Annotated in this window: 44 protein-coding genes and 2 pseudogenes (1 of these 46 running past the window's edge); 29 read left to right on the forward strand and 17 right to left on the reverse strand. The window is 60.1% G+C overall.

Translation table 11 applies throughout. The features are described from left to right. From FHJ80_RS00370 to FHJ80_RS00380, 4 genes and pseudogenes are all read right to left on the reverse strand, one after another. Window positions 1-801: pseudogene (locus FHJ80_RS00370) on the reverse strand (RHS repeat protein); the annotation flags it as partial. A 298-nt stretch (window positions 802-1,099) separates the two neighbouring features. Further along, window positions 1,100-4,927, reverse strand: a complete 3,828-nt coding sequence (locus tag FHJ80_RS00375) for an RHS repeat-associated core domain-containing protein (RefSeq protein WP_369692943.1) — start codon at window positions 4,925-4,927, stop codon at window positions 1,100-1,102. A 33-nt stretch (window positions 4,928-4,960) separates the two neighbouring features. Next, window positions 4,961-6,904 (reverse strand): annotated as a pseudogene (locus tag FHJ80_RS17385) (type VI secretion system Vgr family protein); the annotation flags it as partial. 204 nt (window positions 6,905-7,108) lie between these two features. Next, the gene (locus FHJ80_RS00380) at window positions 7,109-8,281 is read right to left on the reverse strand and encodes a UbiH/UbiF/VisC/COQ6 family ubiquinone biosynthesis hydroxylase (RefSeq protein WP_139525100.1); all 1,173 of its coding nucleotides are present in this window, start codon (window positions 8,279-8,281) and stop codon (window positions 7,109-7,111) included. Between the two features lie 108 nt (window positions 8,282-8,389). Here FHJ80_RS00380 and FHJ80_RS00385 point away from each other — a divergent pair, with 108 nt between their 5' ends. Then, window positions 8,390-9,244, forward strand: coding sequence for an NAD-dependent protein deacetylase (locus tag FHJ80_RS00385; RefSeq protein ID WP_255303812.1), 855 nt, complete (start codon window positions 8,390-8,392; stop codon window positions 9,242-9,244). On the opposite strand, the gene FHJ80_RS00390 is transcribed toward FHJ80_RS00385, so the two are convergent. After that, window positions 9,241-9,894 carry a DNA-3-methyladenine glycosylase gene (locus tag FHJ80_RS00390; protein ID WP_139525102.1) on the reverse strand — a complete coding sequence of 218 codons (654 nt, stop codon included), beginning with the start codon at window positions 9,892-9,894 and terminating at the stop codon, window positions 9,241-9,243. The genes FHJ80_RS00385 and FHJ80_RS00390 overlap by 4 nt on opposite strands. Before the next feature lie 70 nt (window positions 9,895-9,964). Between FHJ80_RS00390 and FHJ80_RS00395 the strand changes: the two genes are divergently transcribed. The 4 genes from FHJ80_RS00395 (at window position 9,965) to FHJ80_RS00410 (ending at window position 13,855) form a co-directional block, all read left to right on the forward strand. Then, window positions 9,965-11,443, forward strand: a complete 1,479-nt coding sequence (locus FHJ80_RS00395) for a YdiU family protein (protein ID WP_139525103.1) — start codon at window positions 9,965-9,967, stop codon at window positions 11,441-11,443. 183 nt (window positions 11,444-11,626) lie between these two features. Next, entirely contained in the window at window positions 11,627-12,673 is a 1,047-nt protein-coding gene (gene dinB / locus FHJ80_RS00400; RefSeq protein WP_139525104.1) for a DNA polymerase IV, read from the forward strand. A gap of 104 nt (window positions 12,674-12,777) precedes the next feature. Further along, a complete protein-coding gene (locus FHJ80_RS00405) occupies window positions 12,778-13,587 on the forward strand; it encodes an alpha/beta fold hydrolase (RefSeq protein WP_139525105.1) in 810 nt (269 codons plus the stop codon). A gap of 19 nt (window positions 13,588-13,606) precedes the next feature. Then, window positions 13,607-13,855, forward strand: a complete 249-nt coding sequence (locus FHJ80_RS00410) for a YkoF family thiamine/hydroxymethylpyrimidine-binding protein (RefSeq protein ID WP_139525106.1) — start codon at window positions 13,607-13,609, stop codon at window positions 13,853-13,855. Window positions 13,856-13,878: 23 nt separating this feature from the next. Here FHJ80_RS00410 and FHJ80_RS00415 read toward each other — a convergent pair whose 3' ends face one another. After that, window positions 13,879-14,295 (reverse strand): hypothetical protein, encoded by a 417-nt coding sequence (locus tag FHJ80_RS00415; RefSeq protein WP_139525107.1) that lies wholly within the window; start codon window positions 14,293-14,295, stop codon window positions 13,879-13,881. Between the two features lie 116 nt (window positions 14,296-14,411). Then, on the reverse strand, window positions 14,412-15,449 hold the full coding sequence (locus tag FHJ80_RS00420) for a zinc ABC transporter substrate-binding protein (RefSeq protein WP_139525108.1): 1,038 nt from the start codon (window positions 15,447-15,449) through the stop codon (window positions 14,412-14,414). 112 nt (window positions 15,450-15,561) lie between these two features. Here FHJ80_RS00420 and FHJ80_RS00425 point away from each other — a divergent pair, with 112 nt between their 5' ends. The 6 genes from FHJ80_RS00425 to folE2 all read left to right on the forward strand — a co-directional run bounded on the left by FHJ80_RS00425 (window position 15,562) and on the right by folE2 (window position 20,429). Further along, complete coding sequence (locus FHJ80_RS00425) at window positions 15,562-16,308, forward strand: metal ABC transporter ATP-binding protein (protein ID WP_255303813.1); 747 nt, start codon at window positions 15,562-15,564, stop codon at window positions 16,306-16,308. Continuing rightward, entirely contained in the window at window positions 16,298-17,134 is an 837-nt protein-coding gene (gene znuB / locus FHJ80_RS00430) for a zinc ABC transporter permease subunit ZnuB (protein ID WP_139525110.1), read from the forward strand. Before FHJ80_RS00425 ends, znuB begins: the two co-directional genes overlap by 11 nt. 86 nt (window positions 17,135-17,220) lie before the next feature. After that, complete coding sequence (locus FHJ80_RS00435) at window positions 17,221-17,883, forward strand: DUF1826 domain-containing protein (RefSeq protein ID WP_369692938.1); 663 nt, start codon at window positions 17,221-17,223, stop codon at window positions 17,881-17,883. Between the two features lie 115 nt (window positions 17,884-17,998). Beyond that, complete coding sequence (gene dksA / locus FHJ80_RS00440) at window positions 17,999-18,463, forward strand: RNA polymerase-binding protein DksA (RefSeq protein WP_139525111.1); 465 nt, start codon at window positions 17,999-18,001, stop codon at window positions 18,461-18,463. A gap of 5 nt (window positions 18,464-18,468) precedes the next feature. Then, complete coding sequence (locus FHJ80_RS00445; RefSeq protein WP_139525112.1) at window positions 18,469-19,530, forward strand: GTP-binding protein; 1,062 nt, start codon at window positions 18,469-18,471, stop codon at window positions 19,528-19,530. Further along, window positions 19,527-20,429, forward strand: coding sequence for a GTP cyclohydrolase FolE2 (gene folE2, locus FHJ80_RS00450; protein WP_139525113.1), 903 nt, complete (start codon window positions 19,527-19,529; stop codon window positions 20,427-20,429). Before FHJ80_RS00445 ends, folE2 begins: the two co-directional genes overlap by 4 nt. 87 nt (window positions 20,430-20,516) lie before the next feature. Here folE2 and FHJ80_RS00455 read toward each other — a convergent pair whose 3' ends face one another. The 7 genes from FHJ80_RS00455 to csiR all read right to left on the reverse strand — a co-directional run bounded on the left by FHJ80_RS00455 (window position 20,517) and on the right by csiR (window position 28,063). Next, a complete protein-coding gene (locus FHJ80_RS00455) occupies window positions 20,517-21,278 on the reverse strand; it encodes a metal-binding protein ZinT (protein WP_255303815.1) in 762 nt (253 codons plus the stop codon). Window positions 21,279-21,537: 259 nt separating this feature from the next. Then, window positions 21,538-22,812: a 4-aminobutyrate--2-oxoglutarate transaminase gene (gabT, locus tag FHJ80_RS00460; RefSeq protein ID WP_139525114.1), complete on the reverse strand. Its 1,275-nt coding sequence runs from the start codon at window positions 22,810-22,812 to the stop codon at window positions 21,538-21,540. A 56-nt stretch (window positions 22,813-22,868) separates the two neighbouring features. Then, window positions 22,869-23,807 carry a sensor domain-containing diguanylate cyclase gene (locus FHJ80_RS00465; protein WP_139525115.1) on the reverse strand — a complete coding sequence of 313 codons (939 nt, stop codon included), beginning with the start codon at window positions 23,805-23,807 and terminating at the stop codon, window positions 22,869-22,871. Then, entirely contained in the window at window positions 23,808-24,602 is a 795-nt protein-coding gene (locus FHJ80_RS00470; protein ID WP_139525656.1) for an EAL domain-containing protein, read from the reverse strand. 266 nt (window positions 24,603-24,868) lie between these two features. After that, window positions 24,869-26,083, reverse strand: coding sequence for a CaiB/BaiF CoA-transferase family protein (locus FHJ80_RS00475; protein WP_139525116.1), 1,215 nt, complete (start codon window positions 26,081-26,083; stop codon window positions 24,869-24,871). A 27-nt stretch (window positions 26,084-26,110) separates the two neighbouring features. Continuing rightward, a complete protein-coding gene (locus FHJ80_RS00480; protein WP_139525117.1) occupies window positions 26,111-27,289 on the reverse strand; it encodes an acyl-CoA dehydrogenase in 1,179 nt (392 codons plus the stop codon). Between the two features lie 84 nt (window positions 27,290-27,373). Further along, window positions 27,374-28,063 (reverse strand): DNA-binding transcriptional regulator CsiR, encoded by a 690-nt coding sequence (gene csiR, locus FHJ80_RS00485; RefSeq protein ID WP_139525118.1) that lies wholly within the window; start codon window positions 28,061-28,063, stop codon window positions 27,374-27,376. 111 nt (window positions 28,064-28,174) lie between these two features. Here csiR and lhgO point away from each other — a divergent pair, with 111 nt between their 5' ends. The 4 genes from lhgO to FHJ80_RS00505 all read left to right on the forward strand — a co-directional run bounded on the left by lhgO (window position 28,175) and on the right by FHJ80_RS00505 (window position 33,113). Next, a complete protein-coding gene (gene lhgO, locus FHJ80_RS00490) occupies window positions 28,175-29,368 on the forward strand; it encodes an L-2-hydroxyglutarate oxidase (protein WP_139525119.1) in 1,194 nt (397 codons plus the stop codon). A 155-nt stretch (window positions 29,369-29,523) separates the two neighbouring features. Continuing rightward, complete coding sequence (locus FHJ80_RS00495; RefSeq protein ID WP_139525120.1) at window positions 29,524-30,483, forward strand: TAXI family TRAP transporter solute-binding subunit; 960 nt, start codon at window positions 29,524-29,526, stop codon at window positions 30,481-30,483. 18 nt (window positions 30,484-30,501) lie between these two features. Continuing rightward, window positions 30,502-30,996: a DUF1850 domain-containing protein gene (locus FHJ80_RS00500; protein WP_139525121.1), complete on the forward strand. Its 495-nt coding sequence runs from the start codon at window positions 30,502-30,504 to the stop codon at window positions 30,994-30,996. Window positions 30,997-31,100: 104 nt separating this feature from the next. Next, complete coding sequence (locus FHJ80_RS00505) at window positions 31,101-33,113, forward strand: TRAP transporter permease (RefSeq protein ID WP_139525122.1); 2,013 nt, start codon at window positions 31,101-31,103, stop codon at window positions 33,111-33,113. 81 nt (window positions 33,114-33,194) lie between these two features. Here the strand turns inward: FHJ80_RS00505 and FHJ80_RS00510 are convergent, their stop codons facing one another. Continuing rightward, entirely contained in the window at window positions 33,195-35,723 is a 2,529-nt protein-coding gene (locus FHJ80_RS00510; RefSeq protein WP_139525123.1) for a penicillin-binding protein 1A, read from the reverse strand. Between the two features lie 193 nt (window positions 35,724-35,916). Between FHJ80_RS00510 and pilM the strand changes: the two genes are divergently transcribed. The 12 genes from pilM (at window position 35,917) to eno (ending at window position 52,990) form a co-directional block, all read left to right on the forward strand. Then, window positions 35,917-36,978, forward strand: coding sequence for a type IV pilus assembly protein PilM (gene pilM, locus FHJ80_RS00515; RefSeq protein ID WP_139525124.1), 1,062 nt, complete (start codon window positions 35,917-35,919; stop codon window positions 36,976-36,978). Next, window positions 36,975-37,544 carry a PilN domain-containing protein gene (locus FHJ80_RS00520; protein WP_139525125.1) on the forward strand — a complete coding sequence of 190 codons (570 nt, stop codon included), beginning with the start codon at window positions 36,975-36,977 and terminating at the stop codon, window positions 37,542-37,544. The genes pilM and FHJ80_RS00520 overlap by 4 nt, the downstream gene beginning before the upstream one ends. Then, the gene (locus tag FHJ80_RS00525; protein ID WP_139525126.1) at window positions 37,541-38,188 is read left to right on the forward strand and encodes a type 4a pilus biogenesis protein PilO; all 648 of its coding nucleotides are present in this window, start codon (window positions 37,541-37,543) and stop codon (window positions 38,186-38,188) included. The genes FHJ80_RS00520 and FHJ80_RS00525 overlap by 4 nt, the downstream gene beginning before the upstream one ends. Next, on the forward strand, window positions 38,185-38,703 hold the full coding sequence (locus tag FHJ80_RS00530; protein WP_139525127.1) for a pilus assembly protein PilP: 519 nt from the start codon (window positions 38,185-38,187) through the stop codon (window positions 38,701-38,703). The genes FHJ80_RS00525 and FHJ80_RS00530 overlap by 4 nt, the downstream gene beginning before the upstream one ends. A 55-nt stretch (window positions 38,704-38,758) precedes the next feature. Next, on the forward strand, window positions 38,759-40,822 hold the full coding sequence (pilQ, locus tag FHJ80_RS00535; RefSeq protein ID WP_139525128.1) for a type IV pilus secretin family protein: 2,064 nt from the start codon (window positions 38,759-38,761) through the stop codon (window positions 40,820-40,822). Beyond that, window positions 40,822-41,388, forward strand: a complete 567-nt coding sequence (aroK, locus tag FHJ80_RS00540; RefSeq protein WP_139525129.1) for a shikimate kinase AroK — start codon at window positions 40,822-40,824, stop codon at window positions 41,386-41,388. Before pilQ ends, aroK begins: the two co-directional genes overlap by 1 nt. Further along, on the forward strand, window positions 41,385-42,488 hold the full coding sequence (gene aroB / locus FHJ80_RS00545; protein ID WP_139525130.1) for a 3-dehydroquinate synthase: 1,104 nt from the start codon (window positions 41,385-41,387) through the stop codon (window positions 42,486-42,488). Before aroK ends, aroB begins: the two co-directional genes overlap by 4 nt. Before the next feature lie 455 nt (window positions 42,489-42,943). Continuing rightward, entirely contained in the window at window positions 42,944-47,386 is a 4,443-nt protein-coding gene (gltB, locus tag FHJ80_RS00550) for a glutamate synthase large subunit (RefSeq protein WP_139525131.1), read from the forward strand. Between the two features lie 32 nt (window positions 47,387-47,418). Beyond that, window positions 47,419-48,837: an FAD-dependent oxidoreductase gene (locus tag FHJ80_RS00555; protein ID WP_139525132.1), complete on the forward strand. Its 1,419-nt coding sequence runs from the start codon at window positions 47,419-47,421 to the stop codon at window positions 48,835-48,837. A 265-nt stretch (window positions 48,838-49,102) separates the two neighbouring features. Continuing rightward, window positions 49,103-50,758: a CTP synthase gene (locus tag FHJ80_RS00560; protein ID WP_139525133.1), complete on the forward strand. Its 1,656-nt coding sequence runs from the start codon at window positions 49,103-49,105 to the stop codon at window positions 50,756-50,758. Window positions 50,759-50,768: 10 nt separating this feature from the next. Then, the gene (kdsA, locus tag FHJ80_RS00565) at window positions 50,769-51,632 is read left to right on the forward strand and encodes a 3-deoxy-8-phosphooctulonate synthase (protein WP_139525134.1); all 864 of its coding nucleotides are present in this window, start codon (window positions 50,769-50,771) and stop codon (window positions 51,630-51,632) included. A 68-nt stretch (window positions 51,633-51,700) separates the two neighbouring features. Then, window positions 51,701-52,990: a phosphopyruvate hydratase gene (gene eno, locus FHJ80_RS00570; protein ID WP_139525135.1), complete on the forward strand. Its 1,290-nt coding sequence runs from the start codon at window positions 51,701-51,703 to the stop codon at window positions 52,988-52,990. A 498-nt stretch (window positions 52,991-53,488) separates the two neighbouring features. Here the strand turns inward: eno and fdxA are convergent, their stop codons facing one another. Continuing rightward, the gene (fdxA, locus tag FHJ80_RS00575; RefSeq protein WP_139525136.1) at window positions 53,489-53,812 is read right to left on the reverse strand and encodes a ferredoxin FdxA; all 324 of its coding nucleotides are present in this window, start codon (window positions 53,810-53,812) and stop codon (window positions 53,489-53,491) included. A gap of 182 nt (window positions 53,813-53,994) precedes the next feature. Continuing rightward, window positions 53,995-56,562 carry a DNA mismatch repair protein MutS gene (gene mutS / locus FHJ80_RS00580; RefSeq protein ID WP_139525137.1) on the reverse strand — a complete coding sequence of 856 codons (2,568 nt, stop codon included), beginning with the start codon at window positions 56,560-56,562 and terminating at the stop codon, window positions 53,995-53,997. 121 nt (window positions 56,563-56,683) lie between these two features. Here mutS and FHJ80_RS00585 point away from each other — a divergent pair, with 121 nt between their 5' ends. Further along, the gene (locus FHJ80_RS00585) at window positions 56,684-57,208 is read left to right on the forward strand and encodes a CinA family protein (protein ID WP_139525138.1); all 525 of its coding nucleotides are present in this window, start codon (window positions 56,684-56,686) and stop codon (window positions 57,206-57,208) included. Window positions 57,209-57,297: 89 nt separating this feature from the next. Next, on the forward strand, window positions 57,298-57,671 hold the 5' portion of the coding sequence (gene recA, locus FHJ80_RS00590; protein ID WP_139525139.1) for a recombinase RecA. It continues 688 nt past the right edge of the window; only the first 374 of its 1,062 coding nucleotides appear in the window; the start codon lies at window positions 57,298-57,300; its stop codon lies off the right edge, out of view.

Genomic DNA, 57,671 nt, shown 5'->3' on the forward strand with positions numbered 1-57,671 from the left:
GTCGGTCTCTTCCCGGACGATGCGGTCGCCGTCCCAGCCGTAGTGGGTGGTGGCGGTGGTGCCGTCGGGGTGGCGCACGGTTTTGCTGATGCGTCGGCCCAGGCCGTCGTAGCGGTAGGTGGCGTCGCGGGTCTCGCCGGAGGCGCTGGCGTGGGTGAGGTGCACCAGTCGGTTGGCGCCGTCGTAGCCCATCGTCAGGCGCTCGCCGTCGGGCTGCTGGCGTTCGATCAGGTTACCGGCGCCATCGTAGCGGTAGCGGGCATCGTCGAGCTGGGTGAGGCGGTTGTCCGGCAGCGCCTGCTGCGCTTGAGAGGCCAACCGATTACCAGCGGCATCCACCGAGTAGCGGTGGGCCTGTTCGCCGTGCTGGCTACCGATCAGGCGGCCCTCCGCGTCGTAGGTGTAGGCGACGATGTCGGTGGCACGGCCTTGCTGCTGGGTGCGGAAGTTCATGCGGCCCAGGGCATCGTACTGGTACTGCTGCGACACGCTCGCACTGCCCGCGCCGCTCAGGGTGAGGTGGTCCAGTTGCCCCAAGGGCGAGTAGCCCCGTTCCAGCACCAGCGGCGCGCGGGCGGCACCGCTGCCCAGGGTCAGCTCGCTCAAGCGGCCCACGTCATCGTAAGCAGTGAACTGCTGGCTGCCATCGACCTTGATGCGCTGCACCGAGCGGCCTTGGTCATCGAAGAAGAATTGCTGGCGGTAGCCCAGCGGGCCCTCGACCTCCTCCAGGCGCCCCAGCAGGTCGTGATGGTGGTATCTGTGGGTGCCGTCCGGCCTTCTGTAGTGTGGAAGTCCCAAGTGTAGTGGGATCCATGTCCGTGAATGGTCGTGTGGTTAGCTGTGAACATGTGGTTCACTTCTGGTTGGCTGTAGGCTATTTTTTCTTTCTTATGGCGCTATAAATACAAATAACCCCAAATGCTATTATTGCGACTCCAATCAGTTCGTGATGGCTTCCAAAGTTAATAACACCATACTTCCCTGATGACTGTATTGGTGAAAGAAAAACCATGATGCCAAAAAAAGAGCTAAATACCCCCAGTATCAGAAAAGTAATATTGTCTAGCTTCATAGTAATGCACCTGTCCTTTCGTTTTTAATTTTGTAGCTTATCCAACATAAATGACTTGACGAACTCAGAAAATTGACCAGCTCCACCCATGACACTTGTTGGTCCTCCTGGAACAAAATACCCATCTATGAAATCAATAGCTGCTTGCTGAACAGTTGGATTAGCTACCGTAACAGCCGCTCCTGGCGAAACTGACGCCACACTGCACATAGCACGTAGGCTGAGCTGATTAGCACCTGCAGCAAGAGTACTGCCTGCTCCTGACGCGGCGCTAACTGCTGAGGGAGCGGCTGCTCCTAACATGGGGCCTCCCAAGGCAGAGGAAGCCGCTGGAAGAGTAATGTTGTTACGGACAGCGCCTTGAACCCCTAAAGCGGCAGCATACTGTGGCTCTTTCGCAAAGGCAGACATGCTGGAGGGGAAAAGCCCTCCTAATCCCGGTCTATATGCGCCGCCTGTCAAAACTTCTCCACTTGGTATGATAGGCGCCTTGGGCTCTGGAGAGGAGATGCGGAAGGCGGCCCCCATACCGGTCATTGAAGCTCCAAACAACCCCAGCGGATCCACCATCCCCGTCGGATTGGTCACATACCCATACAAGTTCGTCCCACCCTGGAACCCAATCGGGTCCTGACTAATATACCGCCCCTGCTGCGGGTCGTAGTAACGATGGCGGTTGTAGTAGAGGCCGCTCTCTTCGTCGTGCCACTGGCCCTGGAACCGGATGGGTTGGGCGGTGTGGCCGCGCTCGTTTCGGGTGGCGGCCCAGTCGTGGGGCTGGGCTTGCCAGGCGCTTTCGCCGTGGGCGTTGACCAGTTGCGTCGGCGTACCGAGAGCATCGGTGACATAGGCGCTGAGCACCTGGCCTTGCGGGGTATCTTCAATACGCAGCATCGGCACAAAACTGCCCGGCTCATACACCACGGTGGTGCGCTGATTGTCGGTCTCTTCCCGGACGATGCGGTCGCCGTCCCAGCCGTAGTGGGTGGTGGCGGTGGTGCCGTCGGGGTGGCGCACGGTTTTGCTGATGCGTCGTCCCAGGCCGTCGTAGCGGTAGGTGGCGTCGCGGGTCTCGCCGGAGGCGCTGGCGTGGGTGAGGTGCACCAGTCGGTTGGCGCCGTCATAGCCCATCGTCAGACGCTCGCCGTCGGGCTGCTGGCGTTCGATCAGGTTACCGGCGCCGTCGTAGCGGTAGCGGGCATCGTCAAGCTGGGTGAGGCGGTTGTCCGGCAGCGCCTGCTGCGCTTGGGAGGCCAACCGGTTACCGGCGGCGTCCACCGAGTAGCGATGAGCCTGTTCGCCGTGCTGGCTGCCGATCAGGCGGCCCGCCGCGTCGTAGGTGTAGGCGACGATGTCGGTGGCCCGGCCTTGCTGCTGGGTACGGAAGTTCATGCGGCCCAAGGCATCGTACTGGTACTGCTGCGACACGCTCGCACTGCCTGCCCCGCTCAGGGTGAGGTGGTCCAGTTGCCCCAGGGGCGAGTAGCCCCGTTCCAGCACCAGCGGCGCGCGGGCGGCATCGCTGCCCAGGTGCAGGCGACGCTGGGTCTCCCGGTGCAGGGCATCGGGCTCCAGGGCGATCTCCAGGCCCAGTTCGGGGGCGCTGAGGCCGTGCAGGTGGCCACTGCCGTAGGTGTGCCAATGTAGCGCGGGCAGGTCGCCGAACTGGCTGACCTGAGGCGCGCCGTTGGCGGTCAACTGGTGCTGCTGTTGCCAAGTCCACCCCGCGCCGTCGGCATGGGCACGGTGCCGCTGCTGCTCCCCCACCAGGCGCTGGGCGTGGTCGTAGCGGAACGTCACGTCACCGTGGTCGTTGGTAACGCTGAGGAGCTGACCGTGCAGGCCCCACTGGTACTGCTCCGTGCTGGCCGGGGCGTGTTCCGTGGCGGGCAGGTGCCGGGCGGTGAGGCGGCCCAGGGCATCGTAGTCGTAACGGGTCACCAGCGGCTGGCCATCCGGGCCTGGGCGGTGGGCTTCCACGCGCTCGATGAGCTGGCCCGCGTCATCGTAGCGATAGTGCTGTTCACGGCCATCGGGGCCGGTCTCGCTCGCTAAGCGATCCATCTCGTCATAGCTAAACCGATAGACCGCGCCGTTACCCAGGGTGAGTTCGCTCAAGCGGCCCGCGTCATCGTAAGCGGTGAACTGCTGGCTGCCGTCCGCCTCGATGCGTTGCGCCGGCCGGCCATACTCATCGAAGAAGAACTGCTGCCGGTAGCCCAGCGGGCCCTCGACCTCCACCAGCCGCCCCAGCGGGTCGTGGTGGTGGTGCCACTGGGAGCCGTCCGGTAGCTGCGTGGCGAGGCGACGGCCCTGCGTATCGTGCTGGGTCGCGAGGGTCTCGCCCAAGGCATTGGTCACGCTGGCCAGGTAGCCGTGCGGGTCGAAGGCGTACTCGGTACGCTGCTGAGAACAGTCGATCTCGGCGGTGACCTGGCCCAGGGCATTCCACGCCCGCTGGTGGGTCGCCCCCACGGCATCGGTGACGGTGGTGGGGCGGTCGGGCAGGTCGGCATGAGCGTAGGCGAAGGCCGTGGTGCCGTCAGGCCCAGTGATGGTCAGCGGGTTACCGCGGGCATCGCGTTCGATCTGCCAGTGCTGGTCGTCCGGGCCGTCGAGTCGCACCGGAAGGCCCAGGGCATCCCGTTCGATGGCCCAGTGAGTGCCGTCTGGCAGGGTCTGGCCGATCACTTGGCCATGGTCGTCACGGGCGATCAGCGTCTCGCGGCCCAGGGGGTCGATAGTGGCGATCTTTCGCCCGGCGCGGTCATAGCGGAACTCGATGCGCGAGCCATCGGCCCGCACGTGGCCCACCCATCGCAAGCCGGGTCCGCTGCCGGTGAAGTAGTAGCGCTCCTCCCGGCCCAGGTGATCGACCACCCGGGTGTGGTCGTCTAAATAGTGGTAGGTACGCGTCAGCCCGCCCGCTTCCTGCTGCTGCATGACGCGCCCCGTGGGCGCATGATGATCCCAGGTGTAGCGCGTCTCTTGGCGGCCCGGCACGCGGTGGGCGACGAGAATATGCGACTGCCATTCGAACTCACGGACGACATGCCCCGCTTGGTCGTGAACGGCCTGCAAGTCGCCCTCCGAGGTATAGGCATACTGCACCAGCGGTTGATCGCTGGGCTGCCCTTCGGCGTCTCGCACGAGCCGTATGCCGGTCAGACGTAAACCGCTATCTTCCACCGTGGCGGCAGTGGCGAGTTCGTACTCCCAGTGGTAGTGGCGGCCTGCGCTGTCTTCGACGCGCACCAGCAGGTCCCCGTCCCAGTGGTAGGTGGTCGCATAGCCTTGGCGGTCCCGCTCTTGCGTGAAGCGCCACGTGCCCGCATCGTCTGCGGTAAACAGCAGGTAGTGGGCACCGTCGTAGAGCGTGATGATGCTGTCATCGCGCCGTGTGGCGTCGTCGAGTGCCTGCCACACTTGGGAGGCGCCTACGTCCGTCATGCCACCGCGTCGAAGCCATAGCTGCTCGGTAGGTGAAAAGCGCTCCTGGCCTGGGGCCAGGGCGCCAAACCTAATGGTACGCCCTTGGGCATCCTTCAAAGCACAGTACTGGTCGTTGACGCTGAGCGTTAGTGAAGCGCCCGGTACGGACCACCCCTGGCCCAATACACCAACCTCGGCGTTGCGGGAGAGATAACCACGTGTGAACACGAAGGGTTTAGGCGCGGGCAGGGCAAAATCCGTTTCTGCCGGTAATAGCTTGGCACCTAGTACAGGGTTGACCGGGTTACCGACGGTAGGCTGGCAAGCACTGCAAAAATCTGCCAGACCATCAAGCAGGGAGGTGTCAGTCATATCCAGCAGCTGTTCGCCTAGTGACGCAAAGAGCGAAGAATTGGCCATGTCCAGCAACGTATCGCCTAGACCGCTCTTTTCACCCGGTAGCAGCGCTGTGGTGGCGGCCTGACCACTGCCTACCCCAGCGCTGCCACCGGAATTGATTTTCACCTGTGCGCCAACAATGGTAATGCCACTTGGGTCCAGCTTAACGAAACTGCCACCCGCTTTGAGCGTGATCTCGGCTCCCGCATCAATCACCGTTTTTCCACCCGACACTTGGTGAATTTCCCGTCCAGCTTCCATCAGCTGCGACTGGCCCACCTTCTCATGGCGGGTGCCATCGATGATCAGGTGGTCGTCGCCGTCTACCTGAGTGTGGCGGTTGTTATGTACCGTGTGGTGGTCGTCGTTGTCGATCTCGCTGATGCGGTCGTTATGCACCTTGAGGTGGCTATCGTGGCGGATCTCTTCGGTGCGGTCGTTGAGGGTGAGTAGCTCCAGGTCTTTCTGGGCATGGAGCCAGATTTGTTCTTCCCCCGCCTCATCTTCGAAGCGCAGTTCATTGAAGCCGTCGGCCTTGTGGCTCTGGGTGCGCAGTACCGTGCGGGTTTTGTGCTCCGGCAGCGGGTACGGGGCGGTGTTCACGGCATGATAGGTACGCCCGGTGACCAGCGGTTGGTCCGGATCGCCTTCCAGGAAGGAGACAATGACTTCATGGCCGATACGAGGAATGGCGATGCTGCCGTAGCCGCCGCCTGCCCAGCCTTGGGCGACACGGACCCAGCAGCTGGCGGTGTCGTCTGGTTCCGCGTAGCGGTCCCAGGGGAACTGCACCTTGACCCGGCCATGCTCGTCGCAGTGAATCTCTTCGCCCTCCGGGCCGACCACGAAGGCGACTTGCGGGCCATCGACCCGGGGCTTGGGATTGGGCGTGGCCCGCCACGGGGTGTCGCCGGGAATCAGCGTGACGTGGTTGTGATAGCGGGTCATGCCGTTGGCATCCCCTTGCGTTATCTCATCCTCTTCCAGCGCCTGGGGCTGCTCGCCGACGTGGCTAACTTTAATGGCCTGCCAATCGCGGTTGAGGTTGTCGGTGTCGTGGTCGGTGAGGATAAAGCGCACGCCGGGGGCGAGTTCGGGCAGGTCGCTGTCGGCGTGGGCGGTGATGGCTTCTCGGCGGAGCTGTTCCAAGCGAATGCGGCTGAAGGGCTTGCCGGAGGCATCCTGCTTGTAGCGGCCGGGGTAGTCGTAGTGTTCGTAGTCGTCGCGCTGGCCGTGGCTCTCTACCTCGCGGCCCAGGTGCTCATGCAGTTGGGCGTAGGCGGGGTTTTTGAAGCTGTAGTCCTTCAACGTCGCCGTGGCGGCGGCCACCCGGGCGGTCTGGCTGAGCTTGCGCACGTGGCGCGTAGGCGCGGTGCCACCTGCGCGACTGTGGTAAGAGCGCTCGCCGACGTTGGTCAGTACCTTGGGGTCATCGGCGAAGATCAAGCGGTGGGCGCCCCCGTCGCTCTCTTCGCCTTTCTCATCAAACAGATGGAAGTAAAACAGGCCCTCTTCGGCGGCGAGGCGCTCGATAAAGGCGAGGTCGGTTTCCCGGTACTGCACGCAATACTCGCGCTCGGCGAGTTCACGAGTGACGGCAAAGCTCACATCGGTAATGCCCCGCTCGTCGCACAGGGTATTGATGATGGTCAGCGGATCGACTTTTTGGAAGATGCGCGAGTTGTGGCGCAGCGAGAGCCGCCATAACGCGGGGCGTAGTACCAGGGAGTAAAACGTGCGGCGATGGCCCCGGTCGCCCCGGCCAAACTCGCTGATGATGCCGTGTACCCGTCGCAGCGGCTCGCGATCCTGCCAGATGGTGAGGCTCGCTTCGCGATCCAGCAGTTCGGCGGCATCCAGGCTGCCGTCGCGGCTGGCCAGGTTCAGCGTTAGCTCGAAGGGCTGGGAGAGGGCTTCACGGTGGGTGAAGTCGATCACGGCGATCTCGTCAACGCCGGGTAACGTCACGGTAAAGTGCAGTCCGGTGCTGAGTGCCATGCCCATCCTCCTTGGATCATCAACCGCTAATGAGAAACAGTGAGGATAACGGGAGAGCTAGGAAGGGCAACCCCAGATCAGTAAGAAGTGACTATCTCTTACAGGTAAGTAAGCAATGTCTTACAAGATTTTAAGAGATCGCTTACAAAAAGAGGGGATATGGCTAAACATTTAGCAGCGGAGCGGCGAGCCGCTCCGCTGCTTTTAGCCGATTTTAAACGGATTCAACCCATTGGCCTGCTGCATCATCATGCGCTTGGCAAACGGCACCCGCTCGGCCAAGTGCAGGCTGAGATCGCCCAGTTGGCGCAGCGGTTTTGCGCCGGTGAACAGGTGGTGGAAGCTGTCGGTGGCGGCAATCATCGCTTGGTTGGCGAGGCGGCGCTGGCACTCGAAGCGGTGCAGGCTGATGTGGTCGCCGGGGTCGCGGCCTTGGATGATCAGCTCGGCGAGGGTGTCGGCGTCGTGCAGGCCGATGTTCAATCCTTGCCCCGCCAGCGGGTGTACCACGTGGGCGGCGTCGCCAATCAGCGCGAGGCGTTTGCCTATGTAGCGCTTGGCGTGCTGGCGCTTGATCGGGAAGCTTGCTCGCGCCACGATGCGGGTGAGCTTGCCCAGGCGTTGGGGGAAGGTGGTTTCGATGGCGTGCTGGAGCGCATTGTCGGAGAGCTGTTCGCGGGCTTTGGTGGCTTCATCGCTGTCGTACCACACCAGCGAGGCGCGCTGGCCGGGCAGCGGCAGCATGGCAATGGGGCCTTTGGGGGTAAAGCACTGCCAGCTAACATCCTGCTGGGGCAGCTCGGTCTCGACGTTAATGATCATCGCTCGCTGGTGGTAGTCGTAGCTGGTCACGCCAATGCCTGCCAGCTCGCGCAGGGTCGAGCGGGCACCATCGGCCCCCACGATCAGCCGGGCGCTTAGGGTTTTGCCGTTATCCAGCTCCAGCATGCGGGCGGTGGTGGCCGCCATGGTGCTCAGCGGTGCGCACTGGGTGTAGCAGGTCACGCTGGGCAGCTCTTCCAAGCGTTGCCACAGGGCGTATTGCAGAGCGCGGTTTTCGATAAAGATACCGAAGTCGTTCATGCCGCTCTCTTCGGCGGAGAACACGGAGTGGCCGGTGCCATCCTGATTGGCCACATCGATATGGCGAAACGGGCAGCAGCGCTCGCCGGGCAGTATCGCGCCGCTGGCTTTCACGAACGCCAGCGACCGGGCGTTGAGCGATGAAATACGCAGGTCGTAGTCGCCGCTGGCGGGTTTGGGGGCGCTACCGCGCTCGACGAGCCCCACGGAAATGCCCGCTTGGCCTAACCGTGCCGCCAGGGCCGCGCCTACCATGCCGCCACCGACAATATTAATCTCGTGATCCCACTGCATGAGAGGCTCCTTACTTCGCTATCGAGGGCACATTGCATGTGCTTATATTGTCATACAGTATCGTTGACTTGTCGCAGTGTTGCCTAGGGTGATCCATTGACGCAGGCCGTGGAAAGTTCAGAAAAACGCGAGAGCAGTCAGGTGGCCGGAGAAGCGCTGGCCGCGTTCATCAAACGCCACCCCAAACTCTGGGTGATTACCGGGGCGGGGGTGAGTACCGACAGTGGGATTCCCGATTATCGCGACGCCGATGGCCAGTGGAAGCGCCCGCCGCCGGTGCAGCACGGTGATTTCATGAGCTCCTTCGCCGTACGCCAGCGCTACTGGGCGCGGGCGCTGGTTGGCTTTAAAGCCATGCGCGAAGCCCTGGTGAGCGGGGCGCACCGAGCGCTTGCAGAGCTGGAGGCCATGGGGCATGTGGAGCTGCTGGTGACGCAAAACGTGGACCGCCTGCACCAGCGGGCGGGCTCGAAAAAGGTGATCGATCTTCACGGCAGAGCGGACGTGGTGGCCTGTATGGCCTGTGGCTATCAAATGATGCGCCACGCCATGCACAGCGAAATGGCGCGCATGAACCCCGCCTTTGCCGCGCTGGACGCCCACCACGCGCCGGATGGTGATGCGGATCTGGAAACCGATTTCTCCACCTTCAAGGTGCTGGATTGCCCGCGCTGCCAGGGCATCCTCAAACCGCAGGTGGTCTATTACGGCGATGTGGTGCCCCCGGCGCGTCGGCTGGCAGCACAGGCGGCGCTGCAGCAAGCCGATGCGGTGCTGGCGGTGGGGACATCGTTGATGGTCTATTCCGGCTACCGCTTCTGCCGGGATGCCCATGCCATGGGCCTGCCCGTGGCATCGCTCTCGCTGGGCGTGACTCGCGCCGATGAGTTTTTGACTCACCAGTGGCGCGCGCCGCTAACGCCGGTGCTGGAGCAGGCGGTTGCGTGCCTGAAGGGCGCTTAACGCGCTTTGGAGACCCACGGGTTACCTTCGCTCCAAAGCCGCCAAGGGGCGTCGCGGTCGGCGGGTTGGGCGTAATCGATGCCGACTCTTGGGCCGCTGGCAATCGCGCTGGGCGGGTCGCCAGACGTAATCCATAGCCCGTTCGCTTGATCGCTGTTCTGCGTCATATCGTGGCCGTAGAGGGCGTTGTCGATACGCAGCGCGCGGGTGAGTTTGCCGGGGCCGTTACACAGGTTGCGCCCCGCGACGCTGCGCCATGCGCGCATGACAGGCTCGCCGATCACCGGTTCCACCGCGCGAATCAATACCGCGCAGGGGTTGCCTTCTGGCTGGGTGACCACGTTCAGCAGCCAGTGCATGCCGTACACCAAATAGACGTAGGCGTGGCCGGGCGGGCCAAACATCGCCTCGGTGCGCGGGGTTTTACGCCGGTGGGCGTGGCAGGCAGAATCTTCCGAGCCGCGGTAGGCCTCGGTTTCCACGATGCGCGCGGCCATCAGTTCGCCATCCCGCTGGCGCACTAGCCAGCAGCCCAGCAGGTCGCGGGCGACTTCCAACGTATCACGGTTGTAGAAGGCCTGGGGCAGGGGCGTGAGCGCCTCTTGCTCTATCGGTGGCTTAACAGGGGTTAACGCGTCTCTATGCGGCATGCTATCGCCCATTACTTGAGTAAGCTGCTAGGGTATTCTTTAGGCCATTCATTGAAAAGCGGAGTTGCCCGTGCTGTCTTTCGAACATCAGTTCGCCACCTTGCCGGAACCCCTGTGGGTGGCGTGCCAGCCCACGCCCGTTGCCCAGCCCAGCCTGATCGCCTTCAACGATGCCTTGGGCGCGCAGCTAGGCATGCAAACCCGGCCCGACGACGCCACGCTGGCTCAGTGGTTCAGCGGTAACCAGCTGCCGCCGGGTGCCGAGCCTAAAGCGCTGGGCTACGCCGGGCACCAGTTCGGTAACTTCGTGCCCCAGCTAGGCGATGGCCGCGCGCTGCTGTTAGGCGAAGTGGTGGATCAGCAAGGAATACGCCGAGATGTGCAGCTAAAAGGTAGCGGCCGCACGCCGTTTTCTCGCGGTGGCGACGGCCGTGCGCCCCTTGGCCCGGTGCTACGCGAATACCTGGTGAGCGAGTTCATGGCCGCCGTGGGCGTACCCACCACTCGCGCCCTGGCGGCCGTTTCAACCGGCGAACGCGTGGTGCGCCAAATGGCCGAGCCGGGGGCCGTGCTCACCCGTGTGGCCAGCAGCCATATTCGCGTGGGCACGTTCCAGTTTGCCGCCGTTCGCCGCGATGAAGACGCGCTAAAAGCGCTGGCCGACCATGTGATTGCCCGCCACTACCCAGAGGCGGCCAATGCTGACGATCCGTACCTGGCGCTGTTAGAAGCCGTTACCGCCCGCCAAGCGGCGCTAGTGGCGCGTTGGATGAGCTTGGGCTTTATTCACGGCGTGATGAATACCGACAACTGCAGCATTGCCGGTGAAACCATCGATTACGGCCCCTGCGCGTTTATGGAGCAGTTCGACCCGCAGAAGGTGTATAGCTCCATTGACCAGGGCGGGCGCTACGCCTTCGACAATCAGCCTGGCATTGCCCAATGGAACCTGGCTCGTTTTGCCGAAACCCTGCTTCCGCTGATGCGCGTTGAGGGCGATGCTGCGGTAGAGCAAGCCACCGAGGTGCTACGCGGCTTTACCGCTCGTTTTGGCGCCGAGCAGCGCCGCCTGCATGCCGACAAGCTGGGCCTTGCCCCGGAAAGCGATCGCGCCGTGGCGCTGATGGAAGCGCTAGAGATCCAGATGCATCAAGGCCGCATGGACATGACCGCGACGTTCGACGCGTTGACGCACTATGCTCAAGTCTTGAGCGCGGACACGTCAGCCCACTCCCAAAAAGAGGCGCTGCTGGCGCTGACCACGCAGCCCGCTGGCCTGACCGCTTGGCTGGCCGACTGGGAAAACGCCCAGCAAGCGAGCCAGCAGAGTGAGCGTCTGGAGGTCATGCGTCGCGCCAACCCGGTGGTGATTCCCCGTAACCACCGCATTCAAGAGGTCATCGATGCGGCGGTAGAGGGCGATTTCGCGCCTTTCCAAACCCTGCTCGCGGCGGTCACGCAGCCCTTTGATGAATCCGAAGAAGCGCGCCGCTTGGCCGCTCCGGCCACGGAAAGCGAGCAGGTGTTGCGCACCTTTTGTGGTACGTGATTTAGACCAGCGAGTATGGGCGGAAAACCCGTAGCGGGGGTCTTTCGCCAGGGATGGCGAAAGTAGCGTCCAGGGAGGGATTCACAGCGCCCCCGCCTAGGGTTTTGCTGCTCATCAGCGCTGTAGCACACCCTGTGATAAACTGTGCTTTTTTACAGGTAAGGGCGGAGGCAAGGTCGGCCTGTGCGCAAAATCATCCACTGCGACTGTGACTGCTTCTATGCGGCGGTCGAGATGCGCGATAACCCCGCGTTGACCGATATCCCCATTGCCATTGGCGGCAGTGTGGAGCAGCGCGGGGTGGTTGCCACCTGCAACTATCCGGCGCGTAAGTTCGGCATCCACTCCGCCATGCCCATGGCTCAGGCGCTCAAACGCTGCCCCCACCTCACGGTGATTCGGGGCGATATGGCGAAGTACAAAGAGGTTGCCCGCCAGGTGTTTGCCATCTACCGCGATGTGACCGAGCTGATCGAGCCGCTGTCGCTGGACGAAGCCTTTCTGGATGTCTCGGAGGTCACGCTGTACCACGGCAGCGCTACCCGCATGGCCGAAGCCATTCGCCAGCGGGTGAGGCAGGAAGTGGGTATTACCGTTTCGGCGGGCGTGGCACCCAACAAGTTTCTCGCCAAGATCGCCAGCGACTGGCGCAAGCCCGATGGTCTCTTTGTCATCACGCCTAACGATATCGACGCCTTCGTGCAACAGCTGCCGGTGAAAAAGATCCACGGCGTGGGGCCGCGTACCGCTGATAAATTGGCGGAGCTGGGCATCCAGACCGGCGCGGATCTGCGCGCCCGGCCGCTGACCGAGCTGGTAGAGCGCTTTGGTCGCTTTGGTCATCGGCTACACGAACTTAGCCACGGGCGCGATGAGCGCCCGGTCAAAACCCACCGCGAGCGCAAGTCGATCAGCACCGAGCAAACCTACTCCCAAGATTTACCCACCCTAGACGCCTGCCGCCAGCAGCTCCCCGAGCTGATCGGCGATTTAGAGCGCCGTTACGCTCGCCTAGACCCGGCCCCCGCCGTGCGCGGGGTGATGGTGAAAGTGAAGTTCAACGACTTCACCCAAACCACTGTCGAACACGCCGACCCCGCACCTAACCTGGAGCAGTTCGAAACGCTGCTCAACGTGGGGTGGGCGAGGGGCGCACGCCCCGTGCGCCTGCTGGGCGTCGGCTACCGCTTGGCGGAAGAAACCGCTGCCCAGCAGCTCTCGTTGTTTTAATTAGCCGGTTAACCCTTGGATGGATTGACGAGGTTCGGTGCCCGCGTTAAAACAGACGTATGATAGATAGCACCCCTTCCCGTTAGCCGACCCGCGAGCCTGCCATGCCTGCCGATGCCACCCAACGCCCCCGTTTAGTGTTTGCCCATGCCAACGGCTTTCCCGGCTTGAGCTACCGCAGCCTGCTAGACCCACTGGCAAAAGTGTTCGATCTGCATCCGCTGGACCGCGTCGGCCACCACCCCGACTATCCGGTGAACCATAACTGGAGCAACTTGGTGGATGAATTGCTCAGTTACCTGCCCGAGACCGACGCGCCACTGCTGGGCGTGGGGCACTCGTTGGGCGGCATGCTGATGGCCATGGCTGCCGACAAGCAGCCGGAGCGTTTTCGCGGTGTGATCATGCTCGACCCGCCGCTGATGCTGGGGCCGGATGCCTGGGCGATGAAAGCGGCCAAGCGCTTTGGATTGATGGATCGCATCACGCCGGCGGGTAAAACCAAAGGGCGTCGCAGCGTGTGGCCCAGTCGCGAGGCGATGGCGACCTCGCTGCGTCGCCGTGGTCTCTTCCGTCGCTTTACCCCCGAGGCACTCAACGACTACATTGAAGCAGGCACGCGACTACTGGACGACGGCAGCGCTGAGCTGACCTTCGACCCCAACATCGAGCTGGAGATTTTCCGCCACTTGCCGGATCACCTCTCCAAATTACCGCAGCGCGTGGGTGTGCCCATTCAACTGGTGGCGGGGCAGCAGTCGCACTTGATGACGCCTTCACGCCTCAAGCGCATCGCTCGTCGCGGGCTGCCGGTCAGCACGGTGCCGGGGACGCACATGTTCCCCATGGAGCATCCGGAAGAGACGCGTACGGCCATACTGGCCGCGTGGCAGCAGTTTCGAACTGCGCCATAGAACCGATCGAGGAGGCGATATGTACCTTTCCGTACAGCTGAGCTACTACCCGCTGGCCGATGATTTCAAGCCAGTCGTCAAAGAGGTGGTCCAACGATTGGAGGCTACCGGGCTGGAAGTTCACCCCAACCGAATGAGCACCCAGGTATTTGGCGAGTTCGATGAGGTGATGGCGGCACTCGGCGAGGTGATGAAGTGGTCGTTCGAGACCCACGGCAAAGCCGTGTTTACCGCCAACTTCCTGGAAGGCGACCGGCGGCCACGGTAAATGATGCCGTCGGGGAGGGCTTCCTAGCCGTTTCCGCCTGCTTCGAAGGGCGTATTGCTGATGAAGCGGTTTCGCCAATCAGCACGCCACTGCGGCATGCTGATAAAGAAGTGCTGCATCTGCTTATCGAAGCGCACCCAAACGATGGCATCTAAATAGCGGCTATTCTCGGATGTCGTCGAAAAGTCGATATGCTGCGTGTCGAAAAGGGGCGTGCGGTAAACGTTCGCGGGCGCTGCCCGCTCGATGACACGCAGGTAAGCGACGCCTCCCAAGGGGGCGAGTAGTCCTGAGACTCTCACCGATTCGATCAGGTAATCGCCCATCGGGCTGACCACCGAGACGCTCGCGGGCGCATGAAGGGTGCGATAAAGACCCACGCACAGCGTGAGTGCGATGAGCAAGGCCATGCCAACCGCAGTGCCTGCGACGCGCTTCATGTCATCGCTCCGTCGTTGAGTAGTCGAGTCATCGCTCCTTACCGAGGCTCACGTAACGCTGCGCTCAGCACTTCGCACGCAGCGTTACGTTTGATCACTTAGGCAAATGACGAGTATTACTCACTTTTAGCGCTCGTGCAGTTGGTTATTTCACCGGCTAGCTGTTCCAGTAATGCGGAGTACAGTCCCGCATCCAGCGTCAAGCCTACGCCGAGTGGATCCATCACGCCCAAGTACGCCGACGTATCCCCAAACACGTTGTTGACCATCTGCGGGTTGAACTGCGGTTCGCTGAAGACACACTGAATATTCTCTTCGTTGACGAGCGTCTGTAACGCCTCGATGCGTGCCGGGCTGGGAGCGGATGCATCGCCGATGGAAATGGCCCCCGCGGCATGAACGTCAAAGGCCTCTTCGAAGTACTGGTACGCATCGTGGAATACGATGAAGCGGGTGTCCGTGCTGTCGGCCAAGCGCTCCTGGAGGCGCTGTTCGAGGGCGGTCAGTGCTTCTTGACCCTGCTCGGCGTTATCGCGGTAGATCGCCGCGTTATCCGGATCGAGTTCGCTTAGCTGCTCGGCGATGGCCGCCAGCCACTGGCGGGCATTCCCAGGGGCGAGCCAAGCGTGCGGGTTCATGCCGGTATGGCTATGATCATGACCATGGTGATCATGTCCTTGGGCTTGCTCGTGTTCGTGGTCATGCCTGTGCTCGTGGCCATGCTCGTGTTCGTGATCATGCCCGTGTTCGTGATCATGGTAATGGCCGTGTGCCAGCTCACCGTCTAGAGAAAACGTCGCCCCCTCGCGATATTCCAGCGTGCGGGTGCCGGGTACGTCCATCAGTTCTAGGTGGCGAGCGTCGCCCGCTAGATTGTCCACCGGCCCTTCCAGCCAAGGGGTGAGCGCATCGCTGACCCATATCACCAGATCCGCACTGTCCAGCGCGCTGGCTTCCGATGGACGCAGCGAATAGCCGTGGGGAGAGGCGCCGGGCTGAATGAACAACTCGGGCGAGCCAACGTCGCCCATCACGATCGATACCAGTGAGTAAACGGGGGGAATATCGACCGCGACGCGGGGCACTTCCGCCGAGGCTGCTAAGGGAAAGGCCGTTAGTAATGGCAGAGCGAAGTACGTAAAGCGGTGTGGCATGAGGGCTCCTGATGAGACGAGGCTGAGTGAACGAGACAAGAAAGGACATCCAAGTATCGCTAGTCTTGATATTTATGTTATAACATAACAAATGCGTCAAGAGCGGATGTCAATGATGTCACTTGCATCTTCCCTCCATCGTGAAGCGGTACTTAGCGTTCGTCAGTTGAACGTTCGCTTCGGTGGGCAGCAGATACTCGAGAATATTCATCTCGACTTGTTTCGTGAACAGGTACTCACGTTGATTGGCCCCAACGGCTCGGGAAAGTCGACGCTGGTGAAAACCCTGGTGGGCGCGGTAAAACCCACCTCGGGCAGCGTTACCATCGCTCCGAATCAGTGCATTGGGTACGTGCCCCAACGGCTCCATCTGGACCCTACGCTACCCATGACGGTCCAGCGCTTCATCAACTTGCCGCGCCGCCACTCACGTCAAGAGGTCGATAGCGCCCTTGAAGACGCCGGTGCCGAGACACTGCGGCAGGCCAATATGAGCGAGCTGTCAGGGGGACAGTTTCAGCGCGTACTGCTGGCGCGAGCGCTGCTGGTCAAGCCCGATATTTTGATTCTCGATGAGGCAACGCAAGGCCTCGACCACCAGGGTACGGCGGCGTTTTATCGCCATATCGATAGCGTTCGCCGCACGTACGGCTGCGCCGTTTTAATGGTCAGCCACGACCTGCACGTGGTGATGCAGACCTCGGATCATGTGCTTTGCCTGAATCGCTGCGTCTGTTGCCAGGGCAAGCCCGAGCACGTGGCCTCGACGCAGGATTATCGCTCGTTGTTCGGTGACCAGGCCGCACAAACGCTGGCGCTCTATCGTCACCAACCCCAGGAGACCGCCCATGCTGGATGACTTCATGTGGCGCGCCATGTTGGCGGGCATCCTCGTAGCGATGGCCGCCGCTCCGCTGGGCTGTTTCGTGGTGTGGCGGCGTATGGCGTACTTTGGCGATGCTACGGCCCACGCGGCCATTCTGGGCGTGGCGCTAGCGCTGTTGATGAATATCTCGATCTTCGTAGGCGTGCTGGCGGTGGCGCTGGTGATGGCGAGCTGTGTGTCTCTGCTGAGCGGCCGTGGCTACGCCATGGACACGCTACTCGGCGTGATGGCCCACTCGGCGCTGGCGGTAGGGCTGGTCGCCGTGTCGTTTCTTAGTGGGGTCCGTATCGACCTACATGCGTACCTGTTCGGCGATATTCTGGCCGTCGGTAAACAGGATTTGTGGGTGATCGGCGGCGGCGTGGCGTTGGTGTTGCTGCTGCTGTGCTGGCGGTGGTCCTCCTTACTGGCCGCCACGCTCAGCGAGGAGCTGGCCTATGCCAGCGGACTTCAGCCGCGTCGTGAACAGTTAGTGCTCACTCTGGCGTTGGCCCTGGTCGTTGCCGTGGCTTTGAAGGTCGTCGGTGTTCTGCTGATCGCCGCTCTGCTGATCATACCCGCCGCCACGGCGCGTCCGTTTTGTCGCACGCCCGAGGCCATGGCACTGCTTGCGGTAGGGGTGGCTGTGCTGTCGGTGGCGGGAGGGCTGAAAAGCGCCTATCTCCTCGATACGCCGACCGGCCCTACCATCGTCTCACTCGCCGCCCTGCTGTTCATGCTGTCAACGCTGATCTCCCAGGGCTGGCGGTTCGTTCGTCAGCGCCTTGCGCTCGAGTCGGAGCGCTTTCCCATGCGTTAACGCCGCCGTGCTGGCAGCGGTCGACCGTCTGCCCCGGTGCGAGCGTGTGGCTGTCTCCATCGATTTCTCACACTATTGGAGTTCTCATGATGTCTTCGCCCGTGTCTTATGTATCTCCCGCTGACGCATGGCCTGCGCACGCGGCCATTGGTCAGGACATTAGCGTGTTACCGCGTATTTTCGAAGAGGCCGTGAATATCGCGATTTTCGAACGCCCCATGCCCGCTGAGATCGCCTTGAGTGCCCAAGCCCAGTGCCAAACGGAGCGCGCCTGGCAATATAGCTGGTTGGGGCAGCCCGACGATGCCATGGTGGCGGACCTGCTGCGTCAGCTTCCCGCACCTGAAGCAGCCAAGCCGCTGGTGGACGACATCGCCACCATTGCCGAAGCGATGGCCTTCCTATTCGAAACGCGTACCGTCGGTCTTCGCCTGCGCTTGCTTGATGGTGCCATGTGCCCCCGCTTTCACTGCGACAACCTGCCGGTGCGGCTCGTCACGACCTATGTGGGCCCAGGCAGCGAGTGGTTGCCGGAGGACGCCATCAATCGTAAAGGGCTGGGGGCGCCGCACCCCGATAAACCCGAGATTGCCACCGACAATGCGGCAGTCCGGCGCCTCTCGCCCGGCGATATCGGTTTGATCAAGGGCAGCGGCTGGATCGGCAGCGAAGAGCGGGGGCTGGTGCATCGAAGCCCGGCACTGGAGAGCGGTAGTAAGCGCCTGTTGATGAGTATCGATCCCGCCTAGCGCTGGGAGTCTCTCTTTACAAACGACTCGGCAGCGCATGAGCGCCGAGGGGCACCCATGATCGCTGCCTATTTTGTGTGACTTTATAACGTACTATTTTGGATGGGATGACGCTATGCCAGATCAAGGCAACCCCGCCGACACGCGCCCGAGAAAGGCTGATAAAGCCTGGGCAGATAAGCTCCTGGCGATGCCCGACAGCGACTATATGAACGACGAACAGCTCGCCTTTTTCCGTCAGCGGTTGCTGGAGGAGCGCGATGAGATAGAAGCGCATCTACAGGAAATCCGGTGCGTCATTGCTTCCCACGAGCGTGACAGCGACGAGGCCGATCAAGCGGCGTTCGAGGAGGAGCTGAGTTTGGCGTTGCGGCAAGCGGATCGCGAGAGCCGTCTGCTCAATAATATTGCCGCCGCGTTGAAACGTATCGAACACGGCGACTACGGCTACTGCGACGAAACCGGAGAGCCCATCGGCTTGGCCAGGCTGATGTTTCGGCCCACCGCCAAGCTCTGTATCGAAGCGAAAGAGCGCCAGGAGCAGCACGAGCACCATTACCGCAAAGCAAGGTGGGGATAAGGTATATGCAGGATCCATCGTTAACACCCATCAACCTACTCACGGGCTTTCTGGGCAGCGGTAAAACCACGCTGCTCAACCGCTGGGTACACCAAAGCTCCATGCAGAACACCCTGGTGGTGATCAACGAGTTCGGTGCTATCGGGCTCGACAACCAGCTCATTACCCACAGCGATGAGCAGGCGGTCATCGAGATGAGCAGCGGCTGTTTGTGCTGCACGCTACGGGGGGATCTTAGCCGCACCTTGCAGCAAGCGTGCGATGGCTTGGAGGCGCAAGGGAAACCACTGCCCGCCCGCGTGGTGATCGAAACCACTGGGCTGGCCGAGCCAACGTCTCTGCTCCAACTGTTGATGACGGATCACTGGTTAGCACACCGATTCAGGCTGGATAGCGTGGTGTGCTGTGTGGATGCGGTCAATGGGGTTGCTACGTTGGATGCCCACCAGGAGGCGCAGCAGCAAGCCGCCGTGGCGGAAAAGCTGCTGATCACCAAGACGGACTTGGCGAGCGACGAGCAGGTTTCTCGCCTAGCGAATCGCTTGGCCAAACTCAACCCTGCCGCCGAGCAGTGGCAGGTGGTCAACGGCGAACTGTCGGCCGATCTACTGGTGGGCGCGGGGCTTTACTCGGAAGAAAGCCAAGCGTTCCAAGTGGCTCAATGGCTTAGCGCCAGCCGTTACGAGTTACATCCGGTGGAGCAGTACAAGGGGGCTTTTGCCAACTCGCAGGCCAACGCGGTCCAGCATGGCGATGGCATCCACTCCTTCTGCTTTAGTGTGGACGAGCCGATCGAGCCGGACGCCTTGGAAGAGTGGCTGAACTTGTTGATGTCCCTTATGGGCGAAAAGATGCTGCGCATGAAAGCCGTGGTACACCTGACCGACAGAGAAGCCCCGCTGGCACTGCACGGCGTGCAGCATATTTTTCACCCGCCGGCGCCGCTGCCCAAGGCCAGTGTGGGTGATCGTGTCTCCCGCTTCGTTTTCATTACCCAGAACGTGTCGCCCGATACCGTCGCAGGACTCTACCGCTTTTTTACCGCCGCTCAAGAGGTCGCTCCATGATCGTTTCCACCATGCCCGATGTCGCCAGACAAGCGCCCAATGCACAGGGTACATTGACCCGTGTGGGGATGGAGGGCATCGCGCTGCCGGTGCTGCTCGGCGCCCAGCGCGTTGCTGCCAAGCTCGATGCCACGGTCAGTCTCGACGCGAAAGAGGCCCGGGGCATTCATATGTCGCGGCTCTATCTAGGGTTGGCGCCGCTCGAGCAGACACCGCTCTCCCTAGGGTTGGTGCAGAGCGTGCTAGAGAGTTTTTTAGCCAGCCAGGAGGGGCTGTCCCAGCACGCCTACCTGAACATCGCAGGGGAGTTGCCGCTCGAGCGCGCCGCGCTGATTAGTCCGCTCTCGGGGTGGAAGTACTACCCCTTCACGTTGCGCTGCGAGTTGTCCCCCGATGGGTTTCAGTCGGCGCTCGATCTCGAGGTGGGCTACTCTTCGACATGCCCGTGTTCGGCTGCCTTGGCGCGGCAGTTGATTCAGCAAGCCTTCGAAGAGGACTTTGAAGACATACCGCTGAGCAAATCGGCGGTATTGGCGTGGCTGGGCAGTGAAGAGGGCATCTTGGCGACGCCCCATAGCCAGCGTAGCGTGGCTCACCTCACGCTTCGCCTTGCCACGATGGAAGACGCTGCCATCTCGATAGAAACGTTCATGGTGAACATGATCGACCGGGTGGAGCGAGCCCTCGGTACGGCGCTGCAAACCGCCGTCAAGCGTATCGACGAGCAGGCGTTTGCCTTGGCCAACGGGCAGAACCTGATGTTCTGCGAGGATGCCGCACGGCGGCTGGACACCACGCTGCGCCAAGCGCCAGGCGTGTCGGGGTTTCAGCTAAAAGTGGTGCACGCCGAGAGTCTGCATGCCCATGATGCGGTTGCCTATAGCGAATGGTGGGAGTGAAAGGAGAGATGAAGAGAGCGCTGGCGTAGTGGCAAGCGCTCAAGGAAGACCGACACCCGCTGTCTTGGCGGGTGTCGGGCTAAACCGTCAGTGAGCCAACATTTCGTCGACGATCTCTTCGCCACTGAGCGACGAAGGATAGTAGGTCGGCCAGTGGGTCAACTCCTCCAGCAGCGCTTCACGATCATCTCCCCAATACAAGTGGTAGTGGCCTGCATCCGTCGGATAGATGCTGTGGTCGCTGAACTGAATATAGTGGGGGAGCGCATCGTCGCTGTCGTCGTCTGCTAGTTCGAAGATGAAGCGAACGCCTCGGTTACCGGCCTCGTAATTCAAGATCTCGTAGCCATCGTACTGGTAGTCACCGGTCATCGACTCGCCGTTGGCAAAGAAGGTGACGCTGCTACCATCGATCACGATCCGCTCGACATCGGTGGCATAACCGGTGTCGTAGTAGGCTTTGTACTCTTCGGCAGTTTTATCGCCTTGTTCGGCTTTATGCGTGAAGACGGGGTCTAGAGTGCCGTCAAGTAAATAGGGATATACGGATTGCCAGTCGCCTTCCCAGTCGGAAAGCGCGCGATCGGCAATTTGCGCATCGTCGAAATAGCCCGCGTAAATATCGTTGTCATGCGCATGGCCCTGGTCGTGATCGTGGCTATGATTGTGGTCATGGTCATGGTCATGGTCATGGTCATGGTCATGGTCATGGTCATGGTCATGCGCGTGGGCTTCACCATCATCGTGGTGATGGTCGTGATCGTGATTAGCAAAGGCATGCGGGGCGCTGGCTAGGATCGCAATGCTTAGCGCCATCGCGCAGGCCTTTTTGTTAGCAAGTGTTGGCATGATCGAATCTCCGTTGTGTTGTTTTGATATGTTATAACGTATTGCAAGAGGCGTTCAATAGAGGAGTCGTGATTGACATCAACATGTCCGACAGTATCGCGTGTTTTCTGTGATGCTAAAGCTGCAGCGACGTGTACATAAGAAGGAGAGGGTGTTCGCGTGGGTCAGTAGGCCGGTTCCCCTGTTCATCTGACGAGATACGCCGTGCACAAACGACAGCGCCGCCCTTAGAGGCGGCGCTGTGGCTCGTATCGAACGCTTAGATCAGTGACTCCAGGCAGGACTCGATGATATCCAGGCCTTCGTTCAACACGTCATCTTCAATGGTGACGGGCATCAAGAAGCGAATGGTGTTGCCGTACATACCGCAGGAGAGCAGGATCAGCCCCTCTTCGCGGGCTTTCTTGCACAGCGCAGCGGCCAGGTCCGGGTTTGGCGTGCGGTCGGTTTTGTTGTTGACGAGTTCGAACGCGGCCATGGCACCCATGTTGCGCACGTTGTCGATGCAGTCGAATTTGCTCTGCCAGCCACCGAAGCGCTGAGCCAGCTTTTCACCCACCGCTTGGCTCTTCTCGAGAATGTTCTCTTCTTCGAAGACTTGCATGACGGCCAGCGCCGCTGCACACGCAGTGGGGCTACCGGTATAGGTGCCGCCCAGGGAGTTCGGGCCTGAGGCATCCATGATTTTATCGGTGCCGACCACGGCAGAGATCGGCATGCCGTCGGCCATGCTCTTGGCCATGGTCATCATGTCCGGCTCGACGCCGCTGTGCTCGATGGCAAACATCTTGCCGGTACGACCAAAGCCCGACTGCACTTCATCGATGATCATCAGCATACCGTGCTCATCGCAAATTTCGCGGATCTTTTCCAAGAAGCTCTTCGGGGCCGGATAGAAACCGCCTTCACCCAGCACCGGCTCCAGAATGATCGCGGCGGTGTCTTTCGGGTTGGCGTCGGTTTTCAGCGCCATTTTCAGGCCGCGAATCGCTTCGTCTTCACTCACGCCGTGATAAGGCACCGGGTAGGGGGCGCGGAAGACGGTGCCGGGCATCGGACCGAAGTCGGTTTGGTAGGGTGCGACCTTACCGTTCATGGCCATGGTGTAGAAGGTCCGGCCATGATAGCCGCCGTCGAAACAGATGACGTTAGAGCGGCCGGTGGCGGCGCGGGCAATTTTTACTGCGTTTTCCAGTGCTTCGGCACCAGAGTTGGCCAGCATCACTTTGGCGTGGCCACGCACGGGAACGAGATGGCTCAGCTTCTCGGCCACTTTGACGTAGCCTTCATAAGGCATGACCGTTTGGCAGGTATGCATCACCTTATCTAATTGGGCTTTGACGGCGGCGACGACTTTTGGATGCCGGTGCCCCACGTTCAACACGCCAATGCCGCCTGCGAAGTCGATGAAGCGGTTGCCGTCGGCGTCCCAGATCTCAGCGTTTTCGGCGCGATCCGCAAAGGCGGTAGCGGGGCTTGCAGCGCCCGCCGCGACGTATTTCTGCTTTAGTTCGTTAAGCTCGGCATTGCTCATGACTCAGCTCCTTTTAGGATAGGGTGTTGCTTTAGCATAGTGCGCAATAGCGTTGATCACACAGGTGACGGTGCGATGACAATCCGGTTGCGCCCGGCTTGTTTGGCCTGATACATCGCTTTATCGGCGCGATCAAGCATTCGAGTACTCGAGGCTTCAATGTAGCATGCGATGCCCGCCGATAGCGTGACGGTCAGCGCATGTTCGGTGTAGGGCGTTTGCGCGACTTCTTGGCGAATGCGCTCCATGGCGATACGGGCCGAATCGGCATCGACTTCTGGCATGATGATCAAGAACTCTTCGCCGCCAAGGCGTATTTGGAAGTCGGTCTCTCGCAGCTGTTGATTGACGACCTGTGTCAGCGCTTGCAGAACGCTGTCGCCGGTACTGTGGCCGTAGGTGTCATTGATGTTCTTGAAATCGTCGAGATCGAACAGCACGATGCTAAGTGGGTTGCCGTAACGGCGAGAGCGCTCGATCGCCTCTTCGAGTTTGGCGAGGCCTTGACGACGGTTGAGCAGCCCAGTGAGCTCGTCATGGTGGGCCAAATACTCCAAACGTTCGTTGGCCTGTTTCAAGCGCTCCTCGAGCTGCTTGCGCTGGGTGATATCGACGATGAAGGTGACTTTGCGCGATTGACCATCGTCGCCCTCGATACGGGCAGCTTCGGCGATGATGGTGCGGGCTTCGCCATTCTTGCAGCGCACTTCCCACTCCTGACGCAGTTCATGGGTCTCCTCGCCGTGGATGAACTCATCGTGCAATTGACGCATTTGGGCGCGGTACGCTTCAGGCACCACGAGCGTGAAGTGCTGGCCAATCAGCTCCTCTTCTCGATAGCCGTAAAATTGACAGTAGGCCGGATTGACCATCTCGAAATACCCGTGAGGATCGGTAATGCAGATACCGAGAGGCGCCGTTTTGATGACGTTCTCCGTATTCCGTTTGGAACGGTTCACCAATTGGTAGAGATGGTCCGTGCTCATGCTGGTCATTCAGCTCTCCGTGCGTCGCTGGGACTCTGACCGCAGCGCCTCGAGCAGCGGGGTCAATTCGGTGCCCAGCTTGCCGATCGCCGGTTTGGCATAGAAGAAGCCCTGCTGACGTGTAATCCCCGCCTGGGCAAGCCATAAGGCTTCAGCGCGGGTCTCGACACCTTCGGCAATCAGCGTCATGTCGAGTTCGGAGGCGAGCACAATAATGGCATTCAGCAGCGCCTGACGACGAGGGTCGTGGTCGCACTGCATCACCAGTTCGCGATCGATTTTCAGCTTGTCCGGGGCGAGGTCGGTGAGCAGGTCCAGGTTGGCATAGCCGTTACCGAAGTCATCGAGAGCGGTTTTGAAGCCCATGGAGCGATAGGCGTCGATGATGTTGCAGAGGTGTTGCCGGTCGCGCACACGCTCGGTTTCGGTGATCTCGAAAATGAGCTTGTCGGTTGGCCAGCCGACTCGCTGCGAGACTTCTAGCGTTGCCTGAATACATGCTTCCGGTTCGTATACGGCATTGGGAAGAAAGTTGATGGAAAGATCCGTTTCCATACTTAGTTCACTGGCAAGCTCGATGGCTTTGACTCGGCAGGATTGATCAAAGCGGTAGAGTAGGTCATCGGTGACTTGGGAAATGACACTCCAAGCCGACTCGCCATTGATGCCTCGAACCAAGGCTTCGTGGGTCGTCACGCGTGCCAGGGCAACGTCCACGATGGGTTGAAACGCCATCGTGAAATCAAAAGGGAGCGCTCCCTCGCAGCGTTTACACGTGCCATTTACCCGCGCGCAGTTACCCATAACGTCTCCTGACATGTTCGCTTGCGCTCGCTAACGTGGCGGCAATACCGCTCACCTTGATTGTCAAAAGCCCGAGTATGTCCGTGCTTTGTTAGACAGGTATCAACAGAGAAAATATCGCCAGTCTAGCGGCTTATGTCATGTCTGTATAGGTTTTGTATAGCGAAGTGGGCGATGAGGTGAACGCTTTCCTCCCAATAAAAAACGCCCCGAAGGGCGTTTTGAGAAGCGGGGTGGTAGGCTCGTTTGCCGCCAATAGCGTCTGATTAGATTATGCCCGCTTGGCGAAGCGCTAGGCGCTGCTCATCGCTGATGCCGATGGCATCCAGCACGCTGTCCGTGTGCTCACCTAGCGTGGGCGGCGCGGTGGTGGCACTGATCGATTCACCATTGATGCGGATCGGGTTGGCCACGAGGTTGACCTCACCTGCCTGGGAATGGGGCAACGTTTGTTTCAATCCGCGTGCTTTGACATGGGGGTCGTCGAACACGCGATCCAGGGTATTGATCGGCCCGCAGGGCACACCCACGGCCTCGAAGGCCGAAAGCCAAGTATCGGTAGGTTGTGCGCCAAGTGCCAATTCCAGAAGCGGTATCAAGGTGTCGCGATGCTGAACTCGGCTGCCGTTGGTGGCAAAGCGCTCGTCTTGAGCGAGCTGCGGCTGGTCGATTACCTGGCAGAAGCGTCTGAACTGCTCGTCATTACCGACTGCCACGATCATATGACCATCGGCCGTGGCAAAGGCTTGATAGGGCACGATGTTGGGGTGTGCATTACCCAGACGTTGGGGCACCTGGCCAGACGTCAGGTAGTTCAGCGCCTGATTGGCCAGCACGCCCACCTGCACATCCATGAGCGCCAGATCGATATGGCAGCCTTTGCCACTATCGCGGCGTTGGTAGAGGGCCGCCAGCACCGCATTGGCGGCGTACAGGCCGGTAAAAATATCGGTGATGGCGACCCCCACCTTGACCGGGCCGCCCCCGGATTCACTGTCCGGTTTGCCGGTCAGGCTCATGAGGCCGCCCATGGCTTGGATCATGAAGTCGTAGCCCGCCCGGTGGGCGTAAGGGCTTTCCTGGCCAAAGCCGGTGATGGAGCAGTAGACCAAGCCGGGATTGAGCGCTTTCAGGCTCGCGTAGTCCAGGCCATACTTTTTCAGCCCGCCCACCTTGAAGTTCTCGAGCAGCACGTCCGACTGCGCGGCGAGCTGCTTGATCAGCGCTTGGCCTTCGGGCTTGGCCATATCCACCGTCACCGAACGCTTACCGCGATTGGCGCACAGGTAATAGGCCGATTCCGTGCTGCCGGAGAGCCAGGGTGGCCCCCAGTGGCGGGTATCATCGCCGCTTTGGGGACGCTCGATCTTGATCACTTCGGCACCCATGTCGGCCAGCATCTGCCCACACCAAGGGCCTGCTAGTACGCGAGAGATATCGAGTACTTTAATGCCTGCTAGGGGCTTGGCGGCTGTGCTCATCGGGTGCCTCGCTGAGTAGCTACGAATTTAGAAGAACGACTGGATGCCGGTTTGCGCGCGGCCCAAAATCAGGGCGTGCACATCATGAGTACCTTCATAGGTATTCACGGACTCCAGGTTCACCATGTGACGAATCACGCCGTACTCGTCGGAGACACCGTTCCCGCCGTGCATGTCGCGGGCCACGCGAGCGATATCCAGGGCTTTACCGCAGTTGTTGCGCTTGATCAGCGAGATCATTTCCGGCGCCCAGTTACCGCTGTCCATCAGGCGGCCCACCTGCAGAGCGGCTTGTAAGCCCAGGGTGATTTCGGTCTGCATGTCGGCCAGCTTCTTCTGGATCAGCTGGTTGGCGGCCAGCGGGCGGCCAAACTGTTTACGGTCGAGGGTGTACTTACGGGCAGCGTGCCAGCAGAACTCGGCGGTGCCCATCACGCCCCAAGCGATGCCGTAGCGGGCTTTGTTCAAACAGCCGAAGGGGCCTTTCAGGCCGCTCACGTTAGGTAGCAGGTTCTCTTCGGGAACGAAAGCGTTGTCCAACACGATCTCGCCGGTGATGGAGGCGCGCAGAGAGACCTTGCCTTCGATTTTCGGGGTGGAGAAGCCTTCGGTGCCTCGCTCGACGATGAACCCTTTGATCTGGTTGTCGTGGGCGGCAGATTTCGCCCATACCACGGCAATGTCGGCAATCGGACTGTTGGTGATCCACATTTTCGCGCCGGTCAGGCGGTAACCGCCATCGACTTTTTCCGCACGGGTAATCATGGAGCCTGGGTCGGAGCCATGGTCGGGTTCGGTCAGGCCAAAGCAGCCGACCATCTCGCCGCTGGCAAGCTTAGGCAGGTACTTATGCTTCTGCTCTTCGGAGCCGTAGGCTTCGATGGGGTACATCACCAGCGACGACTGGACGCTCATGGCCGAGCGGTAGCCGGAATCGACACGCTCTACTTCGCGGGCGATTAGGCCATAAGCCACATGGTTGACGCCCGCACCGCCGTATTCCGGAGACACCGTGGCACCTAGCAGACCCAGCTCGCCCATCTCGTTCATGATCTCGCGGTCGAAACGCTCTTCACGGAAGGCGCTGAGTACCCGAGGTTGCAGGTTTTCCTGGCAGTAGTCATGAGCGGCATCGCGGATCTGGCGCTCTTCGTCGGTGAGCTGGCTTTCCAGTAGAAGCGGGTCGTCCCAGTTGAAGCGTGTCATGGCGTGAACTCCGAAAGATGATCGTGTTGCGCCCAATGTATCGCCGTTATTTAAAAATTTCTACATTTTTTTAAAACGAAGATTTTAATCGATGCCACGGGCTTGGAGTACCCGGGTAATGATGGGGACTGGCGTCATTAGGTGGTCGCGCATCAGGTTAGCGGCCTGTTCGGCATTGCGGGCAAGAATGACGTCCACCAGCGCGGCGTGTTCTTGGCGTTTGATTTCAAGGGCTTGAGGCGACATGACGGTCTCTTGCAGCCATAAATGGCGGTAGCGCTCCACCTGATCGAAGAGGGTGTCGCGCATTTGCAGCAGGTGCGGCGAGTTACAGCCGCTGGCGATGGCGGTGTGAAACGCTTTGTGGCGCAAATCCCAACCATCCAGCAGCTCGTCGGGGGAGCTTACCTCGGTCACTTTGGCTAGCCGGTGGGCGGTCGCCAGCACGTTGGCTTCCCAATCGTCATCGCCGCGCTCGATCGCCAAGCGCAAAATCAGCCCTTCCAACTGGGCGCGGGCATCGTAGATATCGTTCAGCTCGGCCAGCGACATGGCGGCCACTCGGTAGCCGCGCTGACTGATCGCGACCACCAAACGGTCGGCCACCAGCTGGGAAAGTGCTTCGCGCAGCGGTCCGGTGCTCACCCCGTAATACGCTTTCAAGCGGCTCATCAAGAGCTTCTCTTCAGGCGCGTAGCGGCCGCGAATAATGTCATGCTTGAGCGATTGGTAAGCACTCATCGCGAGGTTTTGACGCGGGGCTTCATGCTCCATGGGAACTCCTTGAACCAATATGGCTTAGACCAATGTAGGGGCGTGGCGGTCAACGCTGAATAGCGGCTATTATCAATAAATTTTGAAAATTTGGCACAGGTAACGACATTCATGTGGGATTTCATCATTGTAGGCGGCGGTATTTTGGGATTTTCCACCGCCATGCAGTTGCAGCAGGCGTACCCAGATAAGCGCCTTTTGGTGATCGAGAAAGAGTCGGGAGCGGCCCAGCATCAAACCGGCCACAATAGCGGTGTGATTCATGCGGGGGTCTACTATACGCCGGGCAGCCTGAAAGCGACGTTCTGCTTGGAAGGCAATCGCGCTACTCGGGCGTTCTGCGACCAGCACGGCGTACCTTACGACATCTGCGGCAAACTGTTGGTAGCCACCAATGCACTCGAAAAACAGCGCATGGAGGCGCTGTGGGAGCGCACCGCCGCTAACGGACTTGAGCGTGAATGGCTAGAGGCCGAGGCACTCAAAGAGCGTGAGCCCAATATCACCGGCGTGGCGGGGATTTACGTGCCTTCGAGTGGCATTGTGAACTACGCCGAGGTGACCCGTGCCATGGCGGCGGAGTTTACCCGCCTTGGCGGTGAGGTCCGCTTTGACCACTGCGTGACCGGTTTGGAAGAGCGTACCAACGAGGTAGTGGTGACGACCCAAAAGGGCGCTTTCACCGGTCGTTACCTCGTCTCTTGCTCGGGACTGATGGCCGATCGCGTCATCCGCATGCTGGGCAAAGACCCTGGCTTTACGATTTGCCCCTTTCGCGGTGAGTACTATCGGCTACCCAAGCGCCACAACCAAATCGTCAACCATCTGATTTATCCTATTCCCGATCCTGCCATGCCGTTCTTGGGCGTGCACCTGACGCGGATGATCGATGGCACGGTCACCGTGGGGCCGAATGCCGTGTTGGCGTTAAAACGCGAGGGCTACCGCAAACAGGACATGTCGCTGAGTGACATGGGCCAGATGTTCACCCATCCTGGTATCTTGAAGGTGTTAGGTAAACACTTGAAGCCGGGGCTCTTCGAAATGAAGAACTCGCTCTACAAGCGTGGCTATCTCGAGCTGGTGCGTAAGTACTGTCCCAGCCTGACGCTCGACGATCTTACGCCTTATCCCGCGGGGGTGCGCGCCCAGGCGGTCTCTAATGATGGCAAGCTGGTGGACGACTTTTTGTTCGTGAACACCAAGCGCACGGTGAACATTGGCAATGCACCGTCGCCGGCAGCCACGTCGGCGCTACCTATCGGGGCGCATATCGTCGAGCACGTCAAAGCGCTGTTGAAATAAAATGCCGCATGGCGCTGGATTAGCATCTTACGCGCCAGCCGTGCTAACTTCTGTCCACCGCTCCAAAGGCTGGCAACACCAGCCTGGGGCTGGGGCTTCACACCTCCTTTACGTCAACCATACCTATAAGTCCAAGTAGGACGGAGGAAACGCTCATGCGAACTCTAAAATATACCGTCGCCGCCTCCATGCTCGCCGTGGCGCTGCCTGCCAGCGCGCAGCAGCTCTCGATTGCCACGGGCGGTACTGGCGGCGTTTACTACCCCATCGGCGGTGGCTTTGCCGAAATGATCAACAACCATATCGAAGGTGCTCAAGCGACGGCTGAAGTGACCGGCGCCTCGGTCGAGAACATGGGCTTGATCATGCGTGGCGACGCCGATATGGCGCTGGCGTTGGCCGATACGGTCTACCAAGCCTATACCGGCACCGGCGATTTCGAAGGCCGCCAGATCGAGAACACCCGCGCGCTGGCGTCGGTGTATCCCAATGCCGTGCAGCTCGTCACCCTGGCAGAGTCTGACATTCAGAGCATTGCCGACCTGGCCGGTAAGCGTGTCTCTGTAGGCGCACCGGGTAGCGGCACCGAGCTGAACGCCCGTGCTCTGCTAGAAGCCAACGGCGTGAGCTATGAAGACTTCACGCCCCAACGTCTTAACTTCAACGAAACCGCTGACGCCATTCGTGATGGCGATATCGATGCCGGTTTCTGGAGCGTTGGGCCGCCCACCAGCTCCATTCTCAACCTCGCCGCGACCCGCGACATTCGCCTGATTAGCCTGTCGGATGAAGAGATCGCCAACGCTCAGGAAGAGGAAGCGGTCTTTGCACCTTACGAGCTGGCGGCGGGCATGTACGACGGTATGGACGAGGCGGTACAGACCATCGGTATCCCTAACGTGCTGGTCGTCAACGCCGATATGGACGAAGAGCTGGCCTACCAGTTGACTCAGCTGCTGTTCGAAAACACCGATGAGCTGATTGCTGTCCACCCGGCTGCCAATGACACCACCATCGAGTTCACTATGAACTCTACGCCGGTACCGCTGCATCCGGGCGCGCTTCGCTACTTCGAAGAAGTTGGCGCTGAGATCCCGGACCGTCTGCGTCCGTAACCCATTAGGAGCCGTGCCATGCAGTGGCAACGACGACTGATGGCGCTCTTACTGATGAGTGGTTTGTTCGCCGAAGCGGGGGCCTCCCCCGCTTCGGCGACTGCGTCTTGGCATCTGCGGGTCGTGACCGAGCAGGGCGACACGCTCGTAGATGCAGCCGCGCCGCAGGGCAGCCGCTGGTGCATCCAGTGGCAGCACTCTGTCGAGCACTTTACGGTGTTGGACTGTTACCGCAACGCGGGTGGCACGATGCAGCTCGAGCGCAGCCACCAACCGGATTTTGCCGCTGGGCTTGGGCACATTTTCGGGCGCGGCGAGCAGGTGTCGGACGGCCAGGGCGGTTACTGGATCAATGCCATCGACGAGCCAGTGGCGAACAATCGCTACGTACTACGGGTCGGCTCGACGGCCGTCAATCACCGCGTCATGTGGCCAGATGGCGAGCATCCCACCGTGAGCCTGAGTGAGCGAGCGGCTGGCCAACGCGTCACGATAGCCTTGTCATCGCGTTGAGTGTCGTTAGCCAAACACCTCATAAGTGCGCCGATCGATGTCGCTTTTCATAAAAATTAAGTGGGTGTTAACCCCCAAAGTTAGCTTATGCTTCCGAGGACTTCATGAACGAATCCACGCCACCGCCGACTGTGATGCCGGGCGGCAATGCGATTCAACCCCGCTTCGTTTTATGGTGTATCACCATCGTGGCGGTGGGACTGTCGTTATTCCAACTCTACTCGGCGGGTATTCAGCCGCTGGGCCTATTTTATCAGCGCAGCATTCACCTAGCGCTGATCATGCTATTGGCCTTTTTGATGTTTCCGGCCTTTGGGCCAAATCGTAAGCGCGGCATCGTGGGCTGGGGAATCGACCTGGTCTTCTTTGCCGGTGCGCTGATCACGGGTGGCTACTTGGTGTTCAACTTGGATGCCATCTTCAGTCGCGCCGGGTTCTGGAACCAGACCGATATTTTGGTTGCCTGTATTGCCACGGTCACCGTACTCGAGGCCAGCCGCCGCGCGGTGGGTTTTGGTATGACGGTGATTGGCTTGCTCGCTATCGTTTATGCGTTTGCCGGCCCCCGTGGGGAGCTTCCCTGGCTTGGCGAGTGGATGCCCGGCATCATGGAGCACCGTGGTTACAGCCTCGACCGCGTGGCCGGGCAGCTTTACCTGGGCCAAGAGGGCATTTTTGGCCTGCCGCTGGGAGTTGCCGCTACCTATATCTTCATTTTCGTCCTCTTCGGTGCTTTTTTGGAAAGTACGGGTGCCGGTAAGTTTTTCATCGATATGGCTTACGCTGCCACTGGACGCCAGCGCGGCGGTCCGGCCAAAGCGGCCGTTCTGGCCTCGGCGGGTATGGGATCGATTTCGGGCAGCGCCATTGCCAACGTGGTCACCACCGGCGCGTTCACCATTCCGCTGATGAAGAAACTAGGCTACCAGCCGAAGCAGGCGGGGGGCATCGAAGCGGCCGCCTCCACCGGCGGGCAAATCATGCCGCCGCTGATGGGCGCGGGTGCCTTCTTGATTGCCGAATATACCAATACGCCTTATTTAGAGATCGTCAAAATCAGCATTCTGCCGGCGATCATGTACTTTGCGACGGTCTATCTGTTCGTCCACATCATTGCCTTGAAACAAGGCATGCAGGGCATGGCCAAGAGCGAGCTGCCCCAAATGCGCCAAGTCATGAAAGATGGCTGGCACTTCCTCCTGCCGCTGGCGGTGCTGGTATGGCTGCTGGCCATGAGCATGTCGCCCATGCGCGTGGGGTATTACGCGGTCGTCACCATGGTGGCGGTGGCCGTCTTGCGCTATGCATTATGGTACTTCTTCGTGGCACCCAAACAGGGGCAGCCTGTCACGGTCGAGCGCACGAAATCGGTCGTGTGGGCAGGGCTCGTGAAGCTGGTCCAGGGATTAGAGTTGGGCGCGCGCAATGCCGTGGCGGTCTCCATGGCTTGCGCTGTCGCCGGTATCATCGTCGGCGTGGTCGGTTTGACCGGCCTGGGTCTGAAGTTCTCCTCTATGATGCTGGCGTTCTCCGGTGGCAACCTGGTGCTGGCACTGCTGTTGGTGCTGTTGGCGAGCCTAATTTTGGGGATGGGGTTACCGGTCACTGCCAGCTACATCGTTCTGATCGTGCTGGTGGGGCCGGCGCTGACCGCCGAGTTCGGTGTGCCGCTGTTGATCGCTCACTTGGTGGTTTTTTGGTACTCCCAGGACTCCAACGTCACGCCACCGATTGCCCTGGCGGGGTTTGCGGGGGCGGCCATTGCCGGCAGTAAACCCATGGAGACGGGCTTCCAAGCGTGGAAGTTTGCCAAGGGGCTCTACCTGATTCCGCTGTTCATGGTCTTCAATCCGGAGATCATCATTGGCGGGCCGGTGCTCGTGGTGGTATGGAATGCAGTCATCGCGCTACTGGCGCTATGTGCGTTCGCGGCCTCGCTAGAAGGCTACCTGTTCACGCGTATGTCTTGGCTGCCTCGTTTGGCCATTGGTGGCGCCATTGTCGGTGTGTTCTACCCAAGCTTGTGGACGGAGGTGGCCGGCGTCACGGTCATGGTCGTAGCCATCGCCGCTAACTGGCAGGCGAGCAAACGGGAGCCAACGCCGGTGGCCGGTTGATTTTGCCTAGGAGAAAAGCAGCACCAAAAAAGCCCGGGAACATTCGTTCCCGGGCTTTTACGTTTTAGCGTCGGTTCGTATTTAGAAGATCGACTCTGCCGTGCCAGACCCCTGCGAGCCACTGGCTTCCTCAAGCTCTTGGCTAATGCGCCGAGGCTGGAAATCCGGTAGATGGTCTCTGTGGAACAGCTCGGTCATGCCGCCCGGTTGGTCATCGTGTAAACGACGGCCCGTCTCCGGGTCCACCCGTGCGGTGACGATGGTGTCGGGACGCTCTGGCAGTGCAGAGGGGGTTCCTTCGAGCGCATCGCCCATGAAGTCGATCCAGATGGGTAGAGCGGCATTCGCGCCATACTCGGCAATGGTGTCGTTGCTGTCTTTACCGACCCACACCGTGGTGACGAGATTGCTATTGAAACCGGCAAACCAGGCGTCTCGCTGGCTGTTGGTCGTACCGGTTTTACCGACGATATCCTCACGGTTTAGGCTCAGTGCACCTCGGCCCGTACCGGAGGTAATGACGTCGCGCAGCATGTCTCGCAGAATATATACCGCTGCTGCGTCGGCCACACGAGGGGCGATCGGGTAGGTCTTGCCATCGATCTCGACGGTTTCCTGGCCCTCGGCGCAACTCACGCAGGCAACCTGCGGCGTAGCTTCATCGATCACTTCGTTATCGTCATCGCGGGTCACCCGCTCGATGAACCAAGGCGAGACTTGGAAGCCGCCGTTGGCGATCACCGCGTAGGCGTTGGTCATCTCCATCGGGGTGAGACTGGCGCTACCCAGGGCCAGTGACAGGCCGCGGGGCAGACGTTCCGGCGAGAAGCCGAACCCTTCCAGATATTGGATCGTGTGGTCGAGCCCCATGGTTTGCAGCACACGAATGGTGACGAGGTTGCGCGAGCGTGCCAGCGCCGGGCGCAGGCGCATCGGACCTTGGAAGTCGCGGCTTGAGTTGACTGGGCGCCATAGTGAATTGCTGCCATCATCCAAAACCACCGGCGCGTCGTTGACCACGCTCGCCGCGTTCATTTCACCATCTTGCAAGGCGGCGAGATAAATGAACGGCTTGAAGATCGAGCCGGACTGACGCTGGGCTTGCACGGCGCGGTTGAACTTGCTGGCGTTGAAGTCGAAGCCGCCCTGCAGCGCCAGAATCGCACCGGTGCGTGGGTCTTGCGCCACCAGCGAGCCTTCGGCGTCTGGACGTTGGGAAAGGCGCAGTGTGCCGTCATCGTTCTCGATGACGCGGATGAGGTCGCCCCGTTCGGCAATCTGTGCCGCATTGGTCGGTTCGGCCCCTCGGCTACGCGGGCTCAAATAGGGGCGCGCCCAGCTAAGACCACTCCATGGAATCGTTTGCAGCTCACCGCCACGAGTCAGCACCTGCATCTCACGGCCACTGCTCTCGACCACGATGGCAGGCTGCAGCAGGCCATAGTTGGGCGTACGCTCCAGTACCTGAAGCCAGTTGCTCACATCGCCATCCACGCCTTCGACTTCGGTTTGGCTACGCTGGGCAGCCTGACGAGCGGTTTGGCGGATCTCCGGCGACTCTGACAGCTCCTCTTCCAAACCCTGGGTAGTGGTCTGCTCTTGGGCTTCGACCAAGCTGGGGGCAATGTCCTCTTGCTCGGCACCCCGCCAGCCATGGCGTAAGTCGTAAGCGATCAGGCCATTGGCCAGCGCCTGACGGGCAAACGGCTGCAGTTCGCTATCGATGGTGGTGTAAATGCGGTAGCCACCGGTATAGGCGGTATCACCAAAGCGCTCGATGGCGTATTGGCGTGCCATCTCTGCCACGTAGGCGGCATCCACCTCGGTTTGGGTGTAGTGGCGGCGTGCGGTGACTGGGGCCTGAACGGCACTTTGATAGGTATCGTTATCGATATACCCAAGCTCGCGCATGCGGAATAGGATCCAGTTGCGACGAATCAGCGAACGCTCGGAGTTGGCCAGTGGGTTGAACGCCGAGGGGGCTTTGGGCAGTCCGGCAATCATGGCGGTTTCCGCTAGGCTCAGCTCGGCGAGTGGCTTGTCGTAATAGGTCTCGGCGGCAGCGGCAATGCCATAAGCACGGTTACCTAGAAAAATCTTATTGACGTAAAGTTCGAAGATCTCCTCTTTGTCGAGAATCTGCTCCATCTGTAAGGCCAGCAGAATCTCGCGAATTTTCCGTGTGAACGTCTGGTCGAGGGTCAGCATGTAGTTACGTGCGACCTGCATGGTGATGGTGGAACCCCCCGATTGAATGGTGCCGCCACTCTGAACCAGCTCGACCGCCGCGCGCGCCAAGCCGCGCGGGTCGACGCCTGCATGATCGAAGTAACTGGCGTCTTCGGCAGCAATCAGCGCGTTGATCATGTCTTGGGGAATGTCATCGAAGTCGATCGCCACGCGGCGCTCTTCACCGAATTCGCCGATCAGCTTGCCGTCGTTGGTAAAAATCCGTAGTGGCGTGTGCAGTTCGAAATCCTGCAGCTGACGCACGTCGGGCAGGCCCGGCGAAAAATAGATCGCCGCACCGATCACCGCCAGTATGACCGCACCCGAGAGCGCAACGACCAGTGAAAATAGTGACAGCACAAGAGTCCGTAAAAACGTCATGAACAGTGGGCACCCGTAAAAAGAGGAGTAGCCAGGGCAGTATTAACGCCATGGCGCGCAAGTGGCTGCCATTATAGGAAGGGGAGGCAGCGGCCACCAGTGTTGATATGGCGTAGAGGCATTGGCGTGTGCCTTAACTAAAAATCATGTAACCTCGAAACTCGCACGATAGGCAGGCGGAGCCGAACTCAACATGCGTTTACTAACACCCAGTAAAGGGTTGATTGGTGTCGATATTACCTCGGCGACCGTCAAGCTACTCGAACTCAAACGGTGCAACGATAATTACCAAGTCGAGAGCTACGCCGTGCGCCCGCTTCGCGAAGGTGCGGTGGTCGAACGCCGTATTCGAGATATGAACGATGTGGCCAACATGCTGAGTCGCGCCGTCGAACACGCCAAACCCTCAACGCGTAAAGCTGCCGTGGCCGTTCCGGCCAGCGCTGCCATTACCAAAACGCTTCAGTTTCCCGTCTCGCTGAGCGAAGACGAGATCGAAGAGCGCATAATCGCCGAGTCAGACCGGCATATTCCATTTCCGTTCAATGAAGTGGCGTTCGACTTCCACTGCCTGGGCCCTGCGCCCTTCGATGACGAGCAGCAGCAGGTCATTTTGGTGGCTTGCCGCCAGCAGGATGTGTCACAGCTCACCGAAACCTTGGAGCGTGCCGGATTGGAGCCTGCGGCGGTGGACGTGGAAACCTTCGCCATGGAGCGCTCGCTGGCCGAGCTGCGTCGTCAGCTCAACGTCGACAGCGACCCCAACGCCTGCGTAGGGCTAGTGGATATTGGTGCGAACATGAACGCCTTTCACGTCGTGCGTGGAGGTCACATCGTCTACAGCCGGGACACGGTGTTTGGCGGTCGCCAGCTCACCGACGCGATTCGCGACCATTACTCTTTGAGTAACGAAGAGGCGGGCTTTGCCAAAAAGCGCGGCGGCCTGCCTGAGGATTACCACGAGAAAGTGCTCAATCCGTTCCTGGAAACCGTCGTGCAACAGGTGGGGCGCTCCCTGCAGCTCTATTATACCGCCGGGCGCCAGCACGAAGTGCAGCACATCGTACTGGCCGGCGGCTCGAGCGTCATTCCCGGCTTGGCCGAGCGCATCGCCGACGATAGCGGTATGTCGGTGACCATCGCCAATCCGTTTCAGCGTATGCGGGTCAATAAGCGCCTCAATATGGAAGGTTTGACGAACGATGCTCCAGCCATGCTCACCGCGGGCGGTTTGGCGATGAGGGTTGGACTATGAGCATTAATATCAACCTGCTTCCCTGGCGGGAGGCGCGTCGGGAGAAACGCACCCGCCGTTTTTACGGGGTCGTCGTGCTGATGCTGATCGCCGGGGTTGCGCTGGGCCTGGGGGTCGCTCAGCTTTACCAGCAGAAGCTCGCCGCTCAGCAGCAGCGTAACGCCTATATCACCCAGCACATCGAGCGCCTGAATAACGAAATTGCCGATGTGCAGCGCTATCAACAAACCGCCGAGCGACTAGGCGAGCAGTTGGCGCTGTTCAACACGCTGCAGGCCGAGCGGGTGAGTACCGTGCAACTGTTCAACGATATCGCTGCAAGCGCGGTAGACGGCGTGGTGTATCAGCGGCTGACCCGTAACGGCGAGCAGGTAAGCGTATCGGCCATGGCGGGCAGCGAACGTCAGGTATCCGATCAGCTGCGTCAGATTGCCAGTATGCCTGGGCTAGGAGTGCCGCTACTGTCGGAGGTGACCAGCGGGCAAGATGGCAATAGTCGCTTGTTCCAGTTCGAAGTGGTGCAGTCGTCGCTGAGAGAGAGTGGTGACGGGGAGGAGTCGCCATGATAGGGGGGCGCGAGCGCTGGCGGGATGAGTGGCAGCGATTGAAAACGCTGGATTGGCAGTCGCTGGATGTCAAAGAAGCGGGCGAGTGGCCCGTGCTACTCAAGGTGCTGTGTGGCGCGCTAGCGTTTTGCGTAGCCTTGGGCGGACTGAGCTGGTGGTTGGTGAGCGAAAAGCGCATCGAACTGGAAGCGGCGCAGCGCCAAGAGGCGCGTCTTCTGAACGAGTATCGTAGCAAAGTCTCTGAAGCGGCCTTTTTGCCCGAAGTGCGGGACCAACTCATCGCGCTCGAAGAGCAGATGACCACTATGCGCTCCATGCTGCCCACCAGTGCCGAAATTCCCTCGTTATTGGATAGCATTAGCGAGGCAGCGCTGGATAATGACTTGAGTATCGAAACGATTCGCCTGCGCCCCACCGTGCGAAATACGCACTACGTGGAGCACCCGCTGGATATTCAGGTGCGCGGCGGCTATCACGAGCTGGCGCACTTCGTGGCCGACATTAGTCAGTTGGCACGTATCGTGACCCAGCACGATATCGCGCTCTCACCGGCCGAGCAGAGCGGTGAGTCGCTGCGTATGTCATTGGTCGCTCGCACCTATAGCTATATAGATGCAGCAGACGGGGAGGCGCCCGTACCATGAAGCGTTTACTCACTTTTGGCGTAATGGCCCTTCTCGCGGGTTGTAGTGATGCCAACCTTGGCCAGCTAGCGTCGGTGTTGGACGAGATTCGGCGCGCCCCAGCGGGACAGCCGCCGGTCGCCATTCCAACGATCCCCGACTACCAGCCGATAGAGTACCGCTATAGTGATGCCCGCAGTCCGTTCCTCGCTCCTGAGAGCGTGCGAGCGACCGAGGCGGCGGCCGTCTTTGCAAGCGCCCTGGCCCCCGACCAGCAGCGAAAGACCGAGCCGTTAGAGCAGTTCCCGCTGCAAAGCCTGCGTTTGGTGGGCACGCTGCGGATGGGCGGGCAGCAGGTGGCACTGATCAGCGCGCCAGATGGTAGCGTCACTAGCGTGCGCGAGGGCAACTACCTAGGCACCGATTTCGGGCAGGTGACCACGATCAGTCCGCAAGAAGTGCGCATCACCGAACGCACGTTACATCAGCAGTTAGGTTGGCAAGAGCGCGAGGCAACGCTCACGCTAAAGGAGTAGCTAGCCCCACGCTACTCGGCAGTACACTACATTGACTCGTTACCGGATGATATCTATGGCCGTCACGCTTCGTCGAATTACGCTATCACTGTTAGCTCTGTTGCCGACTTTTGCCTTTGGGTCTGTGCTAACCGACTTGGACGTGCGCCAAACCGACAGCGGTGAGGTCGAGCTGCTCTTGCAATTTAGCGGCGGTGTGGCCGAACTGCGAGGCTATCGTTTGGACGCGCCGCCCCGCTTAGCGCTGGATCTGGCTGATACCCAAAGTGGCTTGCCCCAGCGGCGGATCAACGTCGATCGCGCAGGCGTCGAGAAGATTACTGCATTGGAAGGAAATGGCCGAACGCGTCTGGTGGTCGACTTACGCCAACCGCTCGAGTACACCTCCCGCGTGGAAGGCGATCAGCTACGAATTACCTTGGAGAGTGCTGGGGACGTCCCAACGTCCGAGCGCGTGGCCTTGAGCAGCGCAGCGCCGCCATCGGTCGATAGTGGCTTGGAAACGTCTGAAGGCCCACGCGTCACCAATATCGATTTTCGCCGAGGGGACGATGGGGCTGGCCGTTTGCTGGTCACCTTCGACCGGGAAGGTGTGGTGACACAGGTGCGCGAAGGCAGTGGCGGCGTGGTCATGGCTGAACTCCGCGATGTGGACATTCCCGATGCGCTCAACCAAATCTACGACGTAACCGACTTTGCCACGCCGATTACCCGTATTACGCCCCGTTCCGGGCAGCGCGATACACTACTGGAGCTGCAAACCAACGGCCCCTACGCCATGGTCTCATCGCAAAGCGGACGCACGCTCACCGTCGAAGTGCAGCCGGTGAGCCAGGCCAGCCAGCAAGAGCGTGAGCGTCAGGGCGAGAGTTTTACCGGTGATCGCTTGAGCCTCAATTTCCAAGATATCGAAGTGCGCGCAGTGCTGGCCACGCTGGCCGAATTTACCGGCTTGAACTTGGTGGCGAGCGACAGTGTGACGGGGCGTGTGACACTCAATCTCAACGACGTGCCCTGGGACCAAGCCCTGGCGCTGATTTTGCAAAGCCAGGGGCTCTCAAGCCGTGAGCAGGGGAACGTGATCGTCGTGGCACCTGCGGGTGAGTTGGCAGACATCGAACGCCAGGAGATCGAAGCGCGCAACCAGCAGCAAACGCTGGCACCGCTGGTGACCGAGTTCATCGAGGTGAAATACGCCCGTGCCGAGGACCTGGCACAGCTGCTGCGCGGAGCAGAAGGTTTCGGTCTGCTGACCGAGCGTGGTCGGGTGAGCGTCGATCAGCGTACCAACACGCTACTGATTCAGGATACCGCTGCTCAGGTACGCGACATCTTGCGGACTCTCGACCGTCTCGATGTGGCGGTGCGACAGGTGCAAATCGAAGCACGTATCGTCATTGCACGGGATACCGCCTCTCGCGAGCTGGGCGTGAACTGGGGCGTTTCCAGCACTCGCGGTTTTTTAGAAAACGATGACGGCACTTTCTCACGCCGGGATATCAACCCCAACGGTATCAATCGTGCCCAGGGGGGATTGGCGGTGGATTTGGGGTCCACGGCGGCAGCCAACACCGGCTTCAGCTTTGGCTATTTGTCGGGGGATATTCTTCTCGACCTGGAACTGCGTGCGCTCGAGAGTGAAGGGAAGAGTCAGACGATCTCACAGCCTCGCGTGATCACGGCCAATCAGCGCACGGCCACCATTCGCCAGGGCGAAGAGCGAGCATTTCAGAGTGTCGATGCGCAGGGTAACCCAGACACCGAATTTAAAGAGGCAGAGCTATCGCTGGAGGTGACGCCGCAAATCACCCCAGACAATCGCATCATCATGGATCTGGTGATCAAGAACGATAGCTTTCGAGAGAGTGAGTTTGGCGGCGAGCCGCCCATCGATACCAACCAAATCGAAACCCAAGTGCTGGTGGATAATGGTCAGACGGTGGTATTGGGCGGTATTTTGACCACAGAGCAGCTCAGCCAGATGGCGAAAACGCCGCTATTAGGCGACCTGCCCGTGCTGGGTCGACTCTTTCGCTATACCGAAGAGAGCAATGAAAAGGTAGAGTTACTGGTCTTTATTACTCCACGACTACTTGACGATGGTTTGGCGGTTCGCTGATGCAGGATTTACCCAATCTTTTTTTAATAGGCCCCATGGGGGCTGGCAAGAGCACGATAGGTCGCCTGTTGGCAGGGGAGCTATCGCGCCCATTTTACGATAGCGACCACGCCATACAGGATCGTTGTGGTGCCGATATTCCCTGGATCTTTGACGTCGAGGGCGAGCCAGGTTTTCGTCAGCGTGAAATTCAGATGATCGACGAGCTTACCCAGCTAGCGGAGGTGGTCGTTGCCACGGGTGGTGGCGCGGTACTGCGAGAAGAGAACCGTCGGGTGCTCCGCGAGCGTGGCACCGTCATCTACCTGATGACCACCGTCGAACAGCAGCTGAAGCGCACCGCGAAAGACCGCAATCGTCCACTGTTGCAGTGCGCGAACCGCGAGCAGGTGCTCAACGACATGTTCGCCGCCCGCGATCCGCTTTATCGTGCGACCTCTGACATTACCGTGCGGACGGACCGCCGCAGCCCGCGTGCGGTGGTCAATGAGATATTGCGCCGCGTACACCGCCTGATCGATCCGTTGGACGCTGTCAGCGCCCCACAGAAGAAGGTTTCTCCATGACCGAATACGCCCCCCAACGCACGCTCACCGTCGATCTGGGCGAGCGTAGTTACCCCATCCATATTGGCGTAGGGCTGCTGCAACGCGCAGACAGCTTCGTGCCTTATCTGGCGGGCAGCCAAGTGATGATCGTCACCAACGAGACGGTGGCCCGGCACTATTTGCAGACGCTGCAGGCGTCGCTGCCCGAGCGGCTCGACGTGCGTACCGTGGTGCTGCCGGATGGGGAGCAGTACAAAACCATCGAACAAGTTGGGCGCATTTGGGATGCGCTGCTCGAGGCAGGCTTCAATCGCCGCTGTACCCTGATTGCCTTGGGAGGTGGTGTGATTGGCGACATGGTGGGGTACGCGGCCGCGTCCTATCAGCGCGGCGTGGCGTTCATTCAAGTGCCCACCACACTACTTTCTCAGGTGGACTCCTCGGTAGGCGGTAAAACCGGGGTCAACCATCCGCTGGGCAAGAACATGATTGGCGCATTCTGGCAGCCCAGAGCCGTGGTAGTGGATATCGCCACGCTGACCTCGCTGCCTGCGCGGGAGCTCTCTGCAGGGCTGGCGGAGGTGGTGAAGTACGGCTTCATTCGCGATGCCGCCTTCCTTGCTTGGCTGGAACAGAACATGGCGGCGCTGCGCCGCGTCGAACCCGAGGTGGTGGCAGATGCAATTGCCAAAAGCTGCCAGATCAAAGCCGATATCGTGGCGGAAGACGAAACCGAGCAGGGCGTACGTGCGCTGTTGAACCTAGGACACACCTTTGGCCATGCCATCGAGGCGCATCAAGGTTACGGCAACTGGCTGCACGGCGAAGCCGTAGGGGCCGGCATGGCGATGGCCGCCACGCTCTCCCACCAGTTGGGGTGGATCAGCGCTGATGCCTTAGAGCGCACGAAAGCGGTGATCGAAAGCGCGGGCCTTCCGCTTGTTGCGCCAATGGGCATGTCGTCGGATGACTTCTTGACACGAATGCGGCTGGATAAAAAGAACGTGGACGCGCGTCTGCGTCTGGTGCTACTGAACGACTTGGGCGATGCCTGCGTTAGCGATGCCACGCCTATCGAGACGTTGAGACAGCTACTCGATGGTTATCCGCGCGGCTAGGGGAATCACCCGTAAGCGCACCCGCTTGGAACCCGCTTCGAAACAGGCGGGTTTTGTTTGCCTAGAAGGCGCCGAAGTGGCTGCTGGCTAGTGATATCCGTATGCCTTATGCGCTATCGGCATGGGGTTTTTGGTGAAAACTAGACTAAAGTCTAGTGTTCTATGTTGGTCGTTAAAATACCGTTTCTTTAGCCTGCAAGCCGTTGAAGTATAACTGTTTTTTTATTGAACGGTAGTGCAACTACGGGATTTGGCGAGGGTTTTTGACGATTGGCGAGTGTCGAGCGATTGCGCTACGCGGTGGCAAATCGCTATGCTGAGCGACCATTTTCTTGCAGCAGCGAATGCGGAAAACACCCTATTTTGGGCGGGTAACAAGAGCCATAAAAAAAGAAAAACCCGTAATAATACCATAAAAACGCTGCTTACAAAATACGCTGACTAGAGGCACGCCCATGAATAGAGGTCTTCACCAGCCAGGCGAGTTTCGCGATAACTGCGGCTTTGGCCTTATTGCCCACATGGAAGGGCAGGCCAGCCACGACTTGCTGAAAACGGCTATCGAATCACTGACTTGCATGACCCACCGCGGTGGCATCGCGGCAGATGGTAAAACCGGCGACGGTTGTGGCCTGCTGCTAAAGATGCCCGCACAGTTCATGCGTGCTGCTGCTAAAGAGTCGCTCGATGTAGAGCTGGGCGAGCGCTTCGCGGTGGGGTCGGTGTTTTTACCCAACGACGATGCGCGTGCCGCCAAAGCCAAAGAGACGCTGGTGGCTGAGTTAAGCGCACGCGGTTTGGACGTGCTGGGCTGGCGCGTAGTGCCCACGGACTCGAGTGTCTGTGGCCCCATGGCGCTGGACTGCCTGCCGCGTATCGAGCAGCTGTTCGTTGCCCCCGGCAGCAGCGACAATTTCGATGTCGATCTTTTCATGGGTCGCCGCTACGCCGAGCAGGCGCTGCGCAGCGACGAAGACTTTTACGTGGCGTCGCTCTCCACCGAAGTGGTCTCCTATAAAGGCCTGGTCATGCCGGAAGATCTGCCGGCCTTCTATAAAGACCTGAACGACCCACGCCTGGAAACCGCCATCTGCGTCTTCCATCAGCGCTTCTCGACCAACACCGCACCGCGCTGGCCGTTGGCACAGCCGTTCCGCCTGCTGGCGCACAACGGCGAGATCAACACCATCGAAGCCAACCGCGGCTGGGCGAACTCGCGTAAGGCAAACTTCGTCAATGAGCGTCTGCCGGATATCGCCAAACTAGACGAAATCGTCAACACCACCGGCTCCGACTCCTCCAGTATGGATAACATGCTGGAAGTGCTGCTGACCGGCGGTATGGAGCTACACCGCGCCGTGCGCATGATGGTGCCGCCCGCCTGGCAAAACGTCGAAACCATGGACGCCGAGCTACGCGCGTTCTACGAGTACAACTCCATGCACATGGAGCCATGGGACGGTCCTGCGGGCGTGGTCATGACCGATGGTCGCCAAGCGGTCTGTATGCTGGACCGTAACGGCCTGCGCCCCGCGCGCTGGGTGATTACCAAGAACGGCTACATCACCTTGGCCTCCGAAATCGGCACCTACGGCTACAAGCCGGAAGACGTGGTGGCAAAAGGCCGCGTCGGCCCCGGCCAGATGCTGGCCGTCGATACCCAAACGGGTGAAGTGCTGCACACTCAGGACATCGATGATCGCCTGAAGTCCGCATACCCCTACAAGCGCTGGCTGAAGCAGGAAGCGAACTACCTGGAGTCGGCGCTGACCGAACTGGCGCGCTTCCAAACGATGGACACGGATGCGCTGAACGTGCAGCAGAAGATGTTCCAGGTAACGTTCGAAGAGCGCGACCAGGTACTGCGCCCGCTAGCGGAGAGCGGCCAGGAGGCGGTGGGCTCCATGGGCGACGATACGCCGATGGCGGTACTGTCGAGCCGCCCGCGCCTGCTCACCGACTACTTCCGGCAGAAGTTTGCCCAGGTCACCAACCCGCCGATCGACCCGCTGCGCGAAGCGATTGTGATGTCGTTGGAAACCTGCTGTGGCGCGGAGCTGAACGTCTTCAAGGCCACACCGGAACACGCCCATCGCTTGATTTTGACCACGCCGGTGCTCTCGCCGCGTAAATTCACCGCCCTGGTGAGCCAGGACGATCCGGCCTTTGCTAGCCACATGCTGCCGCTAGGGTACGACCCAGAGCAGACCAGCCTGCAGCAGGCGATTACCGCGCTGTGCCAAGAAGCCGAAGCGCAGGTAAAAGCGGGTAAAGTGATTCTGGTGCTCAGCGATGCGGAGCTGCCCAAAGGCCAGCTGCCCATTCAGGCAGCGCTGGCCGTGGGTGCGGTGCATTCCCACCTGGGCCGCCTGGCGCTACGCCCCAATGCCAACATCGTGGTCGAGACTGGCTATGCCCGCGATGCGCACCAGATGGCGGTGCTGTTCGGGGTGGGCGCGACAGCGGTCTACCCATGGCTGGCGTATCAGGTCATGGCGGATATGCACCGCACCGGGGAGCTGACTGGCAACCCGGCAGACGCCCGCGAGAATTACCGTAAAGGCCTGCAGAAGGGGCTCTTCAAGATCCTTTCGAAGATGGGCATTTCGACGCTGGCCTCCTATCGTGGCTCCATGCTGTTCGAGGCCGTCGGTCTGTCGAACGAGGTCATGGAGACCTGCTTCGTGGGCATGGCGTCGCGTATTCAAGGCACCGGCTTCGCCGAGCTCCAGCTTCAGCAAGAGCTACTAGCCAAAGAGGCGTGGATTCCCCGCAAAGGTATCTCCCAAGGCGGTATGCTCAAATACGTGCACGGCCATGAGTATCACGCCTACAACCCGGATGTGGTGAAGTCGCTACAAGCCGCCGTGCAAGAGGGCAGCTACACCAAGTGGAAGAAATTTGCGCAACTCGTGAATGAACGTCCCGTGGCCACCATTCGTGACCTGCTGACGCTCAAGCCTTCTGAGTCGCCCGTGCCGCTGGAAGAGGTCGAGCCCATCGAAGCGCTGATTCCGCGTTTCGATAGTGCCGGTATGTCGCTGGGCGCACTGTCGCCCGAAGCGCACGAAGCGCTGGCACAGGCCATGAACGAGGCGGGCGGTCGCTCCAACTCCGGTGAAGGTGGCGAAGACCCGGCCCGTTACGGCACCATTCGCAGCTCGAAGATCAAACAGATCGCCTCAGGTCGTTTCGGTGTTACGCCAGCTTACCTGGTCAATGCCGACGTGCTGCAGATTAAGGTGGCTCAGGGCGCGAAGCCCGGTGAAGGCGGCCAGCTGCCGGGCGGCAAGGTCAATCAGCTGATTGCCCGCTTGCGCTACTCGGTGCCCGGCGTCACGTTGATTTCGCCGCCGCCACACCACGATATTTACTCCATCGAAGACTTGGCGCAGCTGATCTTTGACCTCAAGCAGGTCAACCCAGACGCGCAGGTCTCGGTGAAACTCGTCTCCGAGCCAGGGATCGGCACCATTGCCACCGGCGTCGCCAAAGCCTATGCGGACTTGATCACCGTGTCTGGCTACGACGGCGGCACCGCGGCTAGCCCGCTCACCTCCATCAAGCACGCCGGTTCTCCTTGGGAGCTGGGCCTGCCGGAGGTGCATCAGGCGCTTCGCATCAACGGCCTGCGGGACAAAATCCGCCTACAAACCGACGGTGGCCTGAAAACCGGTCTTGACGTCGTCAAAGCGGCGATTCTGGGGGCCGAGAGCTTCGGTTTTGGTACCGCGCCGATGGTGGCGCTGGGCTGTAAATACCTGCGTATTTGCCACCTGAACAATTGTGCCACCGGTGTGGCGACCCAGGACGACTTCCTGCGCGGCGAGCACTTCCGCGGCACCGTGGATATGGTGAAGAACTACTTCCGCTTTATTGCCGAAGAAGTACGCGAGCTGATGGCCATGCTGGGCGTTCGCAAGCTCACCGACCTGATTGGCCGCACGGACCTGCTGGAAGTGTTGGAGGGCAACACGGCATCACAGCGCAAGCTGGATTTAATGCCGCTGTTGGCGAACGACTTCGTGCCTGCGGATGCGCCTCAGTTCTGTGAAGTGAGCCGCAACGTGCCCCACGACCCGGGTGCCAAGAACCAGGAAGTGCTGGCGGCGCTGAAAGAAGCCATCGAGTCTCAGTCAGGTGGCACCTTCGACTTCACCATCACCAACTGCGACCGCAGCGTCGGGGCGCTCACCTCCGGTGCCATTGCCAAGCGTTACGGTGAAGAGGGGCTCGAAGCCGCACCGGTGACGGCGCGCTTTATCGGTGTGGCGGGCCAAAGCTTCGGCGTGTGGAACGCCCGTGGTCTGAACCTCTTCCTGGAAGGTGATGCCAACGACTACGTCGGTAAAGGCATGAACGGCGGCAGCATCGTCATCGTGCCGCCCAAGGTCAGCCAGTTCGAGAGCCACAAAACGGCCATTATCGGCAACACCTGCCTCTATGGGGCTACGGGTGGCACGCTGTTTGCCGCCGGTACCGCTGGCGAGCGCTTTGCGGTACGTAACTCCGGCGCCACGGCCGTGATCGAAGGCGCGGGTGACCACTGCTGTGAGTACATGACCGGTGGTTTGGTCTGCGTGCTGGGTGAAACCGGCGTTAACTTTGGGGCGGGCATGACCGGTGGCTTTGCCTACGTGCTCGATGAAGACCGGACCTTCGTGGACAAGTACAACCACGAGCTGGTCGAAATTCACCGGGTCAACACCGAAGCGATGGAAGCCTACCGTCGCCACCTGCGGGAAATGATCGAGGCCTACGTGGCCGCGACGGGTTCCGCACGCGGTGCGGCGATTCTGGAAGACTTTAGCGACTACGCGCGCCACTTCTGGCTAGTGAAGCCAAAAGCGGCCAGTCTGGGTAGTCTGCTGGATCAGTCTCGGCGTCAGCCGCAATAACCGTCAGCGCCTACGCTTCGAGGAGAGAGATCATGGCCAACCGTTTGAATAACGATTTTCAGTTTGTCGACGTGGGTCGTAAAGACCCACAGAAAAAACCGGCGCACACCCGGGCCAAAGAGTTCGCAGAAATTTACGAGCCGTTCAAGCCCACCGATGCGGCGAGCCAAGCGCACCGCTGCTTGCACTGCGGCAACCCTTACTGCGAGTGGAAGTGCCCGGTACACAACTATATTCCCAACTGGCTGCAGCTGGTGGTGGAAGGCAACATCATCGAGGCTGCCGAGCTATCCCACAAAACCAACTCGCTGCCGGAAGTGTGTGGCCGCGTGTGCCCCCAGGATCGTCTGTGCGAGGGTGATTGCACCTTGAATGACGGCTTTGGTGCGGTGACGATTGGTTCGGTGGAGAAGTACATCACCGATACCGCCTTTGCCATGGGCTGGCGCCCGGATATGTCCAAGGTGGTGTGGACCGATAAGAAAGTCGCGATTGTCGGTGCAGGCCCTGCGGGCTTGGGCTGTGCCGACATTCTGGCGCGCAACGGCGTCAAGCCGGTGGTGTTCGATAAGTACCCCGAAATTGGCGGTCTGCTGACCTTCGGTATTCCTGAGTTCAAGCTGGAAAAGAACGTCATGGAGCGCCGCCGCGCGGTCTTCGAGGAGATGGGCGTCGAGTTCCGTCTGAATACCGAAATCGGCACCGATGTCGAGTTCGAGACGCTGCTGCAGGAGTACGATGCGGTGTTCCTGGGTATGGGGACGTACAAATACATGCAGGGTGGCTTCCCCGGTGAAGACCTGCCCGGCGTCTATAAGGCGTTGGACTTTCTGATTGCCAACGTCAACCGCCGCTTGGGTTTCGAGAAGGACCCGAACGACTTCATCTCGATGGAAGGCAAGCGCGTGGTGGTGCTGGGCGGTGGTGATACTGCGATGGACTGTAACCGCACCTCGATTCGTCAGCGTGCTGCCAGCGTGACCTGTGCCTATCGCCGCGATGAAGAGAACATGCCGGGTTCGCGCCGCGAAGTGGCCAACGCGCGGGAAGAGGGCGTCGAGTTTCTGTTCAACCGCCAGCCGGTCGCGGTAGTTGGTGAAGATAAGGTCGAAGGCGTGAAGGTGGTTCGTACGCGCCTGGGCGAGCCAGACGAAAACGGCCGTCGCCGCCCGGAAGTCGTGCCGGGATCTGAAGAGATCATTGCCGCTGACGCCGTGGTGGTCGCCTTTGGTTTCCAGGCAAGCCCGGCGCCGTGGTTCGAAAGTGCCAAGATCGACGTCAACGATTGGGACCTGGTCAAAGCGCCCGAGCACGGCCAGTACGCCTTCCAAACCAGCAACGAAAAAATCTTTGCCGGTGGCGACATGGTGCGCGGCTCCGATCTCGTGGTCACCGCTATTTATGAAGGGCGTCAGGCGGCTGAGGGCATCCTGGATTACCTAGGGGTTTGATTTTTTTCGCGGGGTTCTCCAGCCCCGCGACATTACCCGCCTCAGGCCAACGCGAGGGCGCTGTTAACCCATCCTTGGGCGCTATTTTCGCCATCCATGGCGAAATACCTTCGCGTTGGCCTGATCCCGGCGTCGTCAGTTCTCATCCTTCATTAGGTGGCCTCGGCAGTTCAAATTGAGCCTTAAGGCGTACTCTGCTATTCTGTCGTCCCATCCTGGTGTGGCTTTCTGTTACGCCTTTTGATCACGTTTCGACAGGTTTTCCATGACACGATATATCTTCGTGACCGGCGGCGTTGTGTCCTCTCTTGGCAAGGGCATCGCGTCTGCCTCGCTGGCGGCGATTCTAGAGGCCCGCGGCCTTAAGGTCACCATGCTCAAGCTCGACCCGTACATCAACGTGGACCCGGGCACCATGAGTCCTTTCCAGCACGGCGAGGTATTCGTCACCGAGGATGGCGCCGAGACGGACTTGGACTTAGGTCACTACGAACGCTTCATTCGTACCAAAATGACCCAGGGCAACAACTTCACTACGGGCCGTGTGTACGAACACGTGCTGCGCAAAGAGCGCCGTGGCGATTATCTGGGCGGCACCGTGCAGGTCATTCCGCACATCACTGATGAAATCAAGCAGCGCGTCTACGCCGGTGGCGAAGGCTTCGACGTGGCGCTGGTGGAGATCGGCGGTACGGTCGGCGATATCGAGTCACTGCCCTTCCTGGAGTCCATTCGTCAGATTCGCAGCGAGCTTGGCGCCAGCCGCGCCATTTACATGCACCTGACTCTGGTGCCGTACATCAAGACCGCTGGCGAAACCAAGACCAAGCCGACACAGCACAGCGTCAAAGAGTTGCGCTCCATCGGTATCCAACCAGACATTCTGATTTGCCGTAGCGAAGTCGAGCTCGAAGAGAGCGAGCGCCGCAAGATTGCGCTGTTCACCAATGTGGAAGAGCGTGCAGTAGTGCCGCTGCAAGACGCCGACACTATCTACCGCATTCCGCTGATGCTCCACGAGCACGGTCTAGACGATATCGTCTGTGACAAGCTGCGCCTGGAAGCGGCACCTGCGGACCTGTCGGAGTGGGTCAAGGTACTCGATGCAAAGCTCAACCCGCTGAAGTCCGTCAGCATCGCCATGGTCGGCAAGTACATGGAGCTGCTGGATGCCTACAAGTCGCTGAATGAAGCGCTGATCCACGCGGGTATTCAGGGTCGAATCAAGGTCAACGTCGACTATATCGACTCCGAAGACATCGAGCGTCACGGCACCGAGCGCCTGGCAGGCAAAGACGCCATTCTAGTGCCCGGTGGTTTTGGCGAGCGCGGTGTGGAAGGCAAGATTCTGACCGCTCAGTTCGCTCGCGAAAACAACATCCCTTACCTGGGTATTTGTTTGGGTATGCAGGTAGCGGTGATCGAGTTCGCGCGTAACGTAGCTGGTTGGAAAGACGCCAACTCCACCGAGTTTACCCACGACACCAAGCACCCCGTCGTGGGCTTGATCACTGAGTGGATCAACGCCGAAGGCAAGATCGAGCTCCGCGATGCGGCCTCGGATCTTGGCGGCACCATGCGCTTGGGTGGCCAGGTTTGCCATTTGAAGTCAGGCAGCAAAGCCCGCGAAGCCTATGGGGCTGACGAGATCGTCGAGCGTCATCGTCACCGCTTCGAGGTCAATAACCAGTTCATCGATGAGCTGGAAACGGCAGGCCTGGTGATTTCCGGCAAGAGCGTCGATCAGTCTCTGGTGGAGATGGTCGAGCTGGCCGATCACCCCTGGTACGTGGCGTGTCAGTTCCATCCAGAGTTCACGTCCACCCCGCGTGATGGTCACCCGCTCTTCTCGGGCTTCGTCAATGCCGCGTTAGAGCACAAAACGGCACGGACCCGTGCCCACGCCGCACCTCAGGAATAAAGGGGGAAGCATGTCTTCTCAGTCTCCATTCCCAGAGCATCACATCCACGTTGCCGGCTTAACCGCCGGCAATTCTTTGCCACTCATGCTGCTGGGCGGTATGAACGTACTGGAGTCGGCGGAGCTGGCCGATGAAGTCGCACAGGCTTATGTGAATGTGACGCAAAAGCTGGGCATGCCGTATGTGTTCAAGGCCAGTTTTGATAAAGCGAACCGCAGTTCGATCCACTCCTACCGCGGGCCTGGGCTGGAAAAAGGCCTGCAAATCCTGGCCGATATCAAGGCCCGCCATGACGTGCCCATCATCACCGACGTGCACGAGCCGTGGCAGGCAGCGCCTGCGGCGGAAGTCGCCGACATCATCCAACTGCCGGCCTTTTTGGCGCGCCAAACCGATCTCGTCGTAGCAATGGCGAAAACCGGTGCGGCGATCAACATCAAAAAGCCGCAGTTTCTGGCCCCGCACGAAATGCGCCATATCCTCACCAAGTTTCAGGAAGCGGGCAACGACCGCCTGATGCTATGTGAACGCGGCACCAGTTTTGGCTACAACAACCTCGTCGTGGACATGCTGGGCTTTGGCGACATGAAGCAGACCGGTTACCCGGTGTTCTTCGATGTCACCCATGCTCTGCAGCGTCCGGGTGGCCGGGCGGACAGCGCCGATGGCCGCCGTGCCCAGGTTGCCGAGCTTGCTCGCGCGGGTGTGGCAGTGGGCTTGGCCGGGCTGTTTTTGGAAGCTCATCCAGACCCCGATAACGCCAAGTGCGATGGCCCCTGCGCACTGCCACTGGACCAGCTCGAGCCGTTTCTGACCCAACTGTCACAGCTGGACGCACTGGTCAAAGGCTTCGACCCCTTGACCATCCGTTAATCGCGGCGGATATCCGTGGTATACATTGGACCTCTCATCGATTAGACCGACAACCAAAGGACACTGTCATGACCAAAATTGTTGAAATCAGTGCGCTGGAAGTGCTCGATTCGCGCGGTAACCCGACCGTTCAAGCCACCGTACGTTTGGAAAGCGGTGCCGTCGGCGTTGCCTGTGCCCCCAGCGGTGCCTCCACGGGCTCCCGCGAAGCACTCGAACTGCGTGATGGCGACAAGGCGCGCTACCTCGGTAAAGGCGTTTTAAAAGCCGTCGAGGCCGTGAATGGCAAGATTCGTGATGCGTTGTTGGGCATGGATGCGCGGGACCAGCGCGGTTTGGACAATGCCATGCTGGAGTTGGATGGCACGGATAACAAGGCGACTCTGGGAGCCAATGCGATTCTGGCGGTGTCGCTCGCGGCAGCCAAGGCGGCGGCCAATGCTAAAGGCGTGCCACTGTATGCCCATATCGCCGAGCTTTACGGCCAGCCCGGCCAGTACAGCATGCCGGTCCCGATGATGAACATTCTGAACGGCGGCGAGCACGCGGACAACAACGTGGACATTCAGGAGTTCATGGTGCAGCCGGTTGGCGCTACGAACTTCCGTGAAGGTCTGCGTATGGGCGCAGAGATCTTCCACGCCCTCAAGAAAGTGCTCTCTGCCAAAGGGCTGTCTACCTCGGTGGGTGATGAAGGCGGTTTTGCGCCAAACCTGGCATCCAACGCCGACGCGCTGGCGGTCATCAAGCAAGCCGTTGCCGATGCGGGTTACACGTTGGGGAGCGATGTCACCTTGGCCTTGGACTGTGCTTCCTCCGAATTCTATAAAGACGGCCAGTACGACCTCTCTGGCGAAGGCAAGCGCTACGACGCCGAAGGTTTTGCGGACTACCTGGCGGGCCTGTGTGCCGACTACCCCATCGTGTCTATCGAAGACGGCATGGACGAGTCCGACTGGGCCGGTTGGAAAGCCTTGACCGACAAGCTGGGCGACAAGGTGCAGCTGGTGGGGGACGACCTGTTCGTCACCAATACCAACATCCTCAAGCGTGGCATTGACGAGCAGATCGGTAACTCGATTCTGATCAAGTTCAATCAGATTGGCTCGCTCTCCGAAACTCTCGACGCGATCAAAATGGCCCAAGATGCGGGCTTTACGGCGGTCATCTCCCACCGTAGTGGTGAAACCGAAGACACCACCATTGCCGATCTGGCCGTAGGCACCTGTGCGGGACAAATCAAGACCGGCTCGCTGTGTCGCTCTGACCGTGTCGCGAAGTACAACCGCCTGCTGGTGATCGAAGCCGAGCTGGGTGATGTGAGCTACCCCGGTTTGAAAGCCATCAAAGGCCAATAGGTCAAAAATATAGCGTTCGCGTGTAAGAGATCTCTCAAAAATTTGTAAGAGATCTCTTACAAATGCCGACGACATTCGCTCGGAACCGTGTAGGAAAAAGCGAATTTTTTCACTAATCTTAATTTAAGCCGTTGATATTTAAGATTTTTTTGTCTGAAGGGCGAGCCGGGGAGGCTCGCCCTTTGTATTTTCTGCTGGCTTGTGAAGTTAGCCTGTTCTGCCACAATGCACACAGGACAAGGGGAGGCAAGGATGCTTCAGGCAGGATGCAACGGGATGTAAGTAGGTGCGCCGGGTGACACAGTGATGTGAGCCCTGGCAAGGACGTCACCTAAGGAGGTTGACACAGGGAGTGGTCAGAGGAAGTGCTTGGAGCGGGCGGCCTACGGGCCGCCTTTTTTTGTGCAGGCCATTTACGCAATCATGAATGTCTTCCATCCGACCACAAAAAAACCAGCGTAAACGCTGGTTTTTTTGTGGTGTGCTAACACTCTGCGCTCAACGCTCGAGTTTTTCCAGCTTACCCGTTTTGCCATCCCACTCTTCTGCATCGGGCAGAGGGTCTTTCTTCTCGGCAATATTGGGCCATACTTCGGCCAGCTCCGCGTTGATCTCGATGAAAGGCTCCTGGCCATCGGGCAGCTCATCCTCAGAGAATATCGCCTCAGCAGGACACTCTGGCTCACACAGCGCGCAGTCAATGCACTCGTCTGGGTGAATGACCAGGAAGTTGGGGCCTTCGTAGAAGCAGTCGACCGGGCAAACTTCCACACAGTCGGTGTATTTGCATTGGATGCAGTTCTCGGTAACGACAAACGTCATCTTGCTATCCCTCTTGCGAGACCGAGAAGCCTCCCGGTCGTGGTCAATCGTGAATGGTTATAAATCAGCGATTTTTTATAAGGTAAAAAAGTATGGGCGACATTCTAGTGGTGCCCATACCCGGCGGCAAGCGCTCGCGCTCATCTGTTGATGCGATTACTGCCGCTCATTATATCCATTGTCTATAGCAGCTCTCGCCACTGATACAACAGGGCCAGCGCTTCGCGAGGCGACAAGTCGTCGATATCCGCCTTGCCGAGCGCTTCTACCACCGGGTGCGGGACGCTGGCGAACAGGTCGTTTTGCTGCGGTATCGCAGGGCTCGCTGAGGGCCGCTGCTGCTCGTCGACATCCCGCTGCTCGAGCATCATCAGCTTTTCCCGAGCGCGACGAATCACCGGAGCCGGGACCCCGGCGAGTTGGGCGACCTGTAAGCCATAACTCTGGCTGGCGGGGCCCGCCTCGATACGGTGCATGAACACGATGCCATCGCCGTGTTCCGTTGCCGTCAAATGAATATTGGCGACGCCCTCCGCCTGCTCAGGCAGTGCCGTCATTTCAAAATAGTGCGTGGCAAACAGCGTGAGCGCCCGGGCGTTGGCGAGATGCTCGGCGCTCGCCCAGGCCAAGGAGAGCCCGTCGAAGGTGCTGGTGCCGCGGCCAATCTCATCCATCAGGACTAGGCTGTGCTCGGTGGCATTATGCAGGATATTGGCGGTTTCGGTCATTTCCACCATGAAGGTCGAGCGTCCCCCGGCGAGATCATCCGACGAGCCAATCCGGGTAAAGATGCGATCGACCGGACCGATCTCAGCGGCATCGGCAGGCACGAAGCTGCCGCTATGGGCCAGCAGTGCAATCAGCGCCGTCTGGCGCATGTAAGTCGATTTACCGCCCATATTGGGGCCGGTAATGATCAGCATGTGCTGCTCTGGGGTGAGCAGTACGTCGTTGGGCACGAACGGCTTATCGCTGACCTGCTCTACGACGGGGTGACGGCCCGCCGTAATCGTGATGCCGGTGCTGTCGACCAACTGCGGGCGCACCCAGTTGAGCGCATCGGCGCGCTCGGCGAAGGCGCACAGCACGTCTAACTCTGCGAGCGCTCGGGAAGTGTTTTGTAGCTCGTGCAACTGGGCATTGAGGTCAGCCAGCAGCTGATCGTAAAGCCATTTTTCTCGAGTGAGCGCGCGCGACTTGGCAGAAAGCGCTTTGTCCTCGAACTCCTTGAGTTCTGGAATGATGAAGCGTTCGGCGTTTTTCAGCGTTTGACGACGGATATAGTCGGCGGGCGCCTGCTGTGCCTGGGCGCGGGGCAGCTCGATGAAGTAGCCGTGCACGCGGTTATACCCGACTTTGAGGTTGGCGAGCCCGGTACGCTCACGCTCTCGCAGCTCCAGTTGTACGAGGTAGTCGCCCGCGTTTTCGGCCATGCCTCGGTGCTCGTCCAGCTCGGCATCGAAGCCGTCGGCGATGACGCCGCCATCCCGAATCACCACGGGCGGGTTGTCGACCAGCGCGCGTGCTAGCGTATCGGCCAGCTCGGGGTAGGGGCGAATGTGTGGCTTGAGGCTATCCAGGGCACTGCCGCTGTCGATATCGGCCAGCAGCGCTTCCAGCGTGGGCAGCGTGGCGAGCGCATCTCTCAACCGTGCGAGATCTCGCGGTCGGGCGCTATAAAGAGCGACACGGGCGAGTATGCGTTCCACATCGCCCACATCGATTAATGTTTCCCGCAAGCTCATATAAGCGGCATCGATGGAGAGCAGGGCAACGCCGGCTTGGCGGCCTTCGACGATCTCTCGCTGACGCAACGGGCGATTCAGCCAGCGTTTTAAAAGCCGTGACCCCATGGCGGTCGTGCAGGTGTCGAGCACGCTGGCCAGGGTGTTGTCACTGCTGCCCCCCAGATTGATGTCGATCTCCAGGTTGCGGCGGCTGGCGGCGTCGATCACCACGGCATCATCGCGGTTCTCTACGCTGATGGCCGTCACGTGGGGCAGGCGCGAGCGCTGGGTGTCGCGGGCATAGTCGATCAAGACACCGGCCGCGATCAGCGCCGTGGAGAGGTGCGCGCAGCCAAAGCCACGCAGATCGCTGACCTCGAACTGGTCACACAGGCTGCGGGTGGCGCTCTCCAGATCGAATAGCCACTCCCCCTGTCGGCGTAGGCTGCGCTTTTGCGACCACACATCGGGCAGCGTCAGGCTTTCGGGGACCAACAGCTCTGCCGGAGAGAGCCGGGTCAACTCGGCGAGCATTTCCGCTTCGCTCTCGACTTCCAGCACGTTGAAGCGACCGCTGGAGAGCTCCAGCCACGCCACCCCCCAGCCCGCCTTGCCGGGGGCAACGGCCACTAGAACGTTATCTCGCCGTGCATCGAGCAGGGCTTCGTCGTGCAGCGTGCCGGGTGTCACGATACGCACGACCTGGCGCTCGACGGGCCCTTTGCTGGTGGCCGGGTCGCCGATTTGCTCGCATATTGCGACCGATTCGCCCCCAGCCACCAAGCGCGCCAAATACCCCTCGGCGCTGTGGTAAGGCACTCCCGCCATGGGGATGGGCTTGCCCCCCGATTGGCCGCGTTGCGTCAGCGTAATATCCAGCAGCGCGGCGGCGCGTTTTGCGTCGTCGAAAAATAGTTCGTAAAAATCCCCCATGCGGTAAAACAGCAGTACCTCGGGGTGCTCGCGCTTGATCTTAAGGTATTGCGCCATCATTGGCGTATGGGCGGGGCTGGCCTGTGACATGGGCGTCCTGATTGAGCGTGGCGCAAGCGATTGGCTTGCGGCATGTTCGTTGGGCAATTTCGTTGAGAAAGCTAAACGCAGTATTCTACGCTACCCTAAGGTCCTACATGAAGGAGTCACCATGGCCCCCAGCGTTTCAAGCCTCAAGAACCTCGATCTATCGCTGCTTGCCCAGCGCCTGGGGCGGCAATGTCTTCAACTGGGCATGGAAGTGACCACCGCGGAGTCCTGCACCGGTGGCGGCATCGCCAGCGCCATTACCTCGGTGGCCGGCAGCTCGGCTTATTTTACGGCCGGTTACGTCACCTACTCCAACGCCGCGAAAACGCGCCTGCTAGGCGTCGAGCAAGCGACGCTCGATGCCCACGGCGCGGTCAGCGAGCCGGTGGTGAAGCGCATGGTGGCCGGTGCTTGTCGTGAGAGCGGTGCCGATGTGGCCGTGGCGGTGAGTGGCGTCGCCGGACCCGATGGCGGCAGCGATGACAAGCCGGTCGGCACCGTATGGATCGCTTGGGGCGGTGCCGAACAGCAAGAAGCCGAGTGTTTCCATTTTCCTGGCGACCGCCAAGCGGTGCGTGAGCAGGCGGTGCGCGAAGCACTGGCAGGGCTGGTGGCTCGGTTGAGCGCCCAAGCGCAGAAGAAATAATCGTTAAAGTAGCCGTTGAGGATTTGTTTAGCCGCGAATCTTTGGCATACTACTGGCTAATTATACAGCTTGTTATGAGGAATCTCTGCATGGCTCAGGAAGACAACCGCACCAAAGCGCTCAATGCCGCACTCAGTCAAATTGACCGCCAGTTTGGCAAAGGAACCGTCATGCGCCTCGGCGATGCGCCACGCGTCGTGATGCCGTCTGTCTCCACCGGTTCTCTGGGGCTGGATATTGCGCTGGGAATTGGTGGTTTGCCGTTTGGTCGCGTCGTCGAAATCTTTGGTCCAGAGTCGTCGGGTAAAACGACCCTGACGCTGTCGGTCATCGCCCAGGCGCAAAAGCAGGGCAAAGTGTGTGCTTTCGTGGATGCCGAGCACGCGCTCGACCCTAGCTACGCCGAGAAACTGGGCGTCAACCTGGACGACCTGCTGGTCTCTCAGCCGGACACGGGTGAGCA

This window comes from Halomonas sp. BL6 (genome assembly GCF_006228115.1).
GTDB lineage: Bacteria > Pseudomonadota > Gammaproteobacteria > Pseudomonadales > Halomonadaceae > Vreelandella > Vreelandella piezotolerans.

Excerpts from the sequence above, each read along its gene's own strand:
- FHJ80_RS00375 (WP_369692943.1), bottom strand. The coding sequence starts at position 4,927 with ATGGCCAATTCTTCGCTCTTTGCGTCACTAGGCGAACAGCTGCTGGAT.
- FHJ80_RS00380 (WP_139525100.1), bottom strand. The coding sequence starts at position 8,281 with ATGCAGTGGGATCACGAGATTAATATTGTCGGTGGCGGCATGGTAGGC.
- FHJ80_RS00390 (WP_139525102.1), bottom strand. The coding sequence starts at position 9,894 with ATGCCGCATAGAGACGCGTTAACCCCTGTTAAGCCACCGATAGAGCAA.
- FHJ80_RS00405 (WP_139525105.1), top strand. The coding sequence starts at position 12,778 with ATGCCTGCCGATGCCACCCAACGCCCCCGTTTAGTGTTTGCCCATGCC.
- FHJ80_RS00410 (WP_139525106.1), top strand. The coding sequence starts at position 13,607 with ATGTACCTTTCCGTACAGCTGAGCTACTACCCGCTGGCCGATGATTTC.
- FHJ80_RS00415 (WP_139525107.1), bottom strand. The coding sequence starts at position 14,295 with ATGAAGCGCGTCGCAGGCACTGCGGTTGGCATGGCCTTGCTCATCGCA.
- FHJ80_RS00420 (WP_139525108.1), bottom strand. The coding sequence starts at position 15,449 with ATGCCACACCGCTTTACGTACTTCGCTCTGCCATTACTAACGGCCTTT.
- FHJ80_RS00425 (WP_255303813.1), top strand. The coding sequence starts at position 15,562 with ATGATGTCACTTGCATCTTCCCTCCATCGTGAAGCGGTACTTAGCGTT.
- znuB (WP_139525110.1), top strand. The coding sequence starts at position 16,298 with ATGCTGGATGACTTCATGTGGCGCGCCATGTTGGCGGGCATCCTCGTA.
- FHJ80_RS00435 (WP_369692938.1), top strand. The coding sequence starts at position 17,221 with ATGATGTCTTCGCCCGTGTCTTATGTATCTCCCGCTGACGCATGGCCT.
- dksA (WP_139525111.1), top strand. The coding sequence starts at position 17,999 with ATGCCAGATCAAGGCAACCCCGCCGACACGCGCCCGAGAAAGGCTGAT.
- FHJ80_RS00445 (WP_139525112.1), top strand. The coding sequence starts at position 18,469 with ATGCAGGATCCATCGTTAACACCCATCAACCTACTCACGGGCTTTCTG.
- folE2 (WP_139525113.1), top strand. The coding sequence starts at position 19,527 with ATGATCGTTTCCACCATGCCCGATGTCGCCAGACAAGCGCCCAATGCA.
- FHJ80_RS00455 (WP_255303815.1), bottom strand. The coding sequence starts at position 21,278 with ATGCCAACACTTGCTAACAAAAAGGCCTGCGCGATGGCGCTAAGCATT.
- gabT (WP_139525114.1), bottom strand. The coding sequence starts at position 22,812 with ATGAGCAATGCCGAGCTTAACGAACTAAAGCAGAAATACGTCGCGGCG.
- FHJ80_RS00465 (WP_139525115.1), bottom strand. The coding sequence starts at position 23,807 with ATGACCAGCATGAGCACGGACCATCTCTACCAATTGGTGAACCGTTCC.
- FHJ80_RS00470 (WP_139525656.1), bottom strand. The coding sequence starts at position 24,602 with ATGGGTAACTGCGCGCGGGTAAATGGCACGTGTAAACGCTGCGAGGGA.
- FHJ80_RS00475 (WP_139525116.1), bottom strand. The coding sequence starts at position 26,083 with ATGAGCACAGCCGCCAAGCCCCTAGCAGGCATTAAAGTACTCGATATC.
- FHJ80_RS00480 (WP_139525117.1), bottom strand. The coding sequence starts at position 27,289 with ATGACACGCTTCAACTGGGACGACCCGCTTCTACTGGAAAGCCAGCTC.
- csiR (WP_139525118.1), bottom strand. The coding sequence starts at position 28,063 with ATGGAGCATGAAGCCCCGCGTCAAAACCTCGCGATGAGTGCTTACCAA.
- lhgO (WP_139525119.1), top strand. The coding sequence starts at position 28,175 with ATGTGGGATTTCATCATTGTAGGCGGCGGTATTTTGGGATTTTCCACC.
- FHJ80_RS00495 (WP_139525120.1), top strand. The coding sequence starts at position 29,524 with ATGCGAACTCTAAAATATACCGTCGCCGCCTCCATGCTCGCCGTGGCG.
- FHJ80_RS00500 (WP_139525121.1), top strand. The coding sequence starts at position 30,502 with ATGCAGTGGCAACGACGACTGATGGCGCTCTTACTGATGAGTGGTTTG.
- FHJ80_RS00505 (WP_139525122.1), top strand. The coding sequence starts at position 31,101 with ATGAACGAATCCACGCCACCGCCGACTGTGATGCCGGGCGGCAATGCG.
- FHJ80_RS00510 (WP_139525123.1), bottom strand. The coding sequence starts at position 35,723 with ATGACGTTTTTACGGACTCTTGTGCTGTCACTATTTTCACTGGTCGTT.
- pilM (WP_139525124.1), top strand. The coding sequence starts at position 35,917 with ATGCGTTTACTAACACCCAGTAAAGGGTTGATTGGTGTCGATATTACC.
- FHJ80_RS00520 (WP_139525125.1), top strand. The coding sequence starts at position 36,975 with ATGAGCATTAATATCAACCTGCTTCCCTGGCGGGAGGCGCGTCGGGAG.
- FHJ80_RS00525 (WP_139525126.1), top strand. The coding sequence starts at position 37,541 with ATGATAGGGGGGCGCGAGCGCTGGCGGGATGAGTGGCAGCGATTGAAA.
- FHJ80_RS00530 (WP_139525127.1), top strand. The coding sequence starts at position 38,185 with ATGAAGCGTTTACTCACTTTTGGCGTAATGGCCCTTCTCGCGGGTTGT.
- pilQ (WP_139525128.1), top strand. The coding sequence starts at position 38,759 with ATGGCCGTCACGCTTCGTCGAATTACGCTATCACTGTTAGCTCTGTTG.
- aroK (WP_139525129.1), top strand. The coding sequence starts at position 40,822 with ATGCAGGATTTACCCAATCTTTTTTTAATAGGCCCCATGGGGGCTGGC.
- aroB (WP_139525130.1), top strand. The coding sequence starts at position 41,385 with ATGACCGAATACGCCCCCCAACGCACGCTCACCGTCGATCTGGGCGAG.
- gltB (WP_139525131.1), top strand. The coding sequence starts at position 42,944 with ATGAATAGAGGTCTTCACCAGCCAGGCGAGTTTCGCGATAACTGCGGC.
- FHJ80_RS00555 (WP_139525132.1), top strand. The coding sequence starts at position 47,419 with ATGGCCAACCGTTTGAATAACGATTTTCAGTTTGTCGACGTGGGTCGT.
- FHJ80_RS00560 (WP_139525133.1), top strand. The coding sequence starts at position 49,103 with ATGACACGATATATCTTCGTGACCGGCGGCGTTGTGTCCTCTCTTGGC.
- kdsA (WP_139525134.1), top strand. The coding sequence starts at position 50,769 with ATGTCTTCTCAGTCTCCATTCCCAGAGCATCACATCCACGTTGCCGGC.
- eno (WP_139525135.1), top strand. The coding sequence starts at position 51,701 with ATGACCAAAATTGTTGAAATCAGTGCGCTGGAAGTGCTCGATTCGCGC.
- fdxA (WP_139525136.1), bottom strand. The coding sequence starts at position 53,812 with ATGACGTTTGTCGTTACCGAGAACTGCATCCAATGCAAATACACCGAC.
- mutS (WP_139525137.1), bottom strand. The coding sequence starts at position 56,562 with ATGTCACAGGCCAGCCCCGCCCATACGCCAATGATGGCGCAATACCTT.
- FHJ80_RS00585 (WP_139525138.1), top strand. The coding sequence starts at position 56,684 with ATGGCCCCCAGCGTTTCAAGCCTCAAGAACCTCGATCTATCGCTGCTT.